This is a genomic window from Streptomyces sp. NPDC058401 (assembly GCF_042722885.1).
In the GTDB taxonomy this organism is placed as follows: Bacteria; Actinomycetota; Actinomycetes; order Streptomycetales; family Streptomycetaceae; genus Streptomyces.
Genome location: NZ_JBHXKA010000035.1, coordinates 1 through 56,049, shown reverse-complemented (window position 1 = coordinate 56,049; position 56,049 = coordinate 1). Strand labels below are relative to the sequence as shown.

Genomic DNA, 56,049 nt, shown 5'->3' with positions numbered 1-56,049 from the left:
CGGGACGCCGACGACCGTGATCTTGGCTTCGGAGACGTCGTGAGCGACTCCGGAGATGATGGCGTGCTCCACCGGCTCGTCCCCTTGCGGATTCTCGTTGCTGACCCAGGTGCCCGGCAGTCCCGAGAAGGACGAGCGGACGTGGATCGGGATGTTGTAGCGGCGCGCGTACTCGACGCAGCGGTGCAGCAGCACCTTGGAACCGGAGGCCGCGAGCTCCAGCATGTCCTCGGAGTTGATCCATTCGATCTTCCGGGCCTTCTTCACGACGCGGGGGTCCGCGGTGAAGACGCCGTCGACATCGGTGTAGATCTCGCAGACCTCGGCGTCCAGCGCCGCGGCGAGCGCGACGGCGGTCGTGTCCGAGCCGCCCCGGCCGAGGGTGGTGATGTCCTTGCTGTCGGCCGACACACCCTGGAAGCCGGCGACGATGGCGATGTTGCCCTCGTCCAGCGCGGTGCGGATACGGCCCGGCGTGACATCGATGATGCGCGCTTTGTTGTGGACCGAGTCGGTGATGACGCCTGCCTGGCTACCGGTGAACGACTGGGCCTCGTGGCCCAGGTTTTTGATCGCCATGGCCAGCAGGGCCATGGAGATCCGCTCTCCGGCGGTCAGCAGCATGTCGAATTCGCGCCCGGCAGGCATCGGGGACACCTGCTCGGCGAGATCGATCAGCTCGTCCGTCGTGTCGCCCATCGCGGAAACCACGACGACCACTTGGTGGCCGTTCTTCTTGGCATCCACGATCCGCTTGGCAACACGCTTGATGCCTTCGGCATCGGCTACGGAGGAGCCTCCGTACTTCTGCACGACAAGGCCCACGTGCGCTCCTCGCTCAATCCGTCTCATTGCTGGTGCAGTCTAACGAGCGGCCGCGATACGACCGCCTCGTACCACATCATGAGACGAAAAGATCAGCGGACAAGTTCCCCCGCCGAGGGGATCGCGAGGGATTGTCACCGTCGGCCGAGCTGGCCGAGCTCCTCGGCCATGACCTGGCCGGCCTGCTCCGCGAGCTCGTCCTCGGCGAGGTCCTCGTCCGTGTCCAGCCCGTCCAGCGCGGCCAGCGGCTGGTCGAGGCGGACGTGCGCGATCAGCGACTGGAGGGCGCGCAGCGTGGCCGAGGCCGTGGGGCCCCAGTTGGTGAAGTACGAGAACTGCCACCACCACAGCGCCTCGGTGATCCGGCCCGCCTGGTGGTGGATGAGCCCGTGCCGCAGGTCGGCGACCATGTCGGCCAGGTCGTCGGAGATCCGGTGCGGGACCGGGGCCTTGCGCGGCTCGTAGGGGTCGAAGACCTCCGAGTAGACGTCGACCGGCTCCAGCATCACCGCGAACCGCTCGCGCAGGTCCTCCACGTCCGGCTCCGGGCCCAGGTCGGGCTCGTAGCGCTCGTCGGGCAGGACGTCCTGGTACGCGCCCAGCCGGCCGCCCGCCAGCAGCAGCTGGGACACCTCCAGGAGGAGGAAGGGCACGGCGCTGTCCGGGTCCTCGCCCTTGGCCACCTCGGTGACCGCGACGATGAAGGACTCGATCTGGTCCGCGATCGAAGCCGCGAAATCGTCCGGATCCAGTCCCAGGGCGTGCAGCGTTGCGTCAGACATCGAGAAGTCGCCTTCCTTCAAAGGCCCGCCCCAGCGTGACCTCGTCCGCGTACTCCAGATCTCCCCCGACGGGGAGCCCGCTGGCCAGGCGGGTGACCTTGAGGCCCATGGGCTTCATCATGCGGGCGAGGTAGGTGGCGGTCGCCTCGCCTTCCAGATTCGGGTCGGTCGCGATGATCAGCTCGGTGACCGAACCGTCCGCGAGCCGCGCCAGCAGCTCCCGGATGCGCAGATCGTCCGGGCCGACGCCCTCGATCGGGCTGATCGCGCCGCCGAGGACGTGGTACCGGCCCCGGAACTCGCGGGTCCGCTCGATCGCGACGACGTCCTTCGACTCCTCGACCACACAGATGACCGTGAGATCGCGGCGCGGATCGCGGCAGATGTTGCACCGCTCCTCCTGCGCCACGTTCCCGCACACCGCACAGAACCGGACCTTGTCCTTGACCTCCAGCAGCGTGTGCGCGAGGCGGCGGACGTCGGTGGGCTCGGCCTGCAGGATGTGGAAGGCGATCCGCTGCGCGCTCTTGGGCCCGACGCCGGGCAGCCTGCCCAGTTCGTCGATCAGGTCCTGGACCACGCCTTCGTACAACGGACTGCCTTCTTTCGGTTCTGGTGCTGAGGAGTGCGGGTGGGGAAACGGGGTCTGGAGGTCTAGGGGTCTAGAACGGAAGGCCGGGGATGCCGCTGCCGCCGCCCAGGCCCTGCGCCAGCGGGCCCAGCTTCTGCTGCTGGAGCGCCTGCGCATTCTCGTTGGCCGCCTGGACCGCCGCGACCACCAGGTCCGCGAGCGTCTCCGTGTCCTCGGGGTCCACGGCCTTCGGGTCGATCACCAGCGCGCGCAGTTCACCGGAACCGGTGACGGTCGCCTTCACCAGGCCGCCGCCGGCCTGGCCCTCGACCTCGGCCTGCGCCAGCTCCTCCTGCGCCACGGCAAGGTCCTGCTGCATCTTCTGGGCCTGCTGGAGCAGCTGCTGCATGTTGGGCTGACCACCACCGGGAATCACAGGTCACTCACTCCGTAGCGTCGGGCCAAGCGCCGGCGGCTTGGTCAATCCGAGCCTACGTGCTCCCCGGGCGCCGCGCCCTACGCCGTGAGGACCAACTCTTTCGAGTGAGAGACGTGGCGTGCGCGTACCTGATGACGCCCCTCTTGCGGGCGGAAATCCCGGGAATCGTTGCCCACCGCGTCTCATTCGAAGGTAGGAAGAGCATGCGCACCATTGCGCACACGCGCACCACCACACGTTCAGCGCAGGCAGAGGGAGTGCCCGGGTGAGTCAGCCGGAGATGCAGCCCGAGGGGCCACCCCGGGATCCCGCAGAGGACGGCGACCTTACCGGCCGGCCGTTCCCTCTCGGGGACTGGGGCGAGCCCGCCGAGCGGCTCGACGAGCTCTACCGACGGGTCGAAGCCGATGCGCTGCGCACCGCCGAGTGGTACCTGTCGGACCGGGCGTGGAAGCGCCGGGGGGCCCGGGTCCTGCGGATCGCGGCCGCCGCCGGCGCGGTCACCGGCGCCGCGATGCCGCTGCTGGAACTGACCGGCTCGGTGCCCGGAGCGGCCTCGTACGGCTATCTGGCGCTGCTGCTGGGCGCGGCCGCCCTGGCCTGCGACCGGTTCTTCGGCCTGACCTCGGGCTGGATGCGGGACGTGGCGACGGCGCAGGCCGTGCAGCGACGGCTGCAAACCCTGCAGTTCGACTGGGCCACGGAGAACGTGCGGGAGATCCTGGGCCCGACCGAGGGCACCGCCAGCGAGGCCGCGGAGCGATGTCTGACCGTGCTGCGCCGCTTCTCGGAGGACGTGACCGAGCTCGTGCGGTCCGAGACCGCGGAGTGGATGGTGGAGTTCAGCTCCGGCCCCGCCCCGCTGGTCATGCAGTCGCTGGGCGCGGGCGGATCCCGCTCGGAGGCCCACGTGCCGCCGGCCCGCTTCCCGCTCCCCCCTGGCACCCGCCCGAACATGCCCCGCCAGAGACCGCCGGAGCAGCCCCGCTGAACAGGACGGGGCCGGCTCCGCCGTGCGGAGCCGGCCCCGTCCCGTACCGGCCGTGTCAGCTGAAGATGATCATCGAGCCCTGGCCGAGGCTCCGGGTCGCCGCCGCGTGCAGGCCCAGCCACACGTGCCGCTCCCGCGCGAAGGGGCTGTCGTCGTACGGGATCGGCCCGGCCGGCTCCTCCAGCGACGTCGGCCGCCCCGGGGGCGCCGGGGCCAGCGGCGGGTTCCGGGGGTCTATCCCGATCGCGGGAGCCACCAGCGCCAGCTCGCGCAGCAGGCCCTGCGCGGACCCCAGCGGCCCGCCCCCGGCCAGCAGCTCCTCGTTGGCCAGCGGGTAAGCGAAGTCCACGGGGACGTAGGCCCCCGCGTGGTCGTAGTGCCACACCAGGTGCGACTGCTGGGCCGTCGGCTCGAACATCTCCAGCAGTTGCTCGTAGTCCCCGCCCAGCTCGTCCACCGGAGTCACCGGCAGCCCGCAGATCTGGAGCAGGTACGCCCGCCGCAGGAAGTGCAGGGCGTCGTAGTCGAAACCGGCCACCGGGGCGACGTCCCCGGACAGCCCCGGCATGTACGCGAACACCGGCACGGACGGCAGTCCGGCCTCGCCCAGCGCCTTGTCGTACGAGGCGATCTCTTCCGCGAAGGGATTGTCGGGGCTGTGGCACAGCACGTCGACAAGGGGGACCAGCCACAGGTCACAGGCCACTCGGCCTCCGATCAGTCGTTGTCGCCGATCGGGCCAGCGTAGTGCGCCGGACACGCTCAGCGAAGGGGTGAGCAGAACCGAAGGTGCGCAGGACACCCCCTAAGGCTCCCCCGGGCCCACCCTCCAGACCCATACGTCGCGCACCTGCTCCGGTTCCCGGCCCAGCAGGCCGGTGAGCAGGTCCCGCAGCTCGGTGTCCCGGTCCTGGAAGGGCAGGACGACCGCGCCGGCCTTCCAGTACTCCAGGTCCTGGCGGGCCTGGAGCCGCCAGCCGGCGTCGGCCTCGGGCGGCTGCGCGCCGTAGCGGACGTCGCGCAGGAGGTTCGAGAGGTGCCGCGGGGTGGCCCCGTAGATGCCGATCCGGTCGGGGCCCCACGGGCCGTTGAAGTAGCCGCCGGCCAGCCGGAAGCCGAAGTCCGCCTTCACCTGCCAGTGCAGTGCGTCCGCCTGGCCCGGGTCCGGCAGCGGTACCGGAACGAGTGCCTCCCCGTCCTTGACGTAGCCCTTCCAGTCCCCGGAGCTGATGAAGGCGGGCACCGGCGCGCGGTCCCGTACGGTCAGCGGCAGCGGCAGCACCGGGATCAGCGCGGCCGCCGCCCCCAGGAGGCCCAGCGTGCGCAGCTCGCGCGTGCGCAGCCGCAGGATCCGGTCGAGCGCGAGGGCGAGCAGGATGCCCAGGACGGGGGCGCACACCATCGCCACGCGCCCCTCGATCACCGACTCGAACAGCGGCAGCTTGATCATCAGGCGCCAGGGTCCCGGCAGCACGATCTCCGTGCGGGGCACGGGCACCCACGGCCCGAGGGACAGCAGCAGCGCGACGAAGGCGGTGAGCGCGAGGGCCCGTACGGGCTTGCTCCGCCACAGCCACACGCACACGGCTACCCCGAAGGCGAGCAGGGGCCAGCCGTAGAAGGCGTTCTGCTCGGTGGTGTTCAGGGAGAGCTTGCCGGCCGTCTCGGGGTCGCCGAAGAGGGAGCGGGAGGCGTACTCGATCAGGGCGCGCGGGCTGTTCCCGGCGTTGTCCCCGTGCAGGACCGAGTGGTAGCTCTGCGGTCCGGAGAACTGCCAGTACAGCGGAACGATCACCAGCGGCAGGCACACGGCGAGCGCGACGGCCAGCCCGGAGCCCAGCGGCCGCGCGGCCGCGAGGGCGCGGCGGCGATCGACCACGAGGTAGGCCAGGCAGAACACCAGCATCCCGAGCGCGGCGATGAGCAGCGGCTCCTCGCCGATGAAGATCTGGTACGTCGCGAAGAGCCCGAGCAGCACTCCGTCGCGGGTCACGTTCCTGCCTTCGCACAGGCGCAGGGCCCGGTCGATGATCAGCGGGATCATGAAGAGGACAACGAAGTTCGGATGGCCGTTGGCGTGCGAGACCATCGGCGGCGCGAAGGCGGCCAGCGCCCCGCCCGCGGCGGCCGCCCAGCGGCTGCGCACGAACCGGCGGCGGATCAGCCAGTACCAGGTCCAGGCACTGGCGGCCATGCCGAGCGTGAGGACCAGCGCGAAGGTGACGGTCTCCCCGAAGAGCAGCGTGACGGGGATCAGCGGGACGTTCAGGCCGAGCATCGTGGCGTTGGCCATCAGGTTCACGCCGTCGGGCATGCCCTGGGAGAAGGTGAAGAGCGGGTTGCGGAGGTGGGTGATGTTGTCGGTGGTGACGCCGACGAACCACTCCCACTGGTTCTGGTCCTGGAGCGCGTCCGCGAGGTAGGCGCCGTCGAGGTCCCTCCACAGGCCCTGAAAGACGTAGAAGGAGAGCGCCAGGAAGGCGAGGGCCACGGCGAGGCCGCCCGCGTTGAGGCGGAACAGCTCGCCGAGGGCCCGACGCCGGTCGGGACGCGGGGCCCCGGCCGGGGCGTGCGGGGTCCGGCCGGGGGCCGCCGGGAGCTCGACCTCCGCCACGTACCAGCCCTGGCGGCGGATCCAGCGCAGGACCTCGGCGTCGACGGCCGGTCCGTCGAGGGTGGAGGCGCCGAAGGCGGCGCGGGCGCGGTCGCCGTCGAAGAGGGCGAAGGCACAGGTGTCGGCGCGGAATCCCGGTATGCCGGGGATGCCGAGGGTGCGGACGAGACGGTTCCGGGAACGGCCTAGGACCACGGCGGGGGCTGCGTCGTCCTCGCCTTGGGCCAGGCTTTCTTCGAGGCGGGCCAGCTCGCCGAGCGGGGTGCTGAGGGCGGCGTCCGTGAGCAGCACCCGGTCGCCCGCGGAGGCGAGCACTCCGGCGCGGAGGGCTGCGCCCTTGCCGGTGGTGGGGTGCTCGTCGTCGCCGAGGTGGATCAGGCGGATCCGGGCGTCGTCGGTGACGGCGTCATCGGTGACGGCGTCACCGGTGACCGGGTCGTCGGTGACCGCGTCGTCGGTGACCGCGTCCGTGACCAGGATGAGTTCCCAGGCGCCGGGATCCGTGCCGCACTGGGCGTCGAGCTGGTCGCGCAGGGCGGTGAGGGCCGGCTCCGGGACGCGCCCGGGGATGACGACCGACAGTCCGACGGCTCCGAGCCAGCGCGCACCTGCCCGGGCCGGGGTCTGGGCCGGGGCGTGGGCCGGGGTCTCGCGGTCGGCGCCCACGGCGCTCTCCCCGCTCACGCGCCGACCGCCTTGAGGCCGTCGGCCCAGTCGAGACCGTGCTGGTTGTACGCGTGCACGAGGCGGCGCACCTCCTCGGCGTCCGCGCGGGTCACCGCGTCCATCAGTTCGTTGTGGCCGGCCCACAGGTCGGAGCGCAGGTCCGGCTCCGCCTTCAGGTAGGGCACGGAGAACACCCAGCACTGCACCCGGATCCGGTGCAGGAACTCGGAGATGTAGATGTTGCCGACCAGCCCGCTCAGCTCCCTCCAGAAGCGCAGGTCGTAGCCGATCAGCACGTCGAGCGAGCCGTTCAGCGCCGCTCGCCGCGCCTCTTCCGCCCGGCGGCGCACCGAGACCAGCCGTTCCCCGGTGCCGGGGGCGGTGCCGCGTTCCACGAGCCTGCGGAAGATGCCTTCCACGATCAACGTACGAGCCTCGATCATGCCCCGGAAATCGTCCACGGTGAAGACTCGGACGCGGAAGCCGCGGTGCTGGACGGAGTCGAGGAGGCCCTGCGCGGAGAGGTCGACGAGGGCCTCGCGGACGGGGGTCGCGGAGACCTCGTACTGCTCGGCGATCTGTTTGACGGTGAATTCGCTCCCGGCCGCCAAGCGCCCCGCGAGCACCTCGTCACGCAGCGCGTCCGCGATCTGCTGGCGAAGTGTGTTGCGGGTGACAGCGCCGCTGCCTGGCATAGGGGTCCGTCTCCATCTGTGGGCTTCGGACACCTTAGGCCAGGCGACACGGCCGAAACCGATCGGTTTGTGGCCGCTATCTGGATTTAGTGCCCGTTATCCGGACGGATCAGGGCTGGTTTCTTGATCGTTCCGCTCCCGCGCGGAACCCGTTCGGGGTGCCCGCGCAGGAGCGTTCTCGCTGTTCGGAGGGGGTGCGACCGGCCCGCGGGGAGGTCCGCCCGTACGGCGGACCGCCGAGCGGCCGGTCAGGTGCTCAGGCCGAAACGTGCCTGTCGGCGACGGTCAGCGCGTCGTCCAGGAGGGCCAGGCCCTCCTTCGCGTCCGCTTCCGTGATGTTGCACGGGGGGACGACGTGGGTGCGGTTCATATTGACGAACGGCCACAGCCCGGACGCCTTGCAGGCCGCGGCGAACTCGGCCATCGGCGCGTTGTCGGCCCCGGCGGCGTTGTACGGGACCAGCGGCTCGCGCGTCTCCTTGTTCCGTACGAGCTCCAGGGCCCAGAAGGTGCCCAGACCCCGCACCTCCCCGATCGAGGGGTGGCGCTCCGCGAGCTCGGCGAGGGCCGGGCCGATCACGTTCTCGCCGAGGTGGGCGGAGTGCTCGACGATGCCCTCCTCCTCCATGGCGTTCATCGTCGCGACGGCGGCGGCGCAGGCGAGGGGGTGACCGGAGTAGGTCAGCCCGCCCGGGTAGGGGCGCGTGGCGAAGGTCTCGGCGATCGCGCCGGAGATCGCGACGCCGCCGAGCGGGACGTAGCCGCTGTTGACGCCCTTGGCGAAGGCGATCAGGTCGGGGGTGACGTCGAAGTGCTCGGCGGCGAACCACGTGCCGGTCCGGCCGAATCCCGACATGACCTCGTCCAGGATGAAGACGATGCCGTAGCGGTCGCAGAGCTCGCGCACGCCGGCCAGGTAGCCGGGCGGCGGGGTCATGATCCCGGCCGTGCCGGGGACCGACTCCAGGATGATCGCGGCGATCGTCGCCGGGCCCTCGAAGGCGATGGTGTCGGCGAGGTGGGTGAGGGCGCGCGCGCACTCCTCGGCCTCGGTGGTCGCGTGGAAGGGCGAGCGGTAGAGGAACGGTCCCCAGAAGTGCACGACACCGGCGGCGGCCGCATCGGAGGGCCAGCGGCGCGGGTCACCGGTCAGGTTGATCGCGGCGGCGGTGGCGCCGTGGTACGAGCGGTAGGTGGACATCACCTTCTGCCGCCCGGTGTGCAGCCGGGCCATGCGGACGGCGTTCTCCACGGCCTCGGCGCCGCCGTTGGTGAAGAAGATCTTGTCGAGGTCGCCGGGGGTCCGCTGCGCGATGAGGCGTGCGGCCTCGGAGCGGACGTCCACGGCGAAACCGGGGGCCAGGGTACAGAGCCTGGCCGCCTGCTCCTGGATGGCGGCGACGACCTTGGGGTGCTGGTGACCGATGTTGGTGTTGACCAGCTGGGAGGCGAAGTCGAGGTAGCGCTTGCCGTCGTAGTCCCAGAAGTGCGACCCCTCGGCTTTGGCCACGGCGAGCGGGTCGATCAGGGCCTGGGCGGACCAGGAGTGGAAGACGTGGGCGCGGTCGGCAGCCTTGACGGAGGCGCCCGAGGTGACGTGAGGGGTCATGGCCGCAACCGTAGAAGTGCGCAGGTGGGGAGGGATATCGGCGGTCTGTATGCGGGTGGGGGGCGGGTCTCGGCAGTCTGTCTGGGGAATGATTGACAGCAGGCTGTCATTGTGTCAGCATGCTGTCATAAGGGGATGTGACGGCGACGGCGACACCGGAGGCGAGCACGATGAGCGAGACCCAGGCGAAGACGCAGGCGGAGACCGGGGCGGAGACGCAGGCCGGGGCGGAGTCCGCGGGTGGCGGCGCGGTCCGCACCGTCCACGTGGCGGTGTACGACACCTACGCCGACTGGGAGACGGGCCACACCACCGCGCACCTGACCCAGCACGGCTACGAGGTCCGCACCGTCGGCGTCGCCACGGGACGGCCCGTCACCACGATGGGCGGCCTCCGCATCCAGCCCGACCTGGCCCTCGCGGACCTGCGCCCCGAGGAGTCCGCACTGCTCATCCTGACCGGCGCCGGGCTGTGGGACGCGGGCGACGACCTGGCTCCCTTCGCGGCGAAGGCCGAGGAGTTCCTCGCGGCCGGCGTCCCGGTCGCGGCGATCTGCGGAGCCACGGCCGGACTGGCCCGCGCCGGAGTCCTGGACGGACGTACGCACACCAGCGCGGCCCCCTTCTACCTCGGCGGCCAGCCGGGCTACGCGGGCGCCGCGCGCTACGTCGAGGCCGACGCGGTCACCGACGGCGACCTGATCACGGCCGGCCCCACGGAACCGGTGGCGTTCGCCCGCGAGGTCTTCGCCCGCCTCGGGGTGTACGAGGCGCACGTGCTCGACGCCTGGTACCGCCTCTTCCACGACTCCGACGAGAGCGCGTACCCCGTCCTGATGGCGGCGTCGGAGCAGGAACAGGAGCGGGAACAGGAGCGGGAATCAAGCGATGCCTGACGAAGCAGCCGGCACCGGCACCGACCCCGGCACACGCACCCGGCAGGACCTCCTGAGCCGCACGGCCCTCGGGGTGTTCCGGCTCAACGGCCAGTTCCTCTCCGTGTCGGAGGAGCTGGCCCGCCCGGCGGGGCTGACCGCGGCCTGGTGGCAGGTGCTCGGGGCGGTGCTCCGCGAGCCGCTGCCCGTCGCCGGTATCGCCCGGGCCATGGGCATCACCCGCCAGAGCGTGCAGCGGATCGCCGATCTGCTGGCCGCCAAGGGCCTCGCCGAGTACGTCCCGAACCCGGCCCACCGCCGAGCGAAGCTGCTGAGCCCCACCGAGGCCGGCCGCGCCGCCGTCGCGCGGATCGGCCCGGGCCACGCGACCCTGGCCACCCGGCTCGCGGAGGCCCTCGGCGAGGACGGCCTCGCGGAAACGGTCCGCGTCCTGGAACGCCTGACGGCCGTCCTGGACACCCTGGACACGACCCTGGACACCCTGCCGCCCCCGCCCGGCGCCCCGGCCGCGTAGGGGCGGCTTCCGGGCCCCTTCTTCAGGTGCGGGCGGTGCGGGGATCGACGACCCAGTGGTTGGCCCGGAGGACTCGGTCGGCGAACGCCACCTCGCGCGCGGCGACGAACCGGAAGCCGAGCGAGCGGCAGATGCCGTTCGAAGCTCCGTTGCCCGTCGCGGGAAAGGCGTGCACGAGTCCCCAACGGCCCTGGCCCTGGTTCTGGCCCTGGTCCTCGCCCTCGTCCCGGGCCTGGTCGAGAAGGGTGCGGACGGCCTGTTTGGCCAGTCCGCGCCCCTGGTGTTCGGGCAGGACCATCCATCCGATCTCCGACATGGGCCCGTCCTCGGTGGTGTGGGACCAGAGCGTCACCGTTCCCGCCACCACCTCGGGCGCGGCCGGGTCCGGGATGATCATCTTGATCCAGTCGAGATCCGCGGCCGCCCTGTGGACGTCCCGGCGGACCTTGTCCTCCATGCCCGCACGCGGCAGGGGTCCGCCCAGGTCGGCCATCATGACGGGATCGCACCGCATCCTGACGTACGCCTCGACGTCGGCAAGCTCGACGTTGCGCAACTGCACCGGCCGCTCCTCGCTTCGGTGGACTCCCCGGTTCGGTGAGGACTCCTCGGTTCGATGGACTCCCCGGTTCGGTGAGGAGTCCCCGCTTCGGTGGACTCCTCGGTTCGGCGAGGGCTCCCCGCATGATCCGGTACCCCGCAGAGCGGCCCCGTACCGGCACGGGATCCCAACACGCCTCGCCCGTACACCTGGTGGGACCCGACAGCCCGGTGCGCCCCGGTCACCGGCAGCCCCGCCGTGCCGTCCGGCCTGCGCCAATCCCACCCCCGCAACCGGTATCGCCCCCGGCCGCACTATTGTCGGGCTCCGGCGAGTCCCAGGGGGAGGACCACCTGTCATGGAGCAACTGCACCCGCGCGATGCGGAACACATCGGCCCGTACCGCCTGCTCGCCCGCCTCGGAACGGGCGGTATGGGCCAGGTGTACCTCGGCCGCGCCGAGGACCACGACCCCGGCACCGGCGGTGTCACGGGCAGCGGATCCGGATACGGAACCGGAACCGGAGCTCCCGCCGGCACCCGGACCCGTACGGGCACCCGCACCGCCGCCGTGAAGCTGATCCACCCCCACCTCGCCGCGCACCCCGACTTCCGCACCCGCTTCCGCCGCGAGGCCGACGCCGCCCGCCTCGTCGGCGGGGACTGGACCGTCGCCGTCCTCGACGCCGACCCCGACGCCGAGATCCCCTGGCTGGCCACCGCCTACATCGCCGGGCCGAGCCTGCGCCAAGCCGTCGGCCGCGACTTCGGCCCGCTGCCGGCCGGCTCCGTACGGATCCTGGGCGAGGGGCTCTCGTACGCCCTCCAGGACATCCACCGGGCCGGCCTGGTCCACCGGGACCTGAAGCCCGGCAACATCCTGCTCACCGCCGACGGCCCCCGCGTCATCGACTTCGGCATCGCCCGGGCCCTGGGCGCCACCGCCGACCCCGGCCTCACGCAGACCGGCGAACTCCTCGGCTCCCCCGGTTTCCTCGCCCCCGAGCAGATCAACGGCACCCCCGTGACCCCGGCCTGCGACGTGTTCGGCCTCGGCGCGGTGCTCGCCTACGCCGCCACCGGCCGGCTGCCCTTCGGCGACCCGGACCAGCCCGGAGGCATCGCCGCACTGCTGATGCGCGTCACCGAAGCGGAACCCGACCTGGCCGGCGTACCGGCCGAACTGCGCGACGTCGTACGCGACTGCCTGCACAAGGACCCGGCCGCCCGGCCCACCCCCGCCGCGCTCCTCGAACGGTTCACCGCCGGCCGGGGGGACACCCCGGAGCCCTGGCTGCCCGCGCCGCTCGTCGCGCGGCTCGGACAGCACGCCATAGCCCTGCTGGACCGCGTGGACGCCGGCCCGGACCGGCCCGAGCCGGTGACCGTGCCCGCCCAGCGCTCCTCGGAGCAGCCGGCCGCCTCCCCTCCCGCTCCTGCGCCGAGCCCTGCACCGGCCCCGGCCCCCGCGTCCACGCTCACCCCCGTGCCCGGCCCGGCGGACGCCGGATACGGCCCCGGCGCCGGCCCCTGGTCCGATTCCGGGCGCGGACCCGGCTCCCGGACGCGCTCCCGGTCCGTCTCCACCGCCCTGCTCGTCGCCGTCGCCGCGATCGTCGCCGTGGCGGCCGGCGGCACGGTCTACACCGTCATGAGCGGATCCGGGGAAGGCGCGCCCCGCGCCGGATCCGGCGCCTCCCCCTCCTCCGGCGCGTCCTCCGGTGCTTCCTCCGGCTCCTCCGGTGCGCGGGCCACCGGGGACGCGACCACGCCCGACGCCGTTGCCACTCCTTCCCCTTCCCCTTCCGCCCCTCCGGCGACGCTTCCCGAGGCCTACGCCGGGACCTGGCGCACCGTCTACGGCGGGCAGAGCTGGCAGCTCACCCTCACCCCCGGCACGAGCGGCTCCAACGTCATGTCCCTGACCCTCCAGGCCCCCGGACTCAGCTGCGCCTGGACCGCCCCGCTGCGCTCCGCCACCGCCGACAGCGTCGGGCTCGACCCCTCCACGGTGATCTCCGGTACGCCGCCCTCGTGTTCGCCGGGCGGCCGGAGCACACTGCGACTGCTCTCCAACGGGAACCTGGTGCGTGAGCTCGACGGCAGCACCGCCGCTCCGCTCACGTACCGGCGTCGCTAATTATTTCGAAGTCAATAAGCCTGCAAGCAAAGCTTGTTGCAATCACCGGTCCCCCCGCACACTGCGGCACATGGAGCCGTTGAAGGTAGTGGCACAACTGTGGGAGCGGATCGAGGCACGCGACTGGGACGGAGTGGCCCTGCTGATCGCCGAGGACGCGGTGATCGAATGGCCCGTGAGCAGCGAACGCATCGTCGGTCGCGACAACTTCATCGCCGTCATCAGCGATGACGATTACGCGGACGAGAGATCCGTCGAGGTGCTCCGGATCCTCGCGGACGGCGATCTCGTGGTGACCGAGGTGGAAATACCTCAGGACCACGTCGTCTATCGTGCCGTCTCCCTGTGGACCGTGCGGGACGGGCAGATCGCCGGGGCGCGGGAGTACTGGACCAGCCCGGGCCAGGACCCGGCCCCGCGCTGGCGCGCCGGTTTCGTCGAACCGCTCGTGGAGCCGCTCGCCGAATCGCTGGCGGCCGACTGACGGGGCCCGGCGCGGGCAACTCGCCTGGAATGGCGCCCGCCCGGAATGACCTCCGTCCGCAATGGCGCCCGCCTGAAATGGCCTCTGAGTAGGCCCTGTCATACCTGAGAGCTACCTGGGAAGTGGGCTCTCCAGTGGGACGCCGACGAGGGCTCCCGATTCCTAACTTCGTGACCAGAGAACAACGCAGCACCCCCCTCTGGCACAAGCGAAGGAACGGGCCCATGAAGCGCCGACCCACCGCACGTCCCGACGGCCGCAGCAGCGGCCGTCTGCGCCGCACGCTGCTGGCGGGGCTCGTCGCAGCGGCCGTTGTGCTCCCCGTTTCCGCCGCCGCTTCCCCGAACGTGCCCGCGCCGGCCCCCGCCGCCCTCGGGGAGCGCGCCGCGCTCCCCGACCGGTACGCCGCCAACCTCGCCAACCTCGCCGAGGCGGCCGGTACGGCCGAGAGCGCCGGGCGCAACGACCGCGCGGCGAAGCTCCGCGCGATGGAGGCGGGCGGCGGTGCCCGGTTCCTCGTCTTCGACGGGCGCGGCAAGGGCCGGGCGATAGAGGTGTTCGGCGATCTGGAGACCGCCGACCGGATCGCGGTCCTGGTCCCCGGGTCGGACACGACGCTGGACACCTACCAGCGGTTCCGCGCCGGAGCCGCAGCCCTCGACCAGCGGCTCCGGGCCGGGCATCCCCGCTCCGCCGTGGTCGCCTGGCTCGGGTACGACACCCCCGGCACGGTCAGTCCGGCCGTCCTGACCACGGGCCGCGCCGACGGGGCCGCCGCCGAACTCGGCTCCTTCCTTCCCCGGCTGGCCCGGCTGGCCGCGCCGGAGGCGCACCTCTCGCTGCTCTGCCACTCCTACGGGTCCGTCGTCTGCGCCCGTACCGGGACCGGCTCCGAGGTCACCGACATCGCCCTGTTCGGCAGCCCGGGCACGGGGTCCGATTCCGCCGCGCAGCTGCCGACCCGGGCCCGTGTCTGGGCCGGCCGGGGCGGCGCCGACTGGATCTCCGGCGTCCCGCACGTCCGGGTCGCCGGGGTCGGCTTCGGCACCGATCCCGTGGACCCCGCCTTCGAAGCCCTGCCGTTCGCGGCCGGCGCCGGCGGCCACAGCGACTACCTCAAGCCCGGTACCGAGTCCCTGAACAGCCTGGCCGCCATCGTGCTCGGCGACTCCCCGGAGGTCTCCCGTGCGCATGCGTGAACCGCTCGCCCGCTGGTCCGCCCTCGCGGACCGCATCGACGCCGGAACCCCCGCACACCGGGACCGGGCCGTGGACGCCCTGCGGGCCTTCGCCATCCTCGGCGTGGTGCTGGGCCACTGGCTGGTCACCGCGCTCACCCGTGCAGACGGCGGCCTCGCCACCACCAGCCCGCTGGCCCACATGAGCGCACTGGCCCCGGTCTCCTGGGTGTTCCAGACCCTGGCCGTCTTCTTCCTGGTCGGCGGTCACGTCGCCGCCCAGGGGTACGAGTCGGCGCGCGGGCGCGGAGTCCCGTACGGGCAGTGGGTCGGGCAGCGTCTGGGCAGGCTGTTCCGGCCGGTCGCCGCCGTCCTGGTCCTCTGGAGCCTCGCCTCCGGCGCCATGCTGCTCGGCGGGGTCGGGACCGACACGGTGCGGACCCTGCTCAAGCTCGTCCTGTCGCCGCTGTGGTTCCTCCTCGTCTTCGCCGCGCTCACCGCCGCGACCCCGCTCGTCGCCCGGCTGAGTCCGCTGTTGCCGCTGGCCGTGGTGGCCTGCGTCGATGTCTGGCGCTTCGGGTTCGGCGGGCCCGCGTGGATCGGCTGGGTCAATGTGGCCGCCGGCTGGCTGGTGCCCTACACCCTGGGCGCCGCCTGGTCCCGGGGGGCCTTCGCCCGGCGTGCCCCGGCCGCCCTGTTGCTCGGCGGCGGGATCGCCGCCTCGGCCGCACTGATCCTCTGGGGCGGGTACCCCGCCTCGATGGTCGGCGTCCCCGGAGCCGCGATCTCGAATCTGAACCCGCCGACGCTGGCCGCCGTCGCGTTCGGTCTGGCCCAGTGCGGGCTGGCGCTGCTGCTGCGGGAGCCGCTGGCCCGGGTGATGAGCCGACCGCGGGCCTGGGCGAAGGTGGCGCTGGTGAACCTGTCCGCCATGACGATCTTCCTGTGGCACCAGACCGCGATGATGGCCGTCACCGCGATGGGACTGCTGGTCTCCACCGATCTGCCCGGCCTGCACACCGTGCCCGCCTCCGCGGAGTGGATAGCCGTCCGGCTGCTCTGGCTGCCCGTGTTCGCGGCCGCGCTGGCGGTCTGCTGGGCCGCCTTCCACACCTACGAGCAGCCCGGCGGACGCCCCCGGGGCCGACGCCGCCGCGGATCCTCCGGGGCGCCGGTCACCGTCCCCTCACGGATCGTCGCCACGTCCGTCCCGGCCCGCGGGAACACCTCCCCCGTTGCCCGAACCGTGCCAACTCCGGCCGGTGAAAGCGCAGTCACCGGCCAGGCGGGCCGCGTCAAGGAGAACCTCGATGCCTAGGCTGGACGATGTGAACGAGCAGAGCGAGCCCCCGAAGCCGGTGCCGGTGCCGGCCCCGGTCCTGGTCTCCAACCCGGCCGCGGCCGGTGGGCAGTCCGGAGGTTCCCCCGGCGGGGCTTCGGCCGTGGTGCGGAGCGTGGCCCTGGGTCTCCTGGACCTCAAGGCCGATCCCCTCCCGAAGGTGTCGAGGCCGCGCTGGCTGGCCTGGCTCCCCCACCTGGTTCTCCTCTATCTGGCGGCGGCCTTCTTCGCCGTGACCACGGAGCAGCTCAGCAATCACTACGGGGTGCACGGTTCCGTCCGGCCCCTGCTGGCGACCATGGTCGGCGCCTCCATCGTGATCGCGATGCGGTGGCCGATGGCCGGGTACTGGCTCGGCCTGACCGGGGCGGGACTGATCGCCGCGCAGATCCACGGCCACGTCGGCCAGGGCCAGAGCTGGCCGTGGATGCCCGCCGGGATATTCGCCTTCGCCCCGGTGCTGCTCCTGGTGTCCCTGCGGGTGCCGCCCCGGGTGACGGTCGGGGCGGTGACCGTCGTCGTCGCCTGCACCGGACTGGCCGAGGGGCTCTTCAGGCCCGAGCACAGCGGCACCACCGCTCCCGGGGCCATCCTGCTGTTCGCCTTCACCGGCCTCCTCGGGTACGCCCTGCGCGCGACCCGGCTGGCCCGGACGCAGCTCGTCGAGCAGGAGACCCTCACCGAGGAGGAGCGTGCCCGGCGCACCCTGCTGGAGGAGCGCAGCCGGATCGCCCGCGAGCTGCACGATGTCGTCGCGCACCACATGTCGGTGATCTCCATCCAGGCGCAGGTGGCCCCCTACCTCGTGGAGAACCCGCCGGAGGAGCTCAAGGAGAACCTGGCCGGGATCCGCGCGAATGCCGTGGAGGCGCTGACGGAGCTGCGCCGCGTCCTGGGGGTGCTGCGTTCCGAGCACCCGGGCGAGGATGCCGAGGCGCACCATCCGCAGCCGACGCTGGCCGAGTTGGGGGGTCTCGTGGACAACGTGCGGGCGGCCGGGCTGGAGGTCACCACCGAGATCGCGGGCATCCGCCGGCCGCTGTCCCCGGGGGTGGAGCTCACGGCGTACCGGATCGTGCAGGAGGCGCTGAGCAACTGTCTGCGGCACGCGCCCGGCTCCCGCGTGGAGGTCGGCATCGCCTACGGGCCCCGCGATGTGCACCTGTGCGTCGCCAACACGGCGCCGACCCGGCCGGCCCCGCCGACCATGGGAGCGGGGCACGGGCTGCTGGGGATGCGGGAGCGAGCGGGCATGCTGGGGGGCGAACTGGCCGCCGGTCCCCGCCCCGACGGGGGGTACGAGGTGAGCGCCGTGCTCCCGATGGATCCCGTGTCCCCGAGCGGCGTGACCTCCGCCGGCCCCGAGACGAGGAAGAAGGACTCATGACTGCTGCCCCGATCAGGGTGATGATCGCCGACGACCAGATGATGGTCCGGCAGGGCTTCACCGTGCTCCTCGACGCCCAGCCCGACATCGAGGTCGTGGGGCAGGCCGTCGACGGCACCGAGGCCGTGGCCAAGGTCGCCGAACTGGCCCCGGACGTGGTGCTGATGGACATCCGGATGCCCGGGATGGGCGGGATCGAGGCCACCTCCCTCATCACCGGGGCCCCTGACTCCGCGGTGAAGGTGCTGGTGCTGACCACCTTCGACCTCGACGAGTACGTGTACGAGGCGCTGCGCGCCGGGGCCTCGGGTTTCCTCCTCAAGGACGCCTCCGCCGATCAGCTGGCGGAGGCGGTCCGCGTGATCGCGGCCGGGGAGGCGCTCCTCGCCCCGAACATCACGAAGCGCCTGATCACCGAGTTCTCCCGGCTGGGGGCTCCGCGGGCGCCGTCGAAGGCGCGGATCGACGAGCTGACGGAGCGGGAGACGGAGGTGCTGTCGCTGGTCGCCCAGGGCATGTCGAACGCGGAGATCGCCGAGCACTTGATCCTGGCCGAGCAGACGGTCAAGACGCACGTGGGCCGGATCCTGGTGAAGCTGGGTCTGCGGGACCGCACCCAGGCCGCGGTGTTCGCGTACGAGACGGGGCTGATCCGTCCGACGGGCTACTGAGGCAGCCCCTGTAGTACTTGAGGGGGACCCCGGGAAATCCCCTTCAGCGGCGACGCGGACCAGGACAGGGCCCGCCTACCGTGGGGAGCATGACCGAGACGACCCACGGGACACCAGAGATCCGGCTGGCTTCGGGCTTCGTGCAGAGCCTGCGCCAGGCCCTGATCACCGACGCCTTCGCCTACCGCCCCCTGCCGCCGATGCGCACGGACGGGCCGCTGACCCGGCGGCTCCCGAACCGGATACGGGTGGAGGCCGCCCACCTGCCGCATGCGGTCGTCTGCGGGGTGGCGTTCCTCGTGGTGGTCTTCACCTCGGTTTCCAGCGGCCTGCCGCAGGCCGCCTCCCTGGTGATGGGGCTGCTCGCGGCCGCCCCGATCGCGATGACCCTGGTGCGGCCGCTGGGGGCGTTCTGGGCCGCCGTGGCGGTCACCATGGTCTTCTCCGTCGTCAGCGGCTCCGATCCCAACTGGCCCTGGATCCCCGCCACCTTCTTCTCGTACCTGGCGACGGTGACGCTGGTGGCGATGCGGACCAGTCCCCGGACGGCCGGCTGGATGTGGGTGGTCACGCTGTCGATCGGCATCGGGACGTCCATCGTGCTCGGGCACGGTCAGGACATCAACGTCGGCCCGATGGCCTTCGCCTCGGCGCTCGCCCTGCTGGCGGTGAGCATCCGCAACATCCGCAAGCAGGCGGAGCAGGAGGTCACCGCGCAGCAGGAGGTGACCGCCGTCGAGCGGGACCGGCGGACCCTGCTGGAGGAGCGGACCACGATCGCGAGGGAGCTCCACGACGTGGTCGCGCACCACATGTCGGTGGTGGCCATCCAGGCGGAGGCCGCGCCCTACCGGGTGAAGAATCCGCCGCCGGAGCTGGAGGCCGCGTTCGTCACCATCCGGGAGAACGCGGTGGCCGCCCTGACCGAGCTGCGCCGGGTGCTGGGTGTCGTGCGCTCCGCGGACTACGAGGCGCCGGACGCCCCGCAGCCGACGCTGGCCTCGCTGGACGGACTGCTGGCCAATGTGCGGGAGGCCGGGCTGAGGGTGGACAAGACCGTGACGGGTTCGGTGCGCGAACTGCCGCCGGGTGTGGAGCTGTCGGCCTACCGGATCATCCAGGAGGCCCTGAGCAACACCCTGCGGCACGCACCGGGCGCGGGCGCCGCGGTCGAGCTGTCCTACGTGCTGGGCGGGCTGGGCCTGCGCATCGTCAACGAGGCCGGCACCGGGGACGTGCGGCCCTCGCCGGGGGCGGGGCAGGGGGTCACCGGGATGCGCGAGCGGGTGGCCATGCTGGAAGGGGAGATGACCGCCGGGGAACTGGCCTCCGGCGGGTTCGAGGTGGCGGTGTTCATACCTGTGGCCGGCAGCCGCCCGGATCCGGCGAAGGATCCGGTATGACGATCAGAGTGCTCATCGTCGACGACCAGATGATGGTCCGTGAGGGTTTCTCCGTCCTGCTGAACGCGATGGACGGAATCGAAGTGGCCGGGGAGGCGGTGAACGGGCGGGAGGCCATCGCCCAGGTGGCGGCGCTGAAGCCGGATGTGGTGCTGATGGACATCCGGATGCCGGAGATGAACGGCCTGGAGGCCACGCGGGAGATCGTGGCCGCCGACACGGACGCGAAGGTGCTGGTCCTGACGACCTTCGACCTCGACGAGTACGTGTACCAGGCACTGCGGGCCGGCGCGTCCGGGTTCCTCCTGAAGGACGCCTCCGCCCGCCAACTGGCCGATGGGGTGAGGGTGGTGGCCGCCGGGGAGGCTCTGCTGGCGCCTTCCGTGACCAAGCGGCTGATCACGGAGTTCTCGAAGTTGTCGGAGACCCGGACGCAGGCGGGCTCCGCGGCGGTCACGGAGCTGACGGAGCGGGAGACCGAGGTGCTGGTGCTGATCGCACAGGGCTTGTCCAACGCGGAGATAGCCGACCGGCTGATCATCGCCGAGTCCACCATCAAGACGCACGTGAGCCGGATCCTGGTCAAGCTGGGACTGCGGGACCGCACGCAGGCGGCGGTGTTCGCGTACGAGACCCGGCTGGTGACCCCCGCTTAGGCCGCTCCGAAAAGTTGTCCACAGCTGTGGACAACTTTTCGGACGGGCGTGGATCAAGGAATCCCGGGGCTCAGGCCGGCAGGTCCCGGCGGCGCAGGGCGGTCAGGGCAGCCGCCAGGAGGGCCGCCGCCACGGCGCTCAGCAGCAGCAGAGGAGCCCAGGTCAGAGCCTCGGAGCCGGGGATCCGGGGCAGGTGGGCGAAGGGCGACAGGTCCAGGACCGCCCCCGGGAGGTTCAGTGCGGGGCCGATCCAGCCGAGGGCCAGCGCAGCCCCGGCCACCGCCCAGCCGGCCGAGGCGTAGCCGGGGACCGCGCCGTACAGGAGGGCCACGACGGCCCCGATCACCCATACCGCGGGGAGCTGCACGAGACAGCCCCCGACGGTCTGCCCGAGATCCGCGCCATGGCCCAGGCCCAGGCCGAGCCCGCCCAGCAGCAGGATCAGCGCCGAGCCGCCGAAGGCGATGGCCAGATGCCCGGCGGCCCAGCGCAGCCGGCCGACGGAATGCGCCAGGACGGGCTCCGCACGCTGTCCCGACTCCTCGGCGCCCAGGCGCAGTACGGCCGACACGATGAAGAGGGCGGCCAGCAGTCCGAGCATCCCGGCCATCGTCGCCAGGAAGGCGTCGGTGAGGCCCGCCCCGCCGCCCGCGCCGCCCATCCGCTCGATGATCTCCCGGGTCCTGGGGTTGTCGCCGACCAGCTCGGTGGCCCCGTCCGCCATCCCCCCGAACACCACGCCGGCTGCCAGGAATCCGAGGCTCCAGCCGAGCAGCCCGCCCCGCTGCAGCCGCCACGCCAGCGCCCCGGCGCCGCCGAGCCGCCCCTCGGCCGGGCCCGGGCGGACCGCCAGGAAGCTCATGCCGAGGTCGCGGCGGCCCGCGAGCACGAAGGCCGCGGCCGTCTGGACGGCGAAGGCCGCCGCGAACAGGGCGAGCACCCACCAGCGTTCGGCCGCGAAGGCCCGTAGGTGCTCCAGCCAGCCCAGCGGGGAGATCCAGGTCAGCGCCGACGCACCGGCCTCGGAGCCCGCGTCGCCCGCGGCGCGCAGGAGGAAGGCCGCGCCGAGCAGTGTTCCGGCGAGGCCCCTGGCGAGCCGCGCGCTCTCGGTGAGCTGAGCCGTCACTGCGGCCGCCGATGCGAACAGCATCCCGGTGGCGCCGGTCCCGAGCCCGAGGGCGAGCGCTCCGCCCGCGCCCCGCCCGGCGAGTCCGGCCGTGACGAGGAGGGCGACCAGCGCATTGGCCGCGAAGGCCGCCATCAGGGCCGCCGTGAGCGGGGCCCGGCGCCCCACCATCGCCGCGGACAGGAGTTCCTGACGCCCCGACTCCTCCTCCTCGCGGGTGTGCCGGATCACGATGATCAGGCTCATGACCCCGGCGAGCAGCCCGGCGAAGACCCCGCCCCGCCAGGCGGTCAGCGCACCGATCGAATCGCCGAAGGCAGGGCCGTAGAGGGCGCGGAGCGAGCCGTTCGCGCTCATGGTGGCGAGGAGGCGGGACCGTTCGGCCGGCGTCGCGTACACCGATGCGAGAGAGGCGGGCAGGCTGAGCAGCAGGGCCGCCACGGCCAGGATCCAGACCGGCATCATGACGCGGTCGCGGCGCAGGGCGAGGCGCAGCAGGGCGCCGGTCCCGGCCAGTTGACGGTGCCTCGTCGCGGTCATCGCGGTCGTCGCGGTCGTCGCGGTCATCGCGCTTCCCCCGTCTCCCCGGTCCGGGCGTAGTGCCGCAGGAAGAGCTCTTCGAGGGTCGGCGGGGTCGCGGTCAGGGACCGTACCCCCGAGGCGGCCAGGGACCGCAGTACGGCGTCCAGCTTGTCCGTGTCGGCCTGGAGCCGGATCCTCCGCCCCTGCACCTGCACGTCGTGGACGCCCGGCAGCTGCGCGAGCCCGTTCGGCGGGGCGGCGAGCTCGGCGCTGATCGACGTACGGGTCAGGTGGCGCAGTTCGGCGAGGCTGCCGGTCTCGACCGTACGGCCCGTGCGGATGATGCTGACCCGGTCGCAGAGGGCCTCGACCTCGCTCAGGACGTGCGAGCTGAGCAGGACGGTGCGCCCGGCGGCGCGGGCCTCGGCGACGCAGCCGCGGAAGACCTCCTCCATCAGCGGGTCGAGGCCGGAGGTGGGCTCGTCGAGGATGAGCAGCTCGACGTCGGCGGCGAAGGCGGCGACGAGGGCCACCTTCTGGCGGTTGCCCTTGGAGTACGTGCGCCCCTTCTTGGTCGGGTCGAGTTCGAACCGCTCGATCAGTTCGGCGCGGCGCGCCGGGTCGAGCCCGGCCCGGCCGCCGCGGCCGCCGCCGCGCAGGCGCCCGTAGAGGTCGATGACCTCGCCGCCGGAGAGGTTGCGCCAGAGGGTGACGTCTCCGGGCACGTAGGCGATGCGGCGGTGCAGCTCGACGGCATCGGCCCACGGGTCGCCGCCGAGCAGGCGGACGGTGCCGGAGTCGGCGCGCAGCAGACCGAGCAGGACGCGGATCGCGGTGGACTTGCCGGCGCCGTTGGGGCCGAGGAATCCGTGCACCTCTCCGGTGGCGACCGCGAGGTCGAGGCCGTCCAGTGCGTGGGTGCGACCGAACGCCTTGTGGAGTCCGGCGGCGCTGATTGCCTTCGTCATGCTTTTGAACGTACGCTTCTTTCACAAATTTGTGAAGGTCGGGAATCACGTAAAGTCGGGAGGGTGGCGGAAGACGTGAACGACGACGTGAAGACCGGTGCGGATCCCCGGGACGAGGAGGCGGTCTCGCGCTTCGTCGAGCGGTTCGCCGCGCAGCTGACCGAGGCGGGGATGCAGCGGATGGCCGCGCGCGTCTTCGCCCGGCTGCTCGCGAGCGACGGCGGCTCGATGACCTCGGCGGAACTGGGCGAGGCCCTGCGGATCAGCCCCGCGGCGGTGTCGGGGGCCGTCGCCTACCTGTCCCAGGTCAACATGGTCAGCCGGGAGCGGGAGCCGGGTTCGCGGCGCGATCGCTACGTGCTGCACAACGAGCTCTGGTACGAGACCTTCACCCGCCGGGACCAGATCCTGACCCTCTGGGAGAAGACCCTCCGCGACGGCGCGGCCGGCCTCGGCCCGGACTCCCCCGCGGGCGCCCGGGTCGCCGAGACGGCGGCGTTCTTCGCGTTCATGCAGACGGAACTCCTGAGCCTGATGGACCGCTGGCGCACCCATCGCGCGACCCTGAACCTGCCGTAGCCCGGTCCGTCCGGTCCGGTCCGTCCGGTCCCTCCGGTCCGGCATCCGCGGCGACGCCGTCGCGCCGTGGCGGCCGGTGGACCGTCCCCCTAGCGTGGCCCGGGGGGCACGGGGGGGCACGGGACACACGCAACCGGACTCAGGAGCAGAACCTCATGGCCGACAACCCCGTCCGCACCCCCGCCATCGTCCTCGTCCACGGCTTCTGGGGCGGCGCCGCCCACTGGGCCAAGGTCATCGGCGAGCTCCACCGCCGCGGGTACACGGACCTGCACGCCGTCGAGAACCCGCTGACCTCCCTCGCCGACGACGCCGAGCGGACCCGCAAGATGGTCCGGCAGATCGACGGGCCGGTGCTCCTCGTCGGCCACTCGTACGGCGGAGCCGTCATCACCGAGGCCGGGGACCTGCCCAACGTCACCGGACTGGTCTACGTCGCCGCGTTCGCGCCCGACGCGGGCGAGAGCCCCGGCGGGATCAGCCAGGAGAACCCGCCCGCGGCCTTCGAGAACATCGCGCCCGACTCCGACGGCTACCTGTGGGTCAGGCAGGACAAGTTCCACGAGAGCTTCGCCCAGGACCTCGACCCCGAAGAAGCCCTGGTCATGGCCGTGACCCAGAAGGCTCCCCTCGCCTCCGCCTTCGGCGACGCCGTCACCGCGCCCGCCTGGCGCGCGAAGCCGTCCTGGTACCAGGTCTCCACCGCCGACCGCATGATCCACCCCGACAACGAGCGCCGCATGGCCGCCCGCATGAACCCCCGCAAGACCGTCGAGCTCGACGCGAGCCACGCCTCACTGGCCTCCCTCCCCGGCCCGGTCTGCGACCTCATCGAGGCGGCGGCGTCCGCCTGAGCGCGCCCCGCCGCCACAGCCTGCGCGCCCGGCCCAGCTCCCGGGCGCGCGGCGCCCACACCACGGCTCCCGGCCCCGGGTCCCCGGCCAGCCACACGAACCGCTCCGGCGGCGGATCCGCGGCCTGCGACTCCGCCGGCGACGGCGGCAGGGCCGACTGCGGGAGAGCGGGATCGGTACGGGGCCATGCCCGCGGCGGGAGCACCCGCCGCCCCAGCGGCCCCAGGGCCAGCACCCACGGCCCGCGGCGGCCGGGCCCGCCGGAGCCGCCGCTCAGGACCAGCAGCGGCGGCAGCCCGTGCCCGCGCAGCACCCGGAGGTCGTACGGGGTCCAGCGCAGCTCCGGATCCCGCAGGGCCCGGCGCACCCGCCGGGCGACGTAGAGCTCCCTGAGGGCGACGAGCACGGGCAGGCACAGCAGCCCCAGCAGGACCGCCTGCAAGGGCGCGGGGCGGGTGATCAGGGCCCCGATGAGCGCGGGCCAGCACAGCACCGGGACCAGCCCGATCAGCGCGGCGTCCTGCCGCCAGTCACTGAGCGCGTCCCGCACGGCCGCCTCCCCGGGCGGCCCGGGCACGGGCGGCTCCCCCGCGTGGGGTCCGCCCGCCGGGGGCCCGCTCGCCACCGGATCCCCGGTCATCGGATCCCCGGTCACCGGACGAAGTTCCGGAAGACGCCGGGGGCGGCCGCCGCCTTCGCTTCCTCCCCCGCGCACCGGAACACCCCGGTCCACCAGGAAACGTCCACGACGTCCGCGATCCCCGCCATCGGCCCCCGCCCTCCCCGTGTCAGCGCTGCAGCGGCAGTGTCAGCCCCCATGCCCCGGGGCGCAAGGTCCACGTACGGCGCCGGACCGGGCCGGTGATCGCGACGTCCGACCGGTAGCGGAAGTCCGCCCCCGACACGGTCACCGCCGACGCGCGCACCCGCACCACGGGGTCGCGGTCGCCGTCCGGGCCCGCCGCCAGCCGGACCAGCACGTCCGCCAGCCCGTCGCCCTCCCGGGCCGACACCGCGACGTCCTCCACCATCCCGTCCACGTCCGCCAGGACCACCCCGTCGGCCTCCACCCGCAGCCGGTGGCCGCCACCGGATCCGGTGCCGGACGGAGCCCCGGCCGGCGGGCGGCCGAACGTGCGGACCAGCGAGCGGTACGCGTTCCACACCGACGGCCCGGCCGGCCGCGGCACGCCCCCGGGCCCGGTCCGGGCCCCGAACCGGGCCCCGGACCGCGACCCGGATCCGGCCCCCACGGGCGGCGGCGGGATGCCGATCCCGCCCAGCACCACCCCGTCGCTGTCGTCGACCAGCAGGTCCCGCATTCCGACGGCCCCGTCCAGGACCGCCCGCGCGGCCGACACGGCCGACAGCGGCACGCCGAGCTGCAGCGCCAGTACCAGCGACCCGGCCGGCCCCACCGGAATCAGCGAAACGGCCCCCTCGGACAGCGCCCGCTCACGGTGCAGCAGCCCGACGGCCCGTACGAGTGCGCGATCGTCGCCCACGATCACCGGCTGCCGATGACCCCGGCGGGCGAGGGCCCGCGCAAACTCCTCCTGTGAGTCCGGGAGACAAATTTTTGCCGCCGCTCCCGCTGACAACACATCTTTCGCGATTCGCACGGACTCGCCGTCAAGACGGCGGGCGACCGGGTCGACGAGCACGAGCAGGCCGCCTACCGGCGCGCCCGCATGGCTCATGGTGGGCTCTGGAGCCGACACCTCGGTCCTTCCTCGGGTAGCATCTTTGTGCAAGAGGCCCTTGCGCTATTGCGCCAGGGCCTTCGTCTATTCCGGGGTACCGGTCCGACGGCTCAGCCTGCGGTGTACATCGTCGTACGCCCCCTGACCTTGGACATGCCCCATCCGGAAGAGGTGTACGCCTGTGCCCGCTCTTGTGCTGCTCGGAGCTCAGTGGGGTGACGAGGGCAAGGGAAAGGCCACCGACCTGCTCGGTGGATCCGTTGACTATGTAGTGCGTTACCAGGGCGGCAACAACGCCGGCCACACGGTCGTCGTGGGCGACCAGAAGTACGCACTGCACCTTCTCCCTTCCGGCATCCTCTCCCCCGGATGCACCCCGGTCATCGGCAACGGTGTCGTCATCGACCCGGCCGTCCTGCTCTCCGAGCTGCGCGGTCTGAACGAGCGCGGCATCGACACCTCCAAGCTGCTGGTCAGCGGCAACGCGCACGTGATCACGCCGTACAACGTCACCCTCGACAAGGTCGGCGAGCGCTTCCTCGGCAAGCGCAAGATCGGTACGACCGGCCGCGGCATCGGACCGACCTACGCGGACAAGATCAACCGCGTCGGCATCCGGATCCAGGACCTCTACGACGAGTCGATCCTCACCCAGAAGGTCGAAGCGGCGCTGGAGGGCAAGAACCAGCTCCTCACGAAGCTGTACAACCGCCGCGCGATCGAGTCGGCCCAGATCGTCGAAGAGCTGCTCGGCTACGCGGAGCAGATCAAGCAGTACGTCGCCGACACCACCCTCATCATCAACAAGGCGCTCGACCAGGACAAGGTCGTGCTCTTCGAGGGCGGCCAGGGCACCCTGCTCGACGTCGACCACGGCACGTACCCCTTCGTCACCTCCTCGAACCCGACCGCCGGTGGCGCCTGCACCGGTGCGGGCGTCGGCCCGACGAAGATCAGCCGCGTCATCGGCATCCTGAAGGCGTACACGACCCGCGTCGGCGCCGGCCCGTTCCCGACCGAGCTGTTCGACGCGGACGGCGAGGCCCTGCGCCGCATCGGCGGCGAGCGCGGTGTGACCACCGGCCGTGACCGCCGCTGCGGCTGGTTCGACGCCCCGATCGCCCGCTACGCGACCCGCGTCAACGGCCTGACGGACTTCTTCCTCACCAAGCTGGACGTGCTGACCGGCTGGGAGGAGATCCCGGTCTGCGTCGCGTACGAGATCGACGGCAAGCGCGTCGAGGAGCTCCCGTACTCGCAGACCGACTTCCACCACGCGAAGCCGATCTACGAGAACTTCCCCGGCTGGTCCGAGGACATCACCAAGGCCAAGACCTTCGCGGACCTCCCGAAGAACGCCCAGGCGTACGTCAAGGCCCTGGAGGAGATGTCGGGCGCCCCGATCTCCGCGATCGGCGTCGGCCCCGGCCGCACCGAGACGATCGAGATCAACTCGTTCCTCTAGGCGACAGCCGTTCCTGAACGCCCGAAGGGGCGGTGCACCGTACGGTGCACCGCCCCTTCGGTGTGTGGACCCGTCGGCGGATCAGTCCTTCTCGTAGATGCCGAGGCAGTCGACGACCACGTCGACGGACTGCCAGCCCTGGTTCCAGAAGTCGATGACGTCCCCCTTGCCCCCGGAGGTCTGGACGAGGTTCGGGACGGTCTGGCCGGCCGCCCAGTTCAGGGCCGAGGAGACGGGCCGGGCCGGCTGGACCTGGATGCCCTTCTGGTAGTCCGGCCACGTGTTCGGGTCGGGGGACACCGACAGGAAGCCCACGCCGCTCGTGTTGGTGACCGTCACGTTCAGCGCCCAGCCGTCCGCGGGAGCGGGCGAATCGCCCATGAGCGGCAGGGGGAGGTACTGGCGGGCCTGCACCGGGCCGGCCTTGCGGAACCAGGCGTCCTCCCTGGTGTCGACCAGACGGAAGGGCCCCACCGGCCGCAGGGCCGCCTGGCTGTCGGGGCTGTAGTAGCCGACGACGTCGATCACCACGTCCGCGGGCTGCCAACTGCCGTTGCGGATGACGATCTTTCCGTCGGGGCCGACCGGCACGATCACCGAGTTGGCGACGGTCTGACCGGCGGTGAAGTTCACGCTGGACGTGGACGGCGCCTTCTGTCCGCTGGGGTAGGCGGTCAGGTGACCGGCTTCCTGCGGGTTCGTGACGGTCAGGTTGAGCGCCACGGCGGTCGCGCCCTTGGGGACGCCGCCCCGGCCGGTGATCGCGACGCCGAGGTTCGACTGCCCGGCGACCTTGCTCTTCGGTGCGCCCAGGCCGGACCTGGTGTCGACGGTGCGGACCGGGGTCAGGGTGGTGTAGCCGCTGGCCGCGGACGCGGTGAAGTAGCCGGTGACGTCCGCGATCAGGTCGACCGGAGCCCCGCCGCTGTTCACCAGGTGCACCCAGCCGTCCACGACCGGCACGATGACCAGGTTCGGGACGCTCTGGCCCGGGGCGTAGTTGAGGTTCGACGTCGTGGGGTCGACGTAGCTCCTGCCGGGCTGGACCGCGATGTGGCCCGCCCCGGTGGTGTTGGTGACCGTCACGTTGAGGACCACGGCGCTGACGCCCGCGGGGATCCCGGCGGTGCCGCCGACCTTCAGGGACACGCTTCCCCGCCCGCCGACCTGGGCCTTCGCCCCGCCGATGCCCGCACGGGTGTCCAGCAGCCGGGCGGGCGCGACCGGGGTGAACTCGGTACCCGCCGTCACGACCTTGAGCTGGTTCACGGCCTGGACGTTGTTCGTGACGTCCTTCACCGTGACCGTGACGGTGTACGAGCCGACCTCGGCGTACTTGTGGACGAGGTTGTGATAGTTCGGCCCGGCGGCGGTGGGCTCCGTGCCGTCGCCCCAGTCGACGGTGACGTCGAGCTCGTCGCCCGCACCCGTGACCGCCGTCGTCAACTGGATCCTGTGCGCGCTGTCGGCATAGGCGTCCAGCTCGATCGCGGGAGCGGGGCTGCCCGCCACGCGCGTGCGCGCGCCCCCCTCGGTCCCGGCGCCGGACAGCGGAGCGACGACCGTACGGTCGGCAGGGCTGCTGAACTTCTCGGACGCGGGCCCCCCGGCCAGGTCCTTCGTGCTGTCCGGCGTGGCCACCGTCCGGGCGGCAGGAGCGGCGGAACCCGCTGCCTGAGCCGTCCACGGTACGAGCCCCACGCCCGCGGCCACGAGGGCAGCGGAAATTACGAGTCGGCGATTGCGCACCGGCCCCCCACTTCTGTTTGAACATGATCAGATTTGATCTTGCGAGTAGCGTACATAACCACTTTTCAGCCGGGTCCGGCGAGGGGATATGCTCCGCCTGCCCGCGAGCCCCGTGCTGATCACGGAGGCGGGTCTGCTTGAACTGGGGGGTTCATGAGCTTGCTGCCACGTGGCAGAGGTATGTCCACGCTGCCCGCGACCAGGGGGAAGGGCCGTACGGCCCTCGCCTCCGGCGCGCTCCTGCTCGCCGTGCTGACGGCGTTCACCGGCCAGAGCGGGTCCGCCCTCGCGGCCCCGTCGCCCGGCACCACCATCACCGATCCGGCCGCCGCGACCGCCGCCGCACCGCGGGCCGCAGGGCCGCAGGCCGCACCGAAGCCGGACCCGAAGGCGGACCGCGCGGCCGCGGTGCGGGCGCTCGCGGAGGCCGACCCGTCGGGCCCCTGCCCGGCGGCGCTGAAGCCGCACGAGATCGCCGACTGCGCCGTCCCTTCGGGCACGACGGCCCGGATCTCGCTGACCCTGCCGCAGCAGAAGGACCTGGTCCTGATCCAGGCCGTCGCCGCCCAGGGGTCGCTCTATCCCCGGCTCCTCGCGCCCGACGGCTCGGCCGTCGCCTGCGAGTCGGTGCGCCCGTTCTCCGAAGGCACCCTGCGCTGCCCCACCACCACCGCGGGCACGTACACGCTGACGCTGATGAACAACAGCAGCAACGAGACCGGCGCCTCCGTCGCCTACACCCCGCTGCTCTCCACCAACGCCTGCAAGCCGGTCGGCGCCGCCGACTCCAGGCTCGGCGCCCCGACCGTGTTCGACCGCTCGCTGCCCGCCGGTTCCGCCGGTGACTGCTACGCGCTGGGCCTGGCCGCGAACGACGTGCTGCGCAGCCACGCCACCTCCTACCAGGTGCTGCAGGGCGTCTACGACGCCGCCGGCAAGGAGATCTGCTCCTCCCTGAACCGCGAGGGCGACGCGCTCGACTGCAAGCTCACCGGCCCCGCCCCGTACCGGATGTCGGTCCTGCAGCCCTCCGGCGCGGCCGCGCCCTACACCTTCACCGCCGCCCGGTTCTCCAAGCCCGAGGGCTGCCCGGTCGTCGAACCCCAGGCCTACGGAGCCTCCCCGGACCTGACCTCCACGGTGCGCTGCCGCGTGCTGCGCGTCCCGTCGGCGGGCCCGTACACCTACGCCCCGGTCTCCGCCGGCTCCGCGCCCTACGGCCTGCTCTACACGGCCGCGGGCACCCAGGTCACGGACTGCGCGACGGGCTGCACCCTGCCCGCCGGGGACTACACCTGGGCGGTCGACCCCCGCACCACCGACGCCGGCGCCTTCGGGATGGCCCTCCACTCCGCCAAGGAGACCCGGGGCTGCACCGCGACCCGGGACGACGGCCTGGTGTCCGGACCGGTGACCGGCACCTTCGGCGGTCCCGGGCAGCAGCTCTGCCTGACCCTGCCGACCGCCACCGGCAAGGGCGTGTACCTCCTCAACCGGCCCCCGGCCGACGGGGACCACGCCGACACGGCCGTCTACGACGCCTCCGGAGCCCAGCAGTGCGAAGGCTCCCCGGAGGCCGTCTGCAAGCTGACCGGCACCGCCCCGTTCCGCGTGGTGCTGAGCGGCGAGGCCGCCACGGCGTACGGCCTGGTGGTGCACCGCACCGGTGAGACCGCCGGCTGCGCCCTGTGGCCGCAGACCGCCTTCGGCGCCTCCACCGGCGCCCGGGTCGCCCTGCCCGCCGAGGTCCGCCAGGCGTGCCTGAGCCTGCCCGCCGACAAGCACTCGGCCGCCGAGCTGCTCGACTACACCAACAGCCAGAACAAGCTGAACGCCACGGTCCGGGTCGTCGACCCCCAGGGCAACGTGGCCTGCGAGACGACCTACTACAGCACCACCATCAGCTGCCCCCTGACTCCCGGCACCGCCTACACGGCCCTGCTGGCCGGCTGGGGCGGAGCCGACACGTACACGCTGGTGCGCCGCGACGTGTCGCCGACGGCGAACTGCGCCGCGCCCGCCTCGACGAAGGTGGGCGGTCCCTCCACCCCCTTCGACCTGACCTCGGCCCTGGACGCGCGCTGCCTGCGCGTTCCCGCCGCCGCCGCGGACAAGATGTGGCTCGGCGCGCGGACGCTCGGGGGGCGGTACGACCCCACCACGACGGCGGCGGTCCTCGACCCCGCCGGCAGGATCCTCTGCTGGCAGCAGGGCGTCTCCTGCCAGGTGACCGGCTCGACCTCGTACGTGGTGGTGCTGATCGCCACCGGTTACGCGGACAAGCCGATCCACACCAACGTGGACACCTGGCGGGTGGGCACCGCCGCCGGATGGGCCGCGGAGTGCACGGCGAACCGGGTCTCCCCCGAGGGCTTCCCGGCCCGCAGCGGGGTGCTCACGGAGTCCTCCACCGGCTACTGCGCCGTCCTCGACATCAAGCCCGGCCAGGCCTTCAACGTCGTCGGCACCAGCAGTTCCACCAACGGCGACCACCCCTGGGTGGATCTGGACACCGCCGCCGACTGGAACGCCTCGTACAGCAAGTACAGCTGCATCGGCGCGATGGGCCGCTTCGGGGTCCGCTGCTCCAGCACCACCGACGCCCCGGCCGCTCAGGCGGTCCTGCTGGTGAGCGCCCGGAAGGCGCCCACGCCCGTCGAGTTCACCATGGAGGGCGTCTGCGACACCGGCTGCACTCCCGCCTCGGCCCAGCTCCCGACCGGCATCAGCCCCGCCGCCAGCCCCACCGGTACGCGGTCGCAGGCCGTCGTCAGCGGTACGGGCCTGACCCTGGGCACGAAGCTCAAGCTGGTGGGCGGCGGCCAGGAGCGGCCGCTCGCCCAGGTCTCCGTCAACGCCGCGGGCACCGCCCTGAGCGTCCAGGTCGACACCACCGACCTGCCCGCGGGCACCTACGACCTGGTCCGCGAGGGCGTCGGCTACACCGACGGCGTGCCCTCCCCGGGCTACCTCCCGAAGGCGTACACGGTCACGGCGGCCTCGACCCCGGGCAAGTCCCGGTACGTGCCGCTCACCCCGTCCCGGTTCCTGGACACCCGTGACGGCACCGGCGCCAAGAAGCAGCGCGTCGGTGCGGGCGGCGTGGTGACCCTCCAGGTCGCGGGCGTCAAGGGCGTCCCGGCCACCGGGGTCACCGCCGTGGTCATGAACGTCACGGCCGTCCAGCCGACCCAGCCGGGCCACGTCACCGTGTACCCCAACAGCCGTCCGCTGCCCGGGGTCTCGAACATCAACTACGCGGCCGGGCAGATCGTGCCCAACCTCGTGACGGTGCCGGTGGTGAACGGGAAGGTGGACCTGCGCAACAGCGCCGGCACCGTCGACCTGATCGCCGACGTCACCGGCTACTACACCGACAAGGCCGGTACGGGCTCCTCGTTCACCCCGATCACCCCGTCCCGGTTCCTCGACACCCGTGACGGCACCGGCGCCAAGAAGCAGCGCGTCGGTACGGGCGGCGTGGTCACCCTCCAGGTCGCCGGCGTCAAGGGCGTCCCGGCCACCGGGGTCACCGCCGTGGTCATGAACGTCACGGCCGTCCAGCCCACCGAGGCGGGCCACGTCACGGTCTACCCCAACGGTCAGCCCGTGCCCGGGGTCTCGAACCTCAACTTCACGCCCGGACTCATCGTGCCCAACCTCGTGGTCGTCCCGGTGGTCAACGGAAAGGTGGACCTGCGCAACAACTCCGGCTCGGTCGACCTGATCGCCGACGTCACCGGCTACTACTCCGCGACCGGTTCGACGTTCTCCTCGGGTACGCCGGTACGGCTCCTGGACACCCGTGACGGCACCGGCGCCCGCCCCGGAGCCGTGGGATCCGGCGGTCTGGTCAGCCTGCAGGTGGCCGGGGTGGAAGGCGTACCGGCGCAGGGGGTGACCGCGGTCGTCCTGAACGTCACGGTCACCAACCCCACGTCCGACAGCCACCTCATCGTCCACCCGCACGGTGCGGCCCGCCCCAACGTGTCGAACCTCAACTTCACGGCCGGCAAGACCGTCTCCAACCTGGTGGTGGTCCCGGTGGTGGACGGCCGGGTGACGTTCTTCAACAACTCCGGCTCGGTGGACGTGATCGCCGACCTGAACGGCTACTTCACCTCGTAGGCCCCGAGCACACACGCGGAAACGCGAAGGTCCCGCCCGGCCAGACGACCGGGCGGGACCTTCGCGTCGTACGGCCGCGGCTATGGCTACGGCTACGGCTGCCGCTACTTGGACTCGTAGTACCCGAAGTAGTCGACGATGAGGTCCACGTCGCCGAAGCTCTGGTTCCAGAAGTCCACGACCCCGTGCTCCCCGGCGCTCGCCTGGACCAGGTTGGGGACGGTCCTGCCCGTCGTCCAGTTCAGGGTGGAGGAGACCGGGCGCGGCGGGACGACCGCGGTCTTGCGCTTGTAGTCGCCCATCGAGTTCGGGTCCGGGGCGACCGAGAGGAATCCGTCGCCGGTCGTGTTCGTCACCGTGGTGTTCAGGACGTAGGCCTCGACTCCGCTCGCGCCGCCCCCGAACGGCAGGTGCAGGTAGTCGCGGGCCGTGACCTTCCCGATCGTCGAGTCCGGGTCCCGGGTGTCGAGCGCGCGGTACGGGGTGACCGGCATGTACGCGGCCTCGCCGGCGGGGCTGTAGTAGCCGACGACGTCGACGATGACGTCGGCCGGCGTCCAGCCGCCGTTCAGGATCTTGATCTTCCCGTCGGTCCCGACGGGCACGATCACCGAGTTCGCCACCGTCTGGCCCGGGTTGAAGTTCAGGTTCGAGGTGGTCGGGGCCTCGCCGCCGGACGGGTAGACGGTCAGGTGACCGAAGTTCTCCGGATTCGTGACGGTGAGGTTGAGGGCGACGGCCGTGGCCCCCGCCGGTATGCCCTCGCGGCCCGCCATCCGGGTTTCGATGCTCCCGTAGCCTCGCAGACGGCCCTGCGCGGTGCCGATGCCGCTGCGGGTGTCGACGAAGCGGGCCGGGGCGAGCGAGGTGTACCCGCTGGCCGAGGTCCGGGTGAAGTAGCCGGTCACGTCCGCGATCAGGTCGACGGCCTGCCAGCCGCCGTTGTGGATCTGCACGGTGCCGTCCGCGCCGACCGGCACGATCACCATGTTCGGGACGGACTGGCCGGCCTCGTAGTTGAGGTTCGACGTGGCGGGCCGCGGCTCGTTCATGCCCGGGGACACCGTGACGTGCCCGCCCGCGGTGGTGTTGGTGACGGTGACGTTCAACGCCACGGCGGTGACCCCGGCCGGGAACCTGCTGTTCCCCGCGATCTTCAGAACGGCGCTCTTGTAGGCCTGGACCTTGGCGACCGGCGCCCCGACACCGCCGCGGGTGTCCAGCAGGCGGGTGGGCGCGAGCGGGGTGAAATCGGAGCCGCGCGTGACGACCTTGAGCTCGGCGGCCGCCCGGCTGCCGGCCGTGTCCTCGGCGGAGACCTTGACGGTGTACGGGCCGCTCTTCTTGTAGACGTGCGCGCTCTTCAGCTCGCCCCCGACGACGTCCTGCACCACGTCCGTGGACCCGTCGCCCCAGTCGACGGAGACGTGCTGCGCGCCGGCGCCGCTGCTGAGGGCTGTCGTCAGCGTGATTCCGTGCGCGGTGTCGCCGGTGCTGCTGAGTGCGATGGCGAAGTCCGCAGCGGCGGCGCTGTCCGGCGCGGACACGGCCCGGCCACCGCCCGGCACCGGATCGGCCTGGGCCACGCCCGGAACCAGGCCGATGCCGGCGGCTACGAGAGCGGCGGAAAACATGAGTCGGCGATTGCGCACCGGCCCCCCTTGTTTGAACTGTTCAAGCGAACACGCGATCGGTTCGAAAGCGTGGTCAGCGTACCGATGCCGGGTTCGCCGGACGTTCGAAGACGAGCTCGATGCCGTCGGTCTCGTTGCCCCGCTCGGCGACGCGGCTGAAGCCGAAGCCCCCGAGGGTGGCCAGGGAAGCGGCGTTGTCCGCCCGGACGGTGGCCCGGACGGTCCTGACCTCGGGTTCCTCGGCGGCCCTGGCCAGCAGTGCGGTCAGCATGGCGCGGGCGTAGCCCTGGCGGCGGTGGGCGGACACGACGCTGTAGCCGACCTCGACCACGCCGTCCCCGTCCGGCGGGCCGTGGAACCCGGCGTCGCCCACGACGGTCCCGTCGGGCTCCGACACGGCGGCCCGGGTGGTCCAGGGAGCGGCGGACGGGTCCTTGGCGAGCTGGTCGGCGCGGTAGCCGAAGATCCAGCGGGCCCGGTCGGACACGAAGTAGGCGTCGAGGTCCACCCCGGCCTCGGCGCTGCCCCCTGCGAGGTCGCCGTCGGCAAGGGCCCGCAGGGCCTTCGCGTTGAGCTCGACGAAGCGGACGCGCCTGGGGAGAAGTTCAGTACTCATCGCGCAGATGCTCACCCAGCGGGCGGGGCCTGTCCACCGCATTACCGCCCGCCCCTGGCGGACCATGGAGGCGGACAGGTTTCCTCACACGTGGAGTCGTCGATGGCCGTTCGCCGTGTCGTGCCCAACATCCGGTCGGAAGCCCCGCAGGAGAGCAGGGAGTTCTACGGGCTGCTGGGATTCGAGGAGGTCATGAACCACGGCTGGATCATGACGCTCGCCTCCCCGTCCAGCCCGGCAGCGCAGATCAGCGTCATGAGCAGCGACAAGACCGCGCCCGTCACCCCCGACCTGAGCATCGAGGTCGACGACGTGGACGCGGCCTACGAGATCCTGCGGGCGAGCGGTGCGGAGATCGTGCACCCCCTGCAGGACGAGGAGTGGGGCGTGCGGCGGTTCTTCGTACGCGACCCCAGCGGACGGGTTGTCAACGTGCTGGGCCACCACTGACGGCGGCTACCAGGCCAGCTGGGAGATCTCCTCGGCCACCACGGCGCAGCCGTCCGCCGCCGGGTCGATCAGCGGGAAGTGGCCGACTCCGTCCAGCAGGGTCAGTCCGACCGTCTCCCCCGCCAGCGCGGCCGCCGCGACGTACGCCTCCGACACCGCCTCCGGGACCACGATGTCGCTGCGCCCCTGCACCACCGCCGTCGCGATGCCGGTCGGGAGCAGCGCCGCCGGATCGGCGTACGGGCGCCGCGCGGTGAAGGGGCCGGCTCCGCCGAGGAGTTGCGCCGAGGCGCCCCCGCACACCCCGAGCTCCTCCGCCACCGTGAAGTCCGCGATCGGGGCCAGCGCCACCACTCCGCGCAGCAGCGGCGGCGCGGGCAGCCTCCAGCCGGCCGGGGCGTCCTGCGGGAGCACGTGCCGGGCCGCGGCCCACAGCGCGAGGTGGCCTCCGGCCGAGTGGCCGGTCAGCACCATGCGGCGGGGGTCGGCCTCCGGCAGGGCGCCGGCGGCCAGCTCCGGGAGGGCGTCGAGCGCGGCGGCCACGTCGTCGAAGGTCTCGGGCCAGCGGCCGGCCACCGGGCCCTCGGCGTCCTGGTGGGGCAGCAAGCTCCCGCGCCGGTACTCGACGTTGGCGACGGCGAAACCCTGCCGGGCCAGGAAGTCCGCGAAGGGGGTGATGTGCTGCCGGTCGTACGGGGCGCGCCAGGCCCCGCCGTGCAGGACGACGACCAGCGGAGCGGAGCGCGCGGTGCCCGGCTGCGCCCGGTCCCCGCGCGGGGCGTGGAAGTCGATGATCTGGTCGGGGTGTTCACCGTAGGCGGCCGTCGCGTCGGGGGCTACGGGCGGATGGGAGAAGGCCGAGGCGGCCTCGGCGGCGTCCCGTTCGACTGCGGGGTCCGTCATCGGCTCAACCTCCGGTAACGCGTGGGACAAGGGGGACTGGTGTTCCGGTGTTCCGGCAGAGCGGGACCGTATCAGGCCGGAACGGTCCCCTCCGTGGCGGCCCGGAGCGATACCGGCGCGGGCGGGGCCGTAGCCCCGCCCGCTCGGTGATGTGACGTTTCGCTACCGGTTCACCCGAAAATGTGACCCAGTGTGCGCGCCGCACGCTCCGCGTCCGCGAAGCCGACGTACAGCGGGGTGAACCCGAACCGCAGGACGTCGGGGGCCCGGAAGTCCCCGATGACTCCGCGGGAGATCAGCTCGCGCATGATCCCCTCGGCGTTCTCCGTGCGCAGCGACACCTGGCTGGCGCGCTGCCCGTGCCCGGTGGGGGTGACCAGCTCGACCCTGCCCGCCGGGACGTACGCCGCCACGCAGTCGAGGAAGAAGTCGGTCAGCGCGAGGGACTTGGCGCGGACGTCCTCGACCGCGACCCCGTCCCAGGCGTCCAGGGCGGCCTCCAGCGCGAGCATGGACAGGATGTCCGGCGTGCCGACGCGGGCCCGCGCCACGCCCTGCGCCGCCTCGTAGGAGGGGGTCATCGCGAACGGATCCGCGTGGCCGTTCCAGCCCGGCAGCGGGGAATCGAAGGCGCCCTGGTGGCGGGCGGCGACGTACAGGTACGCGGGCGCGCCGGGGCCGCCGTTGAGGTACTTGTACGTACAGCCGACCGCGAGGTCCACCCCGTGCGCGTCGAGGCCCACGGGCAGCGCCCCGGCGGTGTGGCACAGGTCCCAGACGACGAGCGCCCCGGCGGCGTGCGCGGCCGCGGTGAGGGCGGGCAGGTCGTGCAGGCGGCCGGTGCGGTAGTCGGCGTGGTTGAGGAGCACCACGGCGGTGTCCGGCCCCATCGCCTCCGCGGCGGCGGCCGGGTCGACCGGGACCACGCGCAGCCCCGTCATCCGGGCCGCCGACTCGGCGATGTAGCCGTCGGTGGGGAAGGTCGCGGCGTCCACGAGCAGCTCGGTCCGGCCGGGCGCGGCCAGCCGGGCGGCGCCGACCAGGGCCTTGAAGAGGTTGACGCTGGTGGAGTCGCCGACGACCACCTGGCCGGCGGCGGCGCCGACCAGCGGGGCTATCCGGTCGCCGATGCGCTCGGGGGCGTTCCACCAGTTGGCTTCGCCCTCGGTCCAGGAGCGGATCAGACGGGTGCCCCACTGTTCGGTGACCACTTCGGCGAGGCGGTCGGCCACCCCCGCGGGGAGGGCGCCGAGGCTGTTGCCGTCCAGGTAGACCACGCCCTCGGGGAGGGTGAAGCGGTCGCGGAGCTTGCCGAGGGGGTCGGCCGCGTCGAGGGCTTCGGCGCGGGCGGCCAGGCCGGAGTCCGGGTTCGTGTCAGACATGGCTGCGCGCCGTCCAGAGCTCCGGGAACACGTTCTTCTGGGCGCGCTTCTCCAGCCAGGTGACGCCGGCCGAGCCGCCGGTGCCCGTCTTCGCGCCCATCGCGCGCCGGGTGGCGACCAGGTGGTCGTTGCGCCAGCGCCAGACCAGCTCGGCGACGTCGGTGAGGACCTCGCCGAGGCGGTGCAGGTCCAGGTGGGCGTCCGGGGTCGCGTACAGGGCCGTCCAGACGGCTTCGACCTCGGGCGAGGGCTCGTAGCGCTGGGAGAGGTCGCGGTCGAGGACCGACTGCGGGACCGGCAGGCCGCGGCGGGCGAGGAGGCTCAGCACCTCGTCGTAGAGGCTGGGCTCGTGGAGGGCCTTCTCCAGCTCCGCGTGGACGCGCGGGGCGCCGCGGTGCGGGACCAGCATGGAGGCGGCCTTGTCGCCGAGCAGGAACTCCATCCGGCGGTACATCGCCGACTGGAAGCCGGAGCCTTCGCCGAGGGCGGCGCGGTACGCGTTGAACTGGCCCGGGGTCAGCTGGGCGAGGGGGCGCCAGGAGGCGTTGAGGGCCTCCAGCTCGCGGAGGGATCGTTTCAGCGCGTCCATCGCGACGGGGAGCTGGTCCTCGCGGAGCGCCTTCGAGGCGGTCTCCCACTCGTGGACGATGACCGTGAACCACAGCTCCATGACCTGGGTGGTGACCAGGAAGACCATCTCGCCCGGGTCGTCGGAGCGCAGGTGCTGGAGGTGGGTGAGGACGTCCGCCTGGACGTAGTCCTCGTAGGGGGTCGTGCCGGCGAAGTCGAGGTTCGGGGTGTCCGAACCGCCGTCTCCGGAGGCATCAAGGGCGTGCGACATCGCTGTCTCCTCGATACGTGCTTCCGGGTAGCGGTCCGCTCCTTCCGGTGAGGTGAGTGGAGCTCCGGTCCCCTGTCCGCATCATAAGACCGTCGTGCCGCAGGGCTTCAATAGTCAGTGGCGCACGTCACTTTCCGCGACCGGGCGGGCCCCATGCGGGAACCCGCCCGGTTCCGGGCACGTGAGCCTCTCGGGCCTCAGACCGCGAGGACGTCCGCGGCCGTCTCCGAGGAGTCGCGCAGGAAGGTCGAGCAGCGCTCGTACTCCTCCTTCTCGTCGATCGCACCGGCCGCGCGGGCCAGGGCGTTCAGGGCGCGCAGGAAACCGCGGTTCGGCTCGTGCTCCCACGGCACCGGGCCGTGGCCCTTCCAGCCCGCGCGGCGCAGCGCGTCCAGGCCGCGGTGGTAGCCCGTACGGGCGTAGGCGTACGACTCGACCGTGCGGCCGCCCGCGAAGGCCTCGTCGGCGAGGAGGGCCCAGGCGAGGGAGGAGGTCGGGTTCGCGGCGGCGACCTCGACGGCGGGGGTGCCCGCGGCGAGGGCCGCGATGCCCGGCCGTCGGCCAGCCCTGCCGCGTGAGCCGCTGCTACTTGAGCTTGGTGCCCGTGGAACGCAGGTTCGCGCAGGCCTCGGTGACGCGCGCGGCCATGCCGGCCTCGGCGGCCTTGCCCCACGTGCGGGGGTCGTACTTCGACTTGGTGCCGACCTCGCCGTCGACCTTCAGGACCGCGTCGTAGTTGCGGAACATGTGGTCCACGACCGGGCGGGTGAAGGCGTACTGGGTGTCGGTGTCGAGGTTCATCTTCACGACGCCGTTCTCCAGCGCGGTGGCGATCTCCTCGGCCGTGGAGCCCGAGCCGCCGTGGAAGACGAAGTCGAACGGCGAGGACTTGCCGTACTTCTCGCCGACGCCGGCCTGGAGGTCCTTGAGGAGCTCGGGGCGCAGGACGACGTTGCCCGGCTTGTAGACGCCGTGCACGTTGCCGAAGGAGGCGGCCAGCAGGTAGCGGCCCTTCTCGCCCAGGCCCAGGGCCTCGGCGGTGCGCAGCGCGTCGTCGACGGTGGTGTACAGCTCGTCGTTGATCTCGTGGCTGACGCCGTCTTCCTCGCCACCGGTCGGGGTGATCTCGACCTCAAGGATGATCTTCGCGGCGGCGGCCTTGGCGAGCAGCTCCTGGCCGATGGCCAGGTTGTCGGCCAGGGTCTCGGCGGAACCGTCCCACATGTGCGACTGGAAGAGCGGGTTGAGGCCGCGGGCCACGCGCTCGGCCGAGATCTCGATCAGCGGGCGGACGTAGGTGTCCAGCTTGTCCTTGGGGCAGTGGTCCGTGTGCAGCGCGACGGTGATGTCGTACTTCGCGGCCACGATGTGCGCGAACTCGGCCAGGGCGGCGGCGCCGGTGACCATGTCCTTGTTGTACTGGCCACCCAGGAACTCCGCACCACCGGTGGAGATCTGGATGATGCCGTCGCTCTCGGCCTCCGCGAAGCCGCGCAGCGCAGCGTGCAGGGTCTGGGTCGAGGTCACGTTGATCGCCGGGTAGGCAAACTTGCCTGCCTTCGCCCGGTCGAGCATCTCGTTGTAGACCTCGGGGGTTGCGATGGGCATCTGTCCGCTCCTTGGATGTGCGGGGAGTGTGCTTATTGCGGGCCCTGACCTGGGGGCGACGTTGCCGTCGTGCCCATCTTTCCAGACTCACGCCCCCGCTCCACCTCCGCGACGGCGCCGCGCGGGCCGATCCGGGTGGAGTGTTTCACGTGAAACACTCCACCCGGCCACAAAAGCCCAGGTCAGGACCTAGTTTCGGACTTCCGGGGACCTAAGTCACCAGTTGTGCGGAAGCACGACCCGGTGTCCGAGGGTTAGGACAAACCGAGGTCACCGAGCTGGTAGCCCGTGAGGTACGGCAGTCCGGCGGCCGCGATGGCGTCGGCCGCGCCGCGGTCGACGATCGTCGCGACGGCCACGACCTCGCCGCCGGCCTCGCGGACCGCCTCGACGGCGGTCAGCGGGGAACCGCCCGTGGTCGAGGTGTCCTCGACGACCAGGCAGCGCTTGCCCTTCACGTCGGTGCCCTCGATGCGGCGCTGCATGCCGTGCGCCTTCTGCGCCTTGCGGACGACGAAGGCGTCCAGGCGCGCGCCGCGCGCGGCGGAGGCGTGCAGCATCGAGGTGGCGACCGGGTCGGCGCCCAGCGTCAGGCCGCCGACGCAGTCGAACTCCAGGTCGGCGGTGAGGTCGAGCATGACCTGGCCGACCAGCGGGGCGGCCTCGCCGTCCAGGGTGATCCGGCGGAGGTCGATGTAGTAGTCGGCCTCGCGGCCGGAGGAGAGGATCACCTTGCCGTGCACGACGGCCTTGTCCTTGATCTGCTGCAGAAGCGCATCGCGTACGTCACTCATGGCCCCGAGCTTAATTGGGCACTACCCGAGCCGCCGCCACGTCCACGTCGTGGAGATCTCCAGCGGGTCCACGGGGGTGACCAGCTGCGGGAGGCTGTTCAGGCCGTTCGGCGGACCCGACTGCGGTTCCACGCAGACGGCCTCGGGCTCCTCGTCGTAGACGACCACCCATTCGGAGCGGCTGGTGACCTTCAGCTCCAGGGCGTCGGGCCACGTGAGGGTGACGTCGACCCCGTACGGCATGCCGAAGCAGTCGTCCCAGGGGCCGGGCTTGGGGTCGATGCGGTTGCCGGTGGGCAGGTGGTCGGCCCCGCGCTCCTCCTGCCAGGCGGCCTCGAAGCCGATGCGCACGTCCTCGCCGCCGTTGCCGAGGTTGCGGTGGAACCAGGGGTGCCAGCCGGCCTGCGCCGGGAAGGAGTCCTGGTAGGTCTCGATGCCCATGGTCAGGGTCAGCGCGTCCTCGCCGAGCTCGAAGATCTGGGTGACCAGGCCCTCGTAGGGCCACGGGTCGGCGAGCGGGTACGTGAAGGCGGCCTCGGTGCCGGTGGCCCGGGCGCGGGTCCAGGCGGCGTCGCGGCCGAAGCCGTGGATGGCGTGCGGCGGGTGGTTGAGCGGGAGCTGGTGCAGGGTCGCCCCGTCCTGGAACTGCCCGTCCCGGGTCCGGCCGCACCACGGGACCATGGGGAAGGACCCGTAGTGGTCCCCCTGCCGCAGCAGTTCCGTCCCGTCGATGCGCAGACTGCTGATCCGGCAGCCGTTCTCCTGGTCGATGGTCACCTCGGCGCCGCCGGCGCGCAGTTGCGTACTCATGCCATGACCTTAGTCAGCCCGACGGCCCGATCAGGCCCGTGCGGGAAAGCGGGCGGGTCCCCGGGTCAGCGGCGGCGGCGCAGGGCGCGGCCCAGGAGGACCGCCGAGGCCACGGCAACGGCGGCGGCCGGGGCGATCCAGCGGAGGCTCGCGTTCGCGGAGGCGGCGGAGGGGGCCGGGACCGGGGCGTAGCGGCCGCGCGGGGGCGCGTGGTCCACCTCCTCGGCGCTGCGGCCGATCATCGTGCGGCGGGCGTGCGCGGCCTCGGCCGGCGGGCGCGGGGGGCCGCCGAGGTCCCCGAGGTCGGCCATGCCCTCGAAGGTGCCTTCCAGGAACGGGTCCAGGGACGGGGGCGGAACCTCGGTGTCGAACACGGATGCGGTGACCTCGGTGAACCCCGGACCGGGGTCCTCCTCCTGGTCCGGGCCCTGGTCCGAGCCCAGGTCCGAGCCCAGGTCCGAGCCCAGGTCCGAGCCCAGGCCGGTGTCCGGATCGGAGTTCACCTCGGTGTCCGCGGCCGGGTCCGCGCCGGCGTCGACCGCGAGGGCCGCGAGGTGCCCGGCGGCCCGGTCCAGGAGGCGGTGCCCGGCCGTGGCGGCCGCGTCGGGGGCGAAGGCGGCGGCGCGGCCGTCGGCGGCGGACTCGGCGGTGAACTCCAGCAGGGTGCCGCCGTCCGCCTCGGTGAGGCGCAGCGCGAGGGAGAGCTTCACGGTCCCGCTCCCCCGCACCTCGGTGCCCTCGCCCGCGAGGGTGAAGCGGTCCGGGTCCTGCTCGGTGACGGAGAGGGCGCCGCGGTAGGTGACGGTGTGTCCGCCGGCCCGGACCTTCAGCCGGCCGGACAGCGGCCCGGCCTCGGTATCGGCGTCCTGCTGGAGCCCCGGCACGCATCGCGCCAGCCGGGCGGGGTCGCGCAGCACGGCGCGGACGTCGGCGGAGGGGACCGGTACGAACACCTGATGCTCCATGCGCCCGAGCCTACCGACGCGGCAGCCCGGCCACGAGTACCCCGGCCACGGGAACCCCCGCCGCGAGAACCGCCGCCGGGCGTGCCCCCGCCCCGGGAGCCTGCGCCCCGGCAGCCCCGCCTACGAGTACCTCGGATGCGGCAGCGTGGACGGCGGGAGCCCCGCCACCCGGGTGCGCTCCGTGTCCCGGGCCGCGTCGGCCAGGGACTGCGTGGACAGGGAGCGCAGGGCGGGCGTCTCCCGGTCCACCCGCAGCCGGGGCTCGCCCTCGCGGGCCGCCAGGACGAAGCCCCAGTCCTGCGGGAGCTTCGCGGCGGGGGCGGAGGCCGCCCCGAGCACCCGGTCGGGGCCGGCGGCGAAGCCCGAGAGGCGGCCGCCCGCGCTGTAGGGGGCGGTGCGCAGGCCGGCCGCGCGCAGGGTGGCTTCGACGGTCCAGTAGGTGCGGGGTCTGGTGCCCGGGGGTCCCGCGTGGACGGCGAGCCGCCCGCCGGGGCGCAGGGCCCGCGCGGCCAGCCCGTAGAACTCCTGCGAGTACAGCTTCGTGCTGGGGGTGATCCCGGGGTCGGGCAGGTCGGAGACGATGACGTCGAAGCGGGCCCGGGCGGCGGGTGCGCGCAGCCAGCTGAAGGCGTCCGCGGTGACGACCCCGAGGCGCGGGTCCTCGTACGCCCGCCCGTTCAGCGCGGAGAGCATCGGGTCGGTCCGGGCGAGCCGCACGACTCCGGGGTCGAGCTCGACAACGGTGACGGAGGCGACGTCGCGGTAGCGCAGCACCTCGCGGGCGGCGAGGCCGTCGCCGCCGCCGAGGACCAGGACGCGGGTGTGCGGGCCGGTCATCGCGGGGTGCACGAGGGCCTCGTGGTAGCGGTACTCGTCGTAGCCGCTGACCCGCAGGCGGCCGTCGAGGAAGAGGTCGAGGGAGCGCGGTGAGCCGTCCGGGGGGCCGGTGAGGACCAGTTCCTGTACGCCGGTCTGGACGGCGACGCGGACCTCGCCGCCGTAGACGGCGCGGCGTGCGACGCGTTCGAAGTCGTCGGCGAGGACGGTGGCGCAGCCCAGGACGGTGAGGACGGTGACGTTGACGGCGATGAGCAGCCAGCGGGCGCGCCGGCTCAGGTCCCGGCGGAACAGCCACAGGACGAGGCCGCCGCCGGCCACGACGTTGATGGTGCCGGTGAGCATGGCGCCGGTGAGCTGGCCGAGGACGGGCAGCAGCAGGAAGGGGAAGGCGAGGCCGCCGACGAGGGCGCCGACGTAGTCGGCGGCGAACAGGTCGGCGACGGCGCCGCCCGCGTCCTGTCTGCGGATCCGCTGGATGAGGACCATCAGGAGCGGGATCTCGGCGCCGATGAGGACGCCGATGGCGAAGGAGAAGGCGACCAGCGCGGGCCGGGACTCCCCCAGCCAGGCGAAGCTGGCGTAGAGCGCTATGGCGGAGAGCCCGCCGAGCAGGGCGAGGCCCGCTTCGACCAGGGCGAAGCCGAAGGCGGGCCGGGCGCGCAGGGCCTTGGCCAGCAGGGATCCGACGCCCATGGCGAAGACCATGACGGACAGCACGACCGACGCCTGGGTGACGGAGTCGCCGATGAGGTACGAGCCGAGGGCGAGCAGCTCCAGTTCGTATACGAGCCCGCAGGCGGCGCAGACGAACACGGTGGCCAGGACGAGGAGTCTGCCGGTCCTGGGCCGTACGGGCAGGGCGGCCGGGACGCGGGCCACACCGCGCGGCTCCGGAGCCGGGGGGCGGCGCCACCGGGTGCGGAGCACCCCGCGCGGGGTGGAACGGTCGATCATGAAGCGAACCGTACGTCACCGCATGCTCGCATCCGGTCACCCACATGGGTGTAAGTGGCGCACTGGTTCGGGCAGTTGGCGTAACCACCCGGCAACTCCGCGACCCCCGCGACCCCGGGACCCTCAGATCAGCACCGGCGCCTCCGCGGCCACCTGTGCGGCTCCCTCCGCGCCCGCGCCGGCTCCTGCGCCCGCCAGGGCCGTCCGTACGCCGACGCGGGTGCGGGTCGCCACCAACTGCCCTTCCTGCGGGTACGCGTGCCAGGTCCGCCACCGGACCTGGCCCTCGTAGCGCTGCGCGAGCATGGCGGTGAAGGCGTGCGGGCTGCCCGGGAAGGTGCCGGCCAGCCCGTTCGGGTGGTCCGCGACCAGTGCGAGCAGCTCCTGCGCCCGCCCCGCGAAGGAGCCGCGCGAGAGGTTCTCGACCCGCGCGGCGAACTCGTACTCCCAGTCGCCGACGCGCTTGGCCACGCCGAGCGGAAGCGGGGTGCTGCTGCCGGGCATACAGGCGACGGTCTCGGAGCAGAGCACGTCGCCCTCCTCCAGGAGTACCTGGTGGGAGGCCCCGAGCAGGCGCAACTCCACTTTCGCGCCACCCAGTTCGAGGTTCAGTACGGCCAGGGCGGGCAGCCGCTCCCGACCCAGGGCCCAGGCGAGGTCGGCGGCACGCGTGTCGGTATAGGTGGTCTGGAGGGTCGTGAGCATGAGTCGGCTCCGCAAACGCGCGAGGGAGATGGGCCGGGGCCCGCCAGCGGTAGTCAACGGGTGGGGGGACACCGGCACGGGTCCACAGGAAGTCCAGGGAGGTCCGAGGACTGGTCTACTCAACCGAGGGAATCATGAAAGGCACGGCACTCACAGCGTTTTTACCCAAGTTGCAGGGGTTTACATCCCCTCGGGGGCTACACAGTTCACGTGTTCAACCACATGCCGCCCGTACGCCGTAATGCGCGGCCGTGACGTCCGAACAAGAAGACGCCCGACGGAAGTTGTGCCCGGCGGGCGCCTCACGTATGCGGGACGCGGTACGAAGGTGGTCCTTCGGAAGCCATGGATCCATGCTGCCCCGTGTCAGCTGGAACCGCATCCTCCGGATCAGCTCGAACCGCATCCTCCGCCGCCGCACGAGGAGGACGAAGAGCCGCAGCTCGACGAAGACCCGCAGCTCGACGAAGACCCGCAGCTCGACGAGGAGGAGCCGCACGACGACGAGGAGGAGCCGCTCCCGGCCCACCAGCCCGCACCGCCACCGGCGCCACCGGCGGCACTGCCGCCCCCGCGGCCCCCGCGTCCGGCCTTGACTGCCACCACGACGATCACCACGACCACCGCCACGAAGATCACTATTCCGAGGATCATCCCCCGACCCCTCTCTGCTCCCCCGGTTCCCCGGGGTGCGGGATCCCCTTCGTCCCGCGTGCTGGGGGGATGCCCGCGCCCTACGCGACCCAAAGCACACTTGAGCAAGTCCAGAGCTTCCCCGCAGGATTGCGCCCATGAGCGATCCCGAACGCACCAACGGCCCCGCCCGCCCCTTCCTCAACCGCAAGCTGGCGGCCTTCGGCACCACGATCTTCGCGGAGATGTCCGCCCTGGCCACCGCCACGGGATCGATCAACCTCGGCCAGGGCTTCCCCGACACCGACGGCCCCGCCGAGATCGCCGAGGCGGCGGCCCGCGCGATCCGCGACGGCCGGGGCAACCAGTACCCGCCGGGCCCCGGCGTCCCGGAGCTGCGTACGGCCATCGCCGCCCACCAGCAGCGCTTCTACGGCCTGGCCTACGACCCGGACACCGAGGTGCTCGTCACCGCCGGGGCCACCGAGGCCATCGCCGCCTCCCTCCTGGCCCTCCTGGAGCCCGGCGACGAGGTCATCGCCCTGGAGCCCTTCTACGACTCCTACGCCGCCTGCATCGCCATGGCAGGGGCCGTCCGGGTGCCGCTGACCCTGCGCGCCCCCGACTTCCGGCTCGACGTGGACGCGCTGAAGGCCGCGGTCACCCCCCGCACCCGCCTCCTGCTCCTGAACACCCCGCACAATCCGACGGGCACCGTCCTGACCCCCGCCGAGCTGGCCGCGGTCGCGGAGCTGGCCGTCTCCCGCGACCTGCTCGTCATCACGGACGAGGTGTACGAGCACCTGGTCTTCGAGGGCGCCCACACCCCGCTGGCGGGCCTGCCCGGCATGCGCGAGCGCACCGTCACCATCTCCTCCGCGGGCAAGAGCTTCTCCTTCACCGGCTGGAAGGTCGGCTGGGTGACCGGGACGCCCGAGCTGGTCACGGCGGTCCGCTCGGCGAAGCAGTTCCTGACGTACGTGTCCTCGGGCCCCTTCCAGTACGCGATCGCCGAGGCCCTGGCCCTGCCCGACGCGTACTACGACTCCTTCCGCGCGGACCTGGCCGCCAAGCGCGACCTCCTCTCCGACGGCCTCGCGGCGGCCGGCTTCGAGGTCTTCCGCCCGCAGGGCACCTACTTCGTCACCACCGACATCACCCCCCTCGGCGAGCGCGACGGCCTCGCCTTCTGCCGGTCCCTGCCGGAACGCTGCGGAGTGGTGGCCATCCCCAACCAGGTCTTCTACGACGACAAGGCCGCCGGAGCCAGCCACGTCCGCTGGGCCTTCTGCAAGCGCACCGACGTCCTGGAGGAGGCGGTGGAGCGCCTCGGTCGGCTGGCCCGCTGAGAGCGGGCCAGATGGGCGTGCGGGCGTGGGGCCCGGCCTTTCAGCCGGCCCCGTGCCACACGGGAGAGACGAGCAGCGATCCCTTCCACTCCTTCGTGGCGAGCCTTCCACGGAGCTGATGCTGACGGTTCCAGTTGTCACGCGACAACGGGTCGGTGCGCAGCGCCTCAAGGCAGCGGTGGACGCTGGGCAGCGCCGCGCGGCACAGTTCCTCCCACCCCGTCACCGCATCGGTTGTCCCGAAGACGACGTTCCATCCGCTCAGCGGCGGAACGCTGACACGATCGCCCTTCTTCGGGCTCACCCGCCCACCTCGACCGGGCCCAGGTCCTCCCCGTCGAGCGGACGCAGCGCTTCCTTGAGCTGCTCCGGATCGGCATTGATCCGAGCCGTCGCCCTCCAGGAGACGAGCGCACGGTGCACAGCCTCCCTGGCACCCAGCTCTGCCGCATCGGAAAGCGCTTCCAGAAGTTCCACCGTGAAAGCGCGCATCTCCTCGCCGTCCAGGTGCCGCACCCACGGAAAGACTTCCGGCAGCGCCAGCAGCAGTGAGCGGGCTCCGTCGTCGTGCTTCATGAGCGCGAGGAAGAGCCGAGACGCCGTCGTGAGGTTCTCCTCGGTGCGCTCCGCGTGCACGGCAGTCGTCAGCACCATGTCGGGCGCGTCCCGATGGGTGACGCGCAGAGCACCAAGGGCTGCGGCCCGAGCGGCTACTGCCTTCGGGTTTCTTGACAGGTCAGTGAACGACACCGACTCGGGTTCGGCTCCCAGGTAAGTAAGGCTCATACTCAGACTGTACTCAGATTATGCTCTGAGTGCCATGGGTGTGTGCTGGTCCCCGGCGCCGCCCTCGTAGGGTTCCTCCATCGTGTCCATGTCCATCGTGGCGACTCCGACCGGGAGCCCTCCAGAAAGTCGGGACGCATGGCGACGGAAACGCTGTCGAACGGCACACGGGCCGGGCGGCGCACCGGCCCGGCCGGCCGGATCCCCGGCGGCGTCCTCGCGCTGGGGGTCTACGCCGCCGTGCGCGGGCTCGGGGTGCTGGCGGTCGTCGTGGCGGCCTGGTGGAACGGGCGCAGCCCCCTGCGGGTGCTCGGGGAGTCCTGGGACTCCGTCTGGTACCTGCGGATCACCGAGCACGGCTACGGGCGGACCCAGATCTACCCCGGCATCGGCTCCGTGCAGAGCGACTCGGCGTTCTTCCCGCTCTACCCCGTCCTGATCCGCTGCGCCTCCGCCGTGCTGCCCGGCCCCCTGACCGTCGCCGCGCTGGCCGTCGCCTGGATCGCGGCGGGCGCGGCCGCCGTCGGGGTGTACCGGGTCGGGGCGCACCTGCTCGGGGTCCGTGCCGGGGTGCTGCTCGTCGCCCTGTGGGCCGTGCTGCCGCACGCCCTCATGCTGACCCTCGCCTACACCGAGCCCCTGCTGGCCGCCTTCGCCGCCTGGGCCCTCTACGCCCTGCTGCGGGGCCGCTGGGGGTGGGCCGCGGGGCTCGCCGTGCTCGCGGGGCTGACCCGGCCGACGGGGATCGCGGTCGCGGCAGCCGTGACGGCGGCCGCGGCGTACGAGATCTGGCGGCGGCGGGGCCGCGCACCCGCGCGGGTGTGGGCCGCCGGGATCGCCGCTCCCGCGGGCTGGGCCTCGTACGTCCTGCTCGTCGGGGTGCGCCGGGGGGATCCGCTGGGCGGCTACTTCGCCGTCCAGAGCGGCTGGGGCTCGCGCTTCGACTTCGGCGCGGGCGCGCTGCGCTCGGCGCGGCACGCGCTGTCCGGCCCCGGGCAGGTGGAGCTGGCCACCACCGTGACGGTGGTCCTGCTGGCGGCCGCGCTGGTGCTCGCCGGGCTGCTGGCGGCCGACCGGAGGATCCCGCTGCCGCTGCTCGTGTACACGGGCGTGCTGCTGGTGATGACCTACGGCGGCGCCGGCTTCTTCGAATCGAAGCCGCGCTTCCTGCTGCCCGCGTTCCCGCTGCTGCTGCCGGCGGCGGCCCTCATGGCGAAAGCCCGGCCGCGCACCGCCGTCGTGGTGACCGTGGTGCTGGCCGGGCTCTCGTACGGATACGGGCCGTACCTGCTGCTCGCGTCCGGGGTGGCGCCGTAAGAGTCTGAAACGGACCGCGAGGACCTAGTTGGTCTCGCTGTCGCCGCCCTCGGCGTCGTCGTCCTTCTTGTCGGCGGAGTCCGCCGAGTCGACGTCCTTTTCCAGCCCGAACTGCTCGACGAGCCACTTGTCGAACTCGATCGACGCGCGGACCCAGCTGACCGTGGAGGACACGAAGTGCTCCAGGTTCACGCCGGTGCCGATCAGCATCTGCGCCTCGCCGATCAGGCGGACGGAGCCGTCGTCGTGCGTGTGGCTGTAGACCTTGGGCCACAGCGTGCGGCGGTTCCAGTCGTCGATGGACTCGAGGAGCTGAGCCTTCTCTTCGATCTTGTGCGGGCGGTCGTAGAACGTCCGCACGGAGAAGACCTGCTGCTCGTCCTCGCCGCGGAACATGAAGTACGTGCGGAAGTCCTCCCACGGCGCCGCGAGGTCACCCTCGTCGTCGACGACGTACTTGAGCTCCATCTGCTCCAGGAGCTGCTTGACCAGATCCTGGTCGGGGACGACGGGGCCCGCCGGTCCTGTGGCCTGCGGATCGGGCTGCTGCCCTCCGAAGTTCGGAATCGAGGCCGGGTCGATGCTCACCGTGTGACTTCCCTTCGTGCGGATACCGCCATCCTCCCCCATCGCGCCCGCCCCGTGTCCACCCCCGCAGCTACGATCCGCTCCGGGCGGACAGGAGTAGGACCGCCGTAAGGGGGATGGATGGCGCTTCAAGGGAGTTTGCGCGGACTCGTGATCCTGATGGCGGCCGTACCGGCGATCGGCCTGGGCTGAGCGATCTGGCTGATGGCTGCGCTGAGCGACTGGGACGGGCCCGCGTGACCCCGGACGCCGGCCCCTCCGACGCCGCGGCCCCGGACCGGGCCGGGCCCGCGGGTGCGGTCCTGGTCCGGTTCGAGGCCGGCGACGTGTGATCCGGAGCGGGCAGCCCCGGGGAGGGGCTAGAGCGCCTTGCCCACCAGGAGGTCGTCGCCCGCCACCGAGACGCGGACGGTGTCGCCGTCGCGGACCTCGCCGGCGAGGATCTCCTTGGCCAGGCGGTCGCCGATGGCCGTCTGGATGAGGCGGCGCAGGGGGCGGGCGCCGTACGCCGGGTCGTTGCCCTTGTCCGCCAGCCAGGCCAGGGCTTCCGGCGTGACGTCCAGGATCAGGCGGCGCTCCGCGAGGCGCTTGGCGAGGCGGCCGATCTGGAGCTCGGCGATGTGGGCCAGCTCGGCCCCGCTGAGGGCGGAGAAGACCACCAGGTCGTCGAGGCGGTTGAGGAACTCCGGCTTGAAGGTGGCCCGCACCACGTCCAGGACGCGGGCCTTCTTCTCGTCCACAGCTGTGGACGGATCCATCAGGAACTGCGACCCCAGGTTCGAGGTCAGGATCAGGATGGTGTTGCGGAAGTCCACGGTGCGGCCCTGGCCGTCCGTGAGGCGCCCGTCGTCGAGGACCTGGAGCAGGACGTCGAAGACCTCGGGGTGGGCCTTCTCGACCTCGTCCAGGAGGACGACGCTGTACGGGCGACGCCGGACGGCCTCCGTCAGCTGGCCGCCCTCCTCGTAGCCCACGTAGCCGGGCGGGGCGCCGACGAGCCGGGCCACGCTGTGCTTCTCGCCGTACTCCGACATGTCGATGCGGATCATGGCCCGCTCGTCGTCGAAGAGGAAGTCGGCGAGGGCCTTGGCCAGCTCCGTCTTGCCGACGCCCGTGGGCCCGAGGAAGAGGAACGAGCCGGTCGGCCGGTCCGGGTCCGCGATGCCCGCGCGGGTGCGGCGCACGGCGTCGGAGACGGCGCGCACGGCCTCGCCCTGGCCGATCAGGCGGCGGCCCAGCTCCTCCTCCATGCGGAGCAGCTTCTGGGTCTCGCCCTCCAGGAGGCGGCCGGCCGGGATGCCCGTCCAGGCGCCGACCACGTCCGCGATGTCGTCGGGGCCGACCTCGTCCTTGACCATCGTGTCGCGGGAGACCTCGGCCTCGGCCTCGGTGGCGTCCGCGAGCTCCCGCTCCAGGGCCGGGATCTCCCCGTAGAGCAGCTGGGAGGCGGTGTCGAAGTCCCCGTCGCGCTGGGCGCGCTCGGCCTGGCCGCGCAGGTCGTCCAGGCGCTCCTTGAGCTCGCCGACCCGGTTGAGGGACTGCTTCTCCTTCTCCCAGCGGGCGGTGAGGCCCCGCAGGTCCTCCTCCTTGTCGGCGAGGTCCTTGCGGATCTTGTCGAGGCGTTCGCGCGAGGCCGCGTCGGACTCGTTGTTCAGGGCCAGCTCCTCCATGCGCAGGCGGTCGACCGAGCGCTGGAGCTCGTCGATCTCCAGCGGGGAGGAGTCGATCTCCATGCGGAGCCGGGACATGGACTCGTCGACGAGGTCGATGGCCTTGTCGGGCAGGAAGCGGGAGGTGATGTAGCGGTCGGAGAGGGTGGCGGCGGCGACGAGCGCGCTGTCGTTGATGACGACCTTGTGGTGGGCCTCGTAGCGGCCCTTGAGCCCGCGCAGGATCGCGATGGTGTCCTCGACGCTCGGCTCCGCCACCAGCACCTGCTGGAAGCGGCGCTCCAGCGCCGGGTCCTTCTCGATCCGCTCGCGGTATTCGTCGAGGGTGGTCGCGCCGACCATCCGCAGCTCGCCGCGGGCCAGCATGGGCTTGAGCATGTTGCCCGCGTCCATGGAGGAGTCCCCGCCGGCGCCCGCGCCGACGACGGTGTGCAGCTCGTCGATGAAGGTGATGATCTGGCCGTCGCTGGACTTGATCTCCGCGAGGACCGTCTTGAGCCGCTCCTCGAACTCGCCGCGGTACTTGGCGCCGGCCACCATCGCGCCGAGGTCCAGGGAGACCAGCCGCTTGTTCTTCAGGGACTCGGGGACGTCGCCCTTGACGATGCGCTGGGCCAGGCCCTCGACGACGGCGGTCTTGCCGACGCCGGGCTCGCCGATGAGCACCGGGTTGTTCTTCGTACGGCGCGAGAGCACCTGGACGACGCGCCGGATCTCGTGGTCCCGGCCGATGACCGGGTCGAGCTTGCCCTCGCGGGCGGCCGCCGTGAAGTCGGTGCCGAACTTCTCCAGGGCCTTGTACTGGCCCTCGGGGTCGGGGGTGGTCACCCGCCGCCCTCCTCTTGCGTTCTCGAAGGCCTCGCGCAGCTTCTTCGCGGTCGCGCCCTGTCCGGAAAGGAGCTCACCGGCCGCGCCGCCCTTGGCGGCGATGGCGATGAGCAGGTGTTCGGTGGAGAGGTACTCGTCGCCGAGCTTCCCGGCCTGCGCGTCCGCCTCGCCCAGTACGGCGAGCAGCTCGCGGGTGGGCTGCGGGGGCGCGACCGTGGAGCCCGTGACGCTGGGCAGGGCGGCGAGCAGCCGGTCCGCTCCGGCGCGTACGGCGGCCTGGTCGGCGTCGGTCGCGGCGAGCAGGTCGGTGATGTTCTCGTTGTCCTCGCCGGCGAGCAGCGCCAGCAGCAGGTGCGCGGGCGTCAGGTCCGCGTGCCCGTCCTTGACGGCCCTGGTGGTGGCCGCGTTCAGCGCGTCCCGGCTCCGGTTGGTCAGCTCCGCATCCACGGGCGGCTTCTCCCTTCCTGCTTCGTTTCCCTACTGTGTGTGCTTTACATGAGTAACCTGCACAAAGTTGAGTCTATTCCACTCAAGGTGGACCGACGTACCCTTCGCGCATGTCGACTCCCAGCCCGGCCGGCACGGCCCGCCCGACCCAAGACGTACTCAACCCGACGCCGGAGTACCTCGCCTTCTGGCGGGAGCGGCACATCTGCACGCTGACCACCCACCGCCCCGACGGCAGTCCGCACGTGGTCCCGGTGGGCGTGACGTACGACCCGGAGGCCGGGCTGGCACGGGTGATCAGCAACAAGCACAGCAAGAAGGTCCGCAACGTGCTGGCGTCGCAGGGCGGCCCGCAGGGCGGGGCCCGGGTGGCGGTGTGCCAGCTGGAGGGGCGGCGCTGGGCGACCCTGGAGGGCCGCGCGATGGTCCGTACGGACGAGGCCTCGGTCGCGGAGGCGGTCCGGCGCTACGCGGAGCGGTACGGGCGGACGCCCTCGCCGAACCCGGACCGGGTGGTCGTGGAGATCAGCCTGGACCGGGCCATGGGGCGCGCGTAGCCGGCGGCGTCCGGTCCGGCCTCACCCGGCTGTCCGGTCCGGCCTGACCCGGCTGTCCGGTTCGGCCGCATCCGGTTGTCTCGTTCAACCACTGGACACGGACATCACAGCGACGCCATCGTGGTCAGGTCCACGATGGCGTCGCTGTGTGGGGGTAGTGCCTGAGCGATCTGCGACGACAGGGGAATCGCTTCAGGCACTGCGGGGGGTGGCGGCGGATTCGGGCTCGAAAAGTTGGTGATCACGCTGGTCCAGATTGACGAAGACCATGCCGTACCGGATCTCGCAGCGGACGGGCTGCGGTGCGCCTCGGGGACGGCGCAGACAGCGGTAGGCACGGACGTCCTCGTCCTCTTCCCGCACCACGATGATCGGCTGGCCGAACAGGGTGACCTTCAGCGAATCGCCGACGTAGGGGATCGCGCTGGTGAGATCGATGAACTGCCAGCCGGAGCGGTAGGCAGATGCCATTTCACGGCGGAAGCCGTGATCGTCGGGAGTCATCAGTCCCAGCCGAGGTCGTTGGTCGACGCGTTGGCCGAGTCCCAGCCCAAGTCGTTGGGCGACGAATCCCAGCCCAGGTCGGGCTTGCCTATCGACACGGCGGGCGCGTCGGTACCCCCCACGTCCCCACCGAAGGCGTTGACTGCCCCAATGACCGCGGCGGCGGAGAACCCAATGGCAAGTACCGAGCGAAGCATTCTCTTGTACATGGTCGGCTTCGTCCTCACTTGATGGAAATCTTCTCCCCCGCGTGTCAGACGATGGCTCATTCGGGCACGTCGCTGCCACAGGGACGATGCATCATGTTCTTGCATGTTCAGGACCCTGGGGGGTGGAGATTTGCCCAGAAACAACACAAAGCCGACACATCCCCACCCCGTCACGTCCATGTGCGCCGAGGGGACGCGTCTCTACACGGCGGCGCTGAGCACCGGCCGGGTGACCCGCAGCGAGGTCGAGAACGCCCCCTGCCTGCTCGAATTCGCTCTGCTGCGACCCGACCCGGATGACGCGAACCAGCTCCGCGCGGTTCCCCCGTCCGTCGCACTCGCGCAGCGGCTCCATCCGCTCGAACGGGAGATTCAGGACCGGCGCCGGGACACCATAGATCTCACCGACGCATTCGAGCCGTTTCTGACCATCAGCTCCCAGAGCCCCTCGAACACCCACGCCATCACCGTGCTGGAGGGCTTCGACCAGATCCACACCGCCCTCGACCAGGCGACGGCGGAGTGCCGGACCGAGGTGCTGACCGTACAGCCGGGCGGCGCCCGGTCCACGTCCGTCCTCACGGAGGCGCTGGAGCGCGCCGCTCCCCTCGTCAACCGCGGGGTGCGCATACGGACGCTCTACCAGCACACCGTGCGGCACAGCCAGGGCACGCTCGCCTACGTGGACCGGATCTCCGCGGGGAAGGTGGAGATCCGCACGCTCGAAGAGCTCATGGAGCGCCTCATGATCTTCGACCGTACGGTGGCCTTCATCCCCACCAGCGACGACCGCAGGACCGCCCTGGAACTGCGCCACCCCGGGCTGGTCGACTACCTCATCAAGGTCTTCGAGCAGCTGTGGCACCGCGCCGTGCCGCTGTCGGCGGAGGTGACCTACCAGCACACCCCCGGCGGCATCTCCGGCGTGCAGCGGTCCATCGCCCAGCTCCTCATCGAGGGGCACGTGGACGAGGCCATCGCGCGCCGGCTGGGGATGAACGTACGGACCTGCCGCGCCCACATCGCCAAACTGGCGGCCTCCCTGGGCAGCGGCAGCCGGGCACAGCTGGGCTTCCTCATCGCCCGCTCGGGAATCCTGGAGGACCGGGAGCTCTGAGCGGATACGGATGAACGAGGGCGGCGCCCCGCCCCGGACTGGTGTCC

The 56,049-nt window shown here is 72.2% G+C and carries 52 protein-coding genes and 1 pseudogene (1 of these 53 only partly in view); 20 read left to right on the top strand and 33 right to left on the bottom strand.

Features of this window, described 5'->3' with window-relative positions; genetic code table 11:
* The 4 genes from ACFWNV_RS15855 to ACFWNV_RS15840 form a co-directional block, all read right to left on the bottom strand.
* Positions 1-825, bottom strand: the 5' portion of a protein-coding gene (locus ACFWNV_RS15855) for an aspartate kinase (RefSeq protein ID WP_383946427.1). It extends 453 nt beyond the left edge of the window; 825 of the gene's 1,278 nt are visible here — the first part of the coding sequence; it begins with the start codon at positions 823-825; the stop codon falls past the left edge of the window.
* Between the two features lie 134 nt (positions 826-959).
* Positions 960-1,607 carry a DUF5063 domain-containing protein gene (locus ACFWNV_RS15850; RefSeq protein ID WP_383946424.1) on the bottom strand — a complete coding sequence of 216 codons (648 nt, stop codon included), beginning with the start codon at positions 1,605-1,607 and terminating at the stop codon, positions 960-962.
* Complete coding sequence (gene recR / locus ACFWNV_RS15845) at positions 1,600-2,199, bottom strand: recombination mediator RecR (RefSeq protein WP_383946421.1); 600 nt, start codon at positions 2,197-2,199, stop codon at positions 1,600-1,602. The genes ACFWNV_RS15850 and recR overlap by 8 nt, the downstream gene beginning before the upstream one ends.
* A gap of 70 nt (positions 2,200-2,269) precedes the next feature.
* Entirely contained in the window at positions 2,270-2,614 is a 345-nt protein-coding gene (locus ACFWNV_RS15840) for a YbaB/EbfC family nucleoid-associated protein (RefSeq protein WP_112450812.1), read from the bottom strand.
* Between the two features lie 268 nt (positions 2,615-2,882).
* Here ACFWNV_RS15840 and ACFWNV_RS15835 point away from each other — a divergent pair, with 268 nt between their 5' ends.
* Positions 2,883-3,608 (top strand): SLATT domain-containing protein, encoded by a 726-nt coding sequence (locus tag ACFWNV_RS15835; RefSeq protein ID WP_383946417.1) that lies wholly within the window; start codon positions 2,883-2,885, stop codon positions 3,606-3,608.
* A gap of 55 nt (positions 3,609-3,663) precedes the next feature.
* Here ACFWNV_RS15835 and ACFWNV_RS15830 read toward each other — a convergent pair whose 3' ends face one another.
* The 4 genes from ACFWNV_RS15830 to ACFWNV_RS15815 form a co-directional block, all read right to left on the bottom strand.
* Positions 3,664-4,314 (bottom strand): hypothetical protein, encoded by a 651-nt coding sequence (locus ACFWNV_RS15830; RefSeq protein ID WP_250744899.1) that lies wholly within the window; start codon positions 4,312-4,314, stop codon positions 3,664-3,666.
* 99 nt (positions 4,315-4,413) lie between these two features.
* Positions 4,414-6,906: a glycosyltransferase 87 family protein gene (locus ACFWNV_RS15825; protein ID WP_383946414.1), complete on the bottom strand. Its 2,493-nt coding sequence runs from the start codon at positions 6,904-6,906 to the stop codon at positions 4,414-4,416.
* Entirely contained in the window at positions 6,903-7,583 is a 681-nt protein-coding gene (locus tag ACFWNV_RS15820; protein WP_383946411.1) for a GntR family transcriptional regulator, read from the bottom strand. Before ACFWNV_RS15820 ends, ACFWNV_RS15825 begins: the two co-directional genes overlap by 4 nt.
* Positions 7,584-7,839: 256 nt before the next feature.
* Positions 7,840-9,192 (bottom strand): aspartate aminotransferase family protein, encoded by a 1,353-nt coding sequence (locus ACFWNV_RS15815; protein WP_383946408.1) that lies wholly within the window; start codon positions 9,190-9,192, stop codon positions 7,840-7,842.
* 170 nt (positions 9,193-9,362) lie between these two features.
* Between ACFWNV_RS15815 and ACFWNV_RS15810 the strand changes: the two genes are divergently transcribed.
* The gene (locus ACFWNV_RS15810) at positions 9,363-10,088 is read left to right on the top strand and encodes a type 1 glutamine amidotransferase family protein (RefSeq protein ID WP_383946405.1); all 726 of its coding nucleotides are present in this window, start codon (positions 9,363-9,365) and stop codon (positions 10,086-10,088) included.
* A complete protein-coding gene (locus tag ACFWNV_RS15805) occupies positions 10,081-10,602 on the top strand; it encodes a MarR family winged helix-turn-helix transcriptional regulator (RefSeq protein ID WP_383946403.1) in 522 nt (173 codons plus the stop codon). The genes ACFWNV_RS15810 and ACFWNV_RS15805 overlap by 8 nt, the downstream gene beginning before the upstream one ends.
* Positions 10,603-10,624: 22 nt before the next feature.
* Here ACFWNV_RS15805 and ACFWNV_RS15800 read toward each other — a convergent pair whose 3' ends face one another.
* Entirely contained in the window at positions 10,625-11,164 is a 540-nt protein-coding gene (locus ACFWNV_RS15800) for a GNAT family N-acetyltransferase (RefSeq protein ID WP_383946400.1), read from the bottom strand.
* Between the two features lie 337 nt (positions 11,165-11,501).
* Between ACFWNV_RS15800 and ACFWNV_RS15795 the strand changes: the two genes are divergently transcribed.
* The 8 genes from ACFWNV_RS15795 (at position 11,502) to ACFWNV_RS15760 (ending at position 20,401) form a co-directional block, all read left to right on the top strand.
* Entirely contained in the window at positions 11,502-13,283 is a 1,782-nt protein-coding gene (locus ACFWNV_RS15795) for a serine/threonine-protein kinase (RefSeq protein WP_383946397.1), read from the top strand.
* A gap of 70 nt (positions 13,284-13,353) precedes the next feature.
* Positions 13,354-13,767, top strand: coding sequence for a nuclear transport factor 2 family protein (locus ACFWNV_RS15790; protein ID WP_383946394.1), 414 nt, complete (start codon positions 13,354-13,356; stop codon positions 13,765-13,767).
* Positions 13,768-13,991: 224 nt separating this feature from the next.
* Positions 13,992-14,966, top strand: a complete 975-nt coding sequence (locus ACFWNV_RS15785) for an alpha/beta hydrolase (RefSeq protein ID WP_383946391.1) — start codon at positions 13,992-13,994, stop codon at positions 14,964-14,966.
* Entirely contained in the window at positions 14,959-16,263 is a 1,305-nt protein-coding gene (locus ACFWNV_RS15780) for an acyltransferase (RefSeq protein WP_383946388.1), read from the top strand. Before ACFWNV_RS15785 ends, ACFWNV_RS15780 begins: the two co-directional genes overlap by 8 nt.
* Positions 16,256-17,671, top strand: a complete 1,416-nt coding sequence (locus tag ACFWNV_RS15775; RefSeq protein WP_383946385.1) for a sensor histidine kinase — start codon at positions 16,256-16,258, stop codon at positions 17,669-17,671. Before ACFWNV_RS15780 ends, ACFWNV_RS15775 begins: the two co-directional genes overlap by 8 nt.
* Positions 17,668-18,342, top strand: a complete 675-nt coding sequence (locus ACFWNV_RS15770) for a response regulator (protein WP_383946382.1) — start codon at positions 17,668-17,670, stop codon at positions 18,340-18,342. Before ACFWNV_RS15775 ends, ACFWNV_RS15770 begins: the two co-directional genes overlap by 4 nt.
* 89 nt (positions 18,343-18,431) lie before the next feature.
* Positions 18,432-19,745: a sensor histidine kinase gene (locus ACFWNV_RS15765; protein ID WP_383946379.1), complete on the top strand. Its 1,314-nt coding sequence runs from the start codon at positions 18,432-18,434 to the stop codon at positions 19,743-19,745.
* Positions 19,742-20,401 carry a response regulator gene (locus ACFWNV_RS15760; protein ID WP_383946376.1) on the top strand — a complete coding sequence of 220 codons (660 nt, stop codon included), beginning with the start codon at positions 19,742-19,744 and terminating at the stop codon, positions 20,399-20,401. Before ACFWNV_RS15765 ends, ACFWNV_RS15760 begins: the two co-directional genes overlap by 4 nt.
* Positions 20,402-20,471: 70 nt before the next feature.
* Here ACFWNV_RS15760 and ACFWNV_RS15755 read toward each other — a convergent pair whose 3' ends face one another.
* Positions 20,472-22,094, bottom strand: coding sequence for an ABC transporter permease (locus ACFWNV_RS15755; RefSeq protein WP_383946373.1), 1,623 nt, complete (start codon positions 22,092-22,094; stop codon positions 20,472-20,474).
* A complete protein-coding gene (locus ACFWNV_RS15750; RefSeq protein ID WP_383946370.1) occupies positions 22,091-23,017 on the bottom strand; it encodes an ATP-binding cassette domain-containing protein in 927 nt (308 codons plus the stop codon). Before ACFWNV_RS15750 ends, ACFWNV_RS15755 begins: the two co-directional genes overlap by 4 nt.
* 63 nt (positions 23,018-23,080) lie before the next feature.
* Here ACFWNV_RS15750 and ACFWNV_RS15745 point away from each other — a divergent pair, with 63 nt between their 5' ends.
* Entirely contained in the window at positions 23,081-23,596 is a 516-nt protein-coding gene (locus tag ACFWNV_RS15745) for a GbsR/MarR family transcriptional regulator (RefSeq protein ID WP_383946367.1), read from the top strand.
* A 155-nt stretch (positions 23,597-23,751) separates the two neighbouring features.
* Positions 23,752-24,450 carry an alpha/beta hydrolase gene (locus tag ACFWNV_RS15740; protein WP_383946364.1) on the top strand — a complete coding sequence of 233 codons (699 nt, stop codon included), beginning with the start codon at positions 23,752-23,754 and terminating at the stop codon, positions 24,448-24,450.
* On the opposite strand, the gene ACFWNV_RS15735 is transcribed toward ACFWNV_RS15740, so the two are convergent.
* Complete coding sequence (locus tag ACFWNV_RS15735; RefSeq protein ID WP_383946362.1) at positions 24,425-25,027, bottom strand: hypothetical protein; 603 nt, start codon at positions 25,025-25,027, stop codon at positions 24,425-24,427. The genes ACFWNV_RS15740 and ACFWNV_RS15735 overlap by 26 nt on opposite strands.
* Before the next feature lie 211 nt (positions 25,028-25,238).
* The gene (locus ACFWNV_RS15730; RefSeq protein WP_383946359.1) at positions 25,239-26,150 is read right to left on the bottom strand and encodes a diacylglycerol kinase; all 912 of its coding nucleotides are present in this window, start codon (positions 26,148-26,150) and stop codon (positions 25,239-25,241) included.
* A 184-nt stretch (positions 26,151-26,334) separates the two neighbouring features.
* On the opposite strand from ACFWNV_RS15730, the gene ACFWNV_RS15725 reads away from it, so the two are divergent.
* The gene (locus tag ACFWNV_RS15725; protein WP_327305424.1) at positions 26,335-27,618 is read left to right on the top strand and encodes an adenylosuccinate synthase; all 1,284 of its coding nucleotides are present in this window, start codon (positions 26,335-26,337) and stop codon (positions 27,616-27,618) included.
* A gap of 81 nt (positions 27,619-27,699) precedes the next feature.
* Here the strand turns inward: ACFWNV_RS15725 and ACFWNV_RS15720 are convergent, their stop codons facing one another.
* Positions 27,700-29,331, bottom strand: coding sequence for a PKD domain-containing protein (locus ACFWNV_RS15720; RefSeq protein ID WP_383946356.1), 1,632 nt, complete (start codon positions 29,329-29,331; stop codon positions 27,700-27,702).
* A gap of 216 nt (positions 29,332-29,547) precedes the next feature.
* On the opposite strand from ACFWNV_RS15720, the gene ACFWNV_RS15715 reads away from it, so the two are divergent.
* Positions 29,548-33,495, top strand: coding sequence for a hypothetical protein (locus ACFWNV_RS15715; RefSeq protein ID WP_383946354.1), 3,948 nt, complete (start codon positions 29,548-29,550; stop codon positions 33,493-33,495).
* Positions 33,496-33,599: 104 nt separating this feature from the next.
* Here the strand turns inward: ACFWNV_RS15715 and ACFWNV_RS15710 are convergent, their stop codons facing one another.
* On the bottom strand, positions 33,600-35,129 hold the full coding sequence (locus tag ACFWNV_RS15710; RefSeq protein WP_383946351.1) for a PKD domain-containing protein: 1,530 nt from the start codon (positions 35,127-35,129) through the stop codon (positions 33,600-33,602).
* Positions 35,130-35,202: 73 nt separating this feature from the next.
* Positions 35,203-35,745, bottom strand: a complete 543-nt coding sequence (locus ACFWNV_RS15705; protein ID WP_383946348.1) for a GNAT family N-acetyltransferase — start codon at positions 35,743-35,745, stop codon at positions 35,203-35,205.
* 102 nt (positions 35,746-35,847) lie between these two features.
* On the opposite strand from ACFWNV_RS15705, the gene ACFWNV_RS15700 reads away from it, so the two are divergent.
* Positions 35,848-36,195 (top strand): VOC family protein, encoded by a 348-nt coding sequence (locus ACFWNV_RS15700; RefSeq protein ID WP_383946345.1) that lies wholly within the window; start codon positions 35,848-35,850, stop codon positions 36,193-36,195.
* A gap of 6 nt (positions 36,196-36,201) precedes the next feature.
* On the opposite strand, the gene ACFWNV_RS15695 is transcribed toward ACFWNV_RS15700, so the two are convergent.
* The 11 genes and pseudogenes from ACFWNV_RS15695 to ACFWNV_RS15645 form a co-directional block, all read right to left on the bottom strand.
* Positions 36,202-37,098 (bottom strand): alpha/beta hydrolase, encoded by an 897-nt coding sequence (locus tag ACFWNV_RS15695; RefSeq protein ID WP_383946342.1) that lies wholly within the window; start codon positions 37,096-37,098, stop codon positions 36,202-36,204.
* Between the two features lie 170 nt (positions 37,099-37,268).
* Positions 37,269-38,480: a kynureninase gene (gene kynU, locus ACFWNV_RS15690; protein WP_383946339.1), complete on the bottom strand. Its 1,212-nt coding sequence runs from the start codon at positions 38,478-38,480 to the stop codon at positions 37,269-37,271.
* Positions 38,473-39,321, bottom strand: coding sequence for a tryptophan 2,3-dioxygenase family protein (locus ACFWNV_RS15685; protein ID WP_383946337.1), 849 nt, complete (start codon positions 39,319-39,321; stop codon positions 38,473-38,475). The genes kynU and ACFWNV_RS15685 overlap by 8 nt, the downstream gene beginning before the upstream one ends.
* Positions 39,322-39,518: 197 nt before the next feature.
* A pseudogene (locus ACFWNV_RS15680) lies at positions 39,519-39,860 on the bottom strand (DUF3151 domain-containing protein); the annotation flags it as partial.
* Between the two features lie 46 nt (positions 39,861-39,906).
* Positions 39,907-40,929 carry a class II fructose-bisphosphate aldolase gene (gene fbaA / locus ACFWNV_RS15675; protein ID WP_112446238.1) on the bottom strand — a complete coding sequence of 341 codons (1,023 nt, stop codon included), beginning with the start codon at positions 40,927-40,929 and terminating at the stop codon, positions 39,907-39,909.
* Between the two features lie 254 nt (positions 40,930-41,183).
* The gene (pyrE, locus tag ACFWNV_RS15670; protein WP_328299960.1) at positions 41,184-41,723 is read right to left on the bottom strand and encodes an orotate phosphoribosyltransferase; all 540 of its coding nucleotides are present in this window, start codon (positions 41,721-41,723) and stop codon (positions 41,184-41,186) included.
* 21 nt (positions 41,724-41,744) lie between these two features.
* On the bottom strand, positions 41,745-42,533 hold the full coding sequence (locus ACFWNV_RS15665; RefSeq protein ID WP_383946333.1) for an aldose 1-epimerase: 789 nt from the start codon (positions 42,531-42,533) through the stop codon (positions 41,745-41,747).
* Positions 42,534-42,598: 65 nt separating this feature from the next.
* Positions 42,599-43,498 (bottom strand): CoxG family protein, encoded by a 900-nt coding sequence (locus tag ACFWNV_RS15660; RefSeq protein WP_383946330.1) that lies wholly within the window; start codon positions 43,496-43,498, stop codon positions 42,599-42,601.
* Between the two features lie 120 nt (positions 43,499-43,618).
* A complete protein-coding gene (locus ACFWNV_RS15655) occupies positions 43,619-45,292 on the bottom strand; it encodes a polyamine aminopropyltransferase (RefSeq protein ID WP_383946327.1) in 1,674 nt (557 codons plus the stop codon).
* A gap of 123 nt (positions 45,293-45,415) precedes the next feature.
* Entirely contained in the window at positions 45,416-45,997 is a 582-nt protein-coding gene (locus ACFWNV_RS15650; RefSeq protein WP_383946324.1) for a DUF2617 family protein, read from the bottom strand.
* 214 nt (positions 45,998-46,211) lie between these two features.
* Positions 46,212-46,526: a hypothetical protein gene (locus ACFWNV_RS15645; RefSeq protein ID WP_383946321.1), complete on the bottom strand. Its 315-nt coding sequence runs from the start codon at positions 46,524-46,526 to the stop codon at positions 46,212-46,214.
* 262 nt (positions 46,527-46,788) lie between these two features.
* On the opposite strand from ACFWNV_RS15645, the gene ACFWNV_RS15640 reads away from it, so the two are divergent.
* Complete coding sequence (locus ACFWNV_RS15640; RefSeq protein WP_383946319.1) at positions 46,789-47,979, top strand: pyridoxal phosphate-dependent aminotransferase; 1,191 nt, start codon at positions 46,789-46,791, stop codon at positions 47,977-47,979.
* Positions 47,980-48,019: 40 nt separating this feature from the next.
* Here ACFWNV_RS15640 and ACFWNV_RS15635 read toward each other — a convergent pair whose 3' ends face one another.
* Positions 48,020-48,283, bottom strand: a complete 264-nt coding sequence (locus ACFWNV_RS15635) for a hypothetical protein (RefSeq protein ID WP_383946316.1) — start codon at positions 48,281-48,283, stop codon at positions 48,020-48,022.
* Positions 48,280-48,765 carry a prevent-host-death family protein gene (locus ACFWNV_RS15630; protein ID WP_383946313.1) on the bottom strand — a complete coding sequence of 162 codons (486 nt, stop codon included), beginning with the start codon at positions 48,763-48,765 and terminating at the stop codon, positions 48,280-48,282. Before ACFWNV_RS15630 ends, ACFWNV_RS15635 begins: the two co-directional genes overlap by 4 nt.
* 138 nt (positions 48,766-48,903) lie before the next feature.
* Between ACFWNV_RS15630 and ACFWNV_RS15625 the strand changes: the two genes are divergently transcribed.
* Positions 48,904-50,082 carry a mannosyltransferase family protein gene (locus ACFWNV_RS15625; protein ID WP_383946310.1) on the top strand — a complete coding sequence of 393 codons (1,179 nt, stop codon included), beginning with the start codon at positions 48,904-48,906 and terminating at the stop codon, positions 50,080-50,082.
* Between the two features lie 24 nt (positions 50,083-50,106).
* Here the strand turns inward: ACFWNV_RS15625 and ACFWNV_RS15620 are convergent, their stop codons facing one another.
* Both ACFWNV_RS15620 and clpB read right to left on the bottom strand, forming a co-directional pair.
* Positions 50,107-50,670, bottom strand: a complete 564-nt coding sequence (locus tag ACFWNV_RS15620) for a YbjN domain-containing protein (protein ID WP_383946307.1) — start codon at positions 50,668-50,670, stop codon at positions 50,107-50,109.
* Between the two features lie 359 nt (positions 50,671-51,029).
* Positions 51,030-53,615 carry an ATP-dependent chaperone ClpB gene (gene clpB, locus ACFWNV_RS15615; RefSeq protein ID WP_383946304.1) on the bottom strand — a complete coding sequence of 862 codons (2,586 nt, stop codon included), beginning with the start codon at positions 53,613-53,615 and terminating at the stop codon, positions 51,030-51,032.
* 110 nt (positions 53,616-53,725) lie between these two features.
* Here clpB and ACFWNV_RS15610 point away from each other — a divergent pair, with 110 nt between their 5' ends.
* Entirely contained in the window at positions 53,726-54,172 is a 447-nt protein-coding gene (locus ACFWNV_RS15610) for a pyridoxamine 5'-phosphate oxidase family protein (RefSeq protein ID WP_383946301.1), read from the top strand.
* 192 nt (positions 54,173-54,364) lie between these two features.
* On the opposite strand, the gene ACFWNV_RS15605 is transcribed toward ACFWNV_RS15610, so the two are convergent.
* Positions 54,365-54,676, bottom strand: coding sequence for a (2Fe-2S)-binding protein (locus ACFWNV_RS15605; protein WP_250748726.1), 312 nt, complete (start codon positions 54,674-54,676; stop codon positions 54,365-54,367).
* Entirely contained in the window at positions 54,676-54,798 is a 123-nt protein-coding gene (locus tag ACFWNV_RS15600) for a hypothetical protein (protein ID WP_383946298.1), read from the bottom strand. The genes ACFWNV_RS15605 and ACFWNV_RS15600 overlap by 1 nt, the downstream gene beginning before the upstream one ends.
* Positions 54,799-54,988: 190 nt before the next feature.
* Between ACFWNV_RS15600 and ACFWNV_RS15595 the strand changes: the two genes are divergently transcribed.
* Entirely contained in the window at positions 54,989-56,002 is a 1,014-nt protein-coding gene (locus tag ACFWNV_RS15595) for a helix-turn-helix transcriptional regulator (protein WP_383946296.1), read from the top strand.
* Positions 56,003-56,049 lie beyond the last annotated feature (47 nt).

Excerpts from the sequence above, each read along its gene's own strand:
- ACFWNV_RS15850 (WP_383946424.1), bottom strand. The coding sequence starts at position 1,607 with ATGTCTGACGCAACGCTGCACGCCCTGGGACTGGATCCGGACGATTTC.
- ACFWNV_RS15820 (WP_383946411.1), bottom strand. The coding sequence starts at position 7,583 with ATGCCAGGCAGCGGCGCTGTCACCCGCAACACACTTCGCCAGCAGATC.
- ACFWNV_RS15815 (WP_383946408.1), bottom strand. The coding sequence starts at position 9,192 with ATGACCCCTCACGTCACCTCGGGCGCCTCCGTCAAGGCTGCCGACCGC.
- ACFWNV_RS15810 (WP_383946405.1), top strand. The coding sequence starts at position 9,363 with ATGAGCGAGACCCAGGCGAAGACGCAGGCGGAGACCGGGGCGGAGACG.
- ACFWNV_RS15805 (WP_383946403.1), top strand. The coding sequence starts at position 10,081 with ATGCCTGACGAAGCAGCCGGCACCGGCACCGACCCCGGCACACGCACC.
- ACFWNV_RS15795 (WP_383946397.1), top strand. The coding sequence starts at position 11,502 with ATGGAGCAACTGCACCCGCGCGATGCGGAACACATCGGCCCGTACCGC.
- ACFWNV_RS15790 (WP_383946394.1), top strand. The coding sequence starts at position 13,354 with ATGGAGCCGTTGAAGGTAGTGGCACAACTGTGGGAGCGGATCGAGGCA.
- ACFWNV_RS15785 (WP_383946391.1), top strand. The coding sequence starts at position 13,992 with ATGAAGCGCCGACCCACCGCACGTCCCGACGGCCGCAGCAGCGGCCGT.
- ACFWNV_RS15780 (WP_383946388.1), top strand. The coding sequence starts at position 14,959 with ATGCGTGAACCGCTCGCCCGCTGGTCCGCCCTCGCGGACCGCATCGAC.
- ACFWNV_RS15775 (WP_383946385.1), top strand. The coding sequence starts at position 16,256 with ATGCCTAGGCTGGACGATGTGAACGAGCAGAGCGAGCCCCCGAAGCCG.
- ACFWNV_RS15770 (WP_383946382.1), top strand. The coding sequence starts at position 17,668 with ATGACTGCTGCCCCGATCAGGGTGATGATCGCCGACGACCAGATGATG.
- ACFWNV_RS15765 (WP_383946379.1), top strand. The coding sequence starts at position 18,432 with ATGACCGAGACGACCCACGGGACACCAGAGATCCGGCTGGCTTCGGGC.
- ACFWNV_RS15760 (WP_383946376.1), top strand. The coding sequence starts at position 19,742 with ATGACGATCAGAGTGCTCATCGTCGACGACCAGATGATGGTCCGTGAG.
- ACFWNV_RS15755 (WP_383946373.1), bottom strand. The coding sequence starts at position 22,094 with ATGACCGCGACGACCGCGACGACCGCGATGACCGCGACGAGGCACCGT.
- ACFWNV_RS15750 (WP_383946370.1), bottom strand. The coding sequence starts at position 23,017 with ATGACGAAGGCAATCAGCGCCGCCGGACTCCACAAGGCGTTCGGTCGC.
- ACFWNV_RS15740 (WP_383946364.1), top strand. The coding sequence starts at position 23,752 with ATGGCCGACAACCCCGTCCGCACCCCCGCCATCGTCCTCGTCCACGGC.
- ACFWNV_RS15730 (WP_383946359.1), bottom strand. The coding sequence starts at position 26,150 with ATGAGCCATGCGGGCGCGCCGGTAGGCGGCCTGCTCGTGCTCGTCGAC.
- ACFWNV_RS15715 (WP_383946354.1), top strand. The coding sequence starts at position 29,548 with ATGTCCACGCTGCCCGCGACCAGGGGGAAGGGCCGTACGGCCCTCGCC.
- ACFWNV_RS15710 (WP_383946351.1), bottom strand. The coding sequence starts at position 35,129 with ATGTTTTCCGCCGCTCTCGTAGCCGCCGGCATCGGCCTGGTTCCGGGC.
- ACFWNV_RS15705 (WP_383946348.1), bottom strand. The coding sequence starts at position 35,745 with ATGAGTACTGAACTTCTCCCCAGGCGCGTCCGCTTCGTCGAGCTCAAC.
- ACFWNV_RS15700 (WP_383946345.1), top strand. The coding sequence starts at position 35,848 with ATGGCCGTTCGCCGTGTCGTGCCCAACATCCGGTCGGAAGCCCCGCAG.
- ACFWNV_RS15695 (WP_383946342.1), bottom strand. The coding sequence starts at position 37,098 with ATGACGGACCCCGCAGTCGAACGGGACGCCGCCGAGGCCGCCTCGGCC.
- kynU (WP_383946339.1), bottom strand. The coding sequence starts at position 38,480 with ATGTCTGACACGAACCCGGACTCCGGCCTGGCCGCCCGCGCCGAAGCC.
- ACFWNV_RS15685 (WP_383946337.1), bottom strand. The coding sequence starts at position 39,321 with ATGTCGCACGCCCTTGATGCCTCCGGAGACGGCGGTTCGGACACCCCG.
- fbaA (WP_112446238.1), bottom strand. The coding sequence starts at position 40,929 with ATGCCCATCGCAACCCCCGAGGTCTACAACGAGATGCTCGACCGGGCG.
- pyrE (WP_328299960.1), bottom strand. The coding sequence starts at position 41,723 with ATGAGTGACGTACGCGATGCGCTTCTGCAGCAGATCAAGGACAAGGCC.
- ACFWNV_RS15665 (WP_383946333.1), bottom strand. The coding sequence starts at position 42,533 with ATGAGTACGCAACTGCGCGCCGGCGGCGCCGAGGTGACCATCGACCAG.
- ACFWNV_RS15660 (WP_383946330.1), bottom strand. The coding sequence starts at position 43,498 with ATGGAGCATCAGGTGTTCGTACCGGTCCCCTCCGCCGACGTCCGCGCC.
- ACFWNV_RS15655 (WP_383946327.1), bottom strand. The coding sequence starts at position 45,292 with ATGATCGACCGTTCCACCCCGCGCGGGGTGCTCCGCACCCGGTGGCGC.
- ACFWNV_RS15650 (WP_383946324.1), bottom strand. The coding sequence starts at position 45,997 with ATGCTCACGACCCTCCAGACCACCTATACCGACACGCGTGCCGCCGAC.
- ACFWNV_RS15640 (WP_383946319.1), top strand. The coding sequence starts at position 46,789 with ATGAGCGATCCCGAACGCACCAACGGCCCCGCCCGCCCCTTCCTCAAC.
- ACFWNV_RS15630 (WP_383946313.1), bottom strand. The coding sequence starts at position 48,765 with ATGAGCCTTACTTACCTGGGAGCCGAACCCGAGTCGGTGTCGTTCACT.
- ACFWNV_RS15625 (WP_383946310.1), top strand. The coding sequence starts at position 48,904 with ATGGCGACGGAAACGCTGTCGAACGGCACACGGGCCGGGCGGCGCACC.
- ACFWNV_RS15610 (WP_383946301.1), top strand. The coding sequence starts at position 53,726 with ATGTCGACTCCCAGCCCGGCCGGCACGGCCCGCCCGACCCAAGACGTA.
- ACFWNV_RS15605 (WP_250748726.1), bottom strand. The coding sequence starts at position 54,676 with ATGACTCCCGACGATCACGGCTTCCGCCGTGAAATGGCATCTGCCTAC.
- ACFWNV_RS15595 (WP_383946296.1), top strand. The coding sequence starts at position 54,989 with ATGTTCAGGACCCTGGGGGGTGGAGATTTGCCCAGAAACAACACAAAG.